At 61.8% G+C, this 55387-nt stretch carries 56 protein-coding genes and 3 pseudogenes (2 of these 59 only partly in view); 31 read left to right on the forward strand and 28 right to left on the reverse strand.

Features of this window, described 5'->3' with window-relative positions; genetic code table 11:
• The 9 genes from PHF15_RS07185 to PHF15_RS07225 all read left to right on the forward strand — a co-directional run.
• A protein-coding gene (locus tag PHF15_RS07185; RefSeq protein WP_300120025.1) for an ABC-three component system protein crosses the window boundary here: on the forward strand, window positions 1–953 show its 3' portion. It extends 766 nt beyond the left edge of the window; only the last 953 of its 1719 coding nucleotides appear in the window; the start codon falls outside the window, past its left edge; the stop codon is at window positions 951–953.
• Window positions 954–964: 11 nt separating this feature from the next.
• Entirely contained in the window at window positions 965–1783 is an 819-nt protein-coding gene (locus PHF15_RS07190) for a hypothetical protein (protein WP_300120026.1), read from the forward strand.
• A 175-nt stretch (window positions 1784–1958) separates the two neighbouring features.
• Complete coding sequence (locus tag PHF15_RS07195) at window positions 1959–2438, forward strand: DUF488 domain-containing protein (protein WP_300120027.1); 480 nt, start codon at window positions 1959–1961, stop codon at window positions 2436–2438.
• A 120-nt stretch (window positions 2439–2558) separates the two neighbouring features.
• Entirely contained in the window at window positions 2559–3665 is a 1107-nt protein-coding gene (locus tag PHF15_RS07200; protein ID WP_300120028.1) for a crosslink repair DNA glycosylase YcaQ family protein, read from the forward strand.
• Window positions 3666–3753: 88 nt separating this feature from the next.
• Window positions 3754–4134 carry a VOC family protein gene (locus PHF15_RS07205; protein ID WP_300120029.1) on the forward strand — a complete coding sequence of 127 codons (381 nt, stop codon included), beginning with the start codon at window positions 3754–3756 and terminating at the stop codon, window positions 4132–4134.
• 109 nt (window positions 4135–4243) lie between these two features.
• Complete coding sequence (locus PHF15_RS07210) at window positions 4244–5491, forward strand: DUF4172 domain-containing protein (RefSeq protein WP_300120030.1); 1248 nt, start codon at window positions 4244–4246, stop codon at window positions 5489–5491.
• Window positions 5488–6252, forward strand: a complete 765-nt coding sequence (locus tag PHF15_RS07215; protein WP_300120031.1) for a tRNA-uridine aminocarboxypropyltransferase — start codon at window positions 5488–5490, stop codon at window positions 6250–6252. The genes PHF15_RS07210 and PHF15_RS07215 overlap by 4 nt, the downstream gene beginning before the upstream one ends.
• Window positions 6249–6515 carry a hypothetical protein gene (locus tag PHF15_RS07220; protein ID WP_300120032.1) on the forward strand — a complete coding sequence of 89 codons (267 nt, stop codon included), beginning with the start codon at window positions 6249–6251 and terminating at the stop codon, window positions 6513–6515. Before PHF15_RS07215 ends, PHF15_RS07220 begins: the two co-directional genes overlap by 4 nt.
• Before the next feature lie 10 nt (window positions 6516–6525).
• Window positions 6526–7470, forward strand: coding sequence for a DMT family transporter (locus tag PHF15_RS07225; protein WP_300120033.1), 945 nt, complete (start codon window positions 6526–6528; stop codon window positions 7468–7470).
• Here the strand turns inward: PHF15_RS07225 and PHF15_RS07230 are convergent.
• Window positions 7434–8549 carry a DNA alkylation repair protein gene (locus tag PHF15_RS07230; RefSeq protein WP_300120034.1) on the reverse strand — a complete coding sequence of 372 codons (1116 nt, stop codon included), beginning with the start codon at window positions 8547–8549 and terminating at the stop codon, window positions 7434–7436. The genes PHF15_RS07225 and PHF15_RS07230 overlap by 37 nt on opposite strands.
• Window positions 8549–9445, reverse strand: coding sequence for an EamA family transporter RarD (rarD, locus tag PHF15_RS07235; RefSeq protein WP_300120035.1), 897 nt, complete (start codon window positions 9443–9445; stop codon window positions 8549–8551). Before rarD ends, PHF15_RS07230 begins: the two co-directional genes overlap by 1 nt.
• Before the next feature lie 133 nt (window positions 9446–9578).
• Here rarD and PHF15_RS07240 point away from each other — a divergent pair, with 133 nt between their 5' ends.
• From PHF15_RS07240 to PHF15_RS07300, 13 genes are all read left to right on the forward strand, one after another.
• Complete coding sequence (locus PHF15_RS07240; RefSeq protein WP_300120036.1) at window positions 9579–10460, forward strand: PA4780 family RIO1-like protein kinase; 882 nt, start codon at window positions 9579–9581, stop codon at window positions 10458–10460.
• Window positions 10461–10484: 24 nt separating this feature from the next.
• On the forward strand, window positions 10485–11198 hold the full coding sequence (locus PHF15_RS07245; RefSeq protein ID WP_300120037.1) for a glutathione S-transferase N-terminal domain-containing protein: 714 nt from the start codon (window positions 10485–10487) through the stop codon (window positions 11196–11198).
• Window positions 11195–11971, forward strand: a complete 777-nt coding sequence (locus PHF15_RS07250) for a nucleotidyltransferase family protein (RefSeq protein ID WP_300120038.1) — start codon at window positions 11195–11197, stop codon at window positions 11969–11971. The genes PHF15_RS07245 and PHF15_RS07250 overlap by 4 nt, the downstream gene beginning before the upstream one ends.
• Entirely contained in the window at window positions 11964–13382 is a 1419-nt protein-coding gene (locus PHF15_RS07255) for an aminopeptidase P N-terminal domain-containing protein (protein ID WP_366520587.1), read from the forward strand. Before PHF15_RS07250 ends, PHF15_RS07255 begins: the two co-directional genes overlap by 8 nt.
• 46 nt (window positions 13383–13428) lie before the next feature.
• Complete coding sequence (locus PHF15_RS07260) at window positions 13429–14724, forward strand: acetyl-CoA hydrolase/transferase C-terminal domain-containing protein (RefSeq protein WP_300120040.1); 1296 nt, start codon at window positions 13429–13431, stop codon at window positions 14722–14724.
• Window positions 14725–14780: 56 nt separating this feature from the next.
• Entirely contained in the window at window positions 14781–15929 is a 1149-nt protein-coding gene (locus PHF15_RS07265) for a homoserine O-acetyltransferase (protein WP_300120041.1), read from the forward strand.
• Complete coding sequence (metW, locus tag PHF15_RS07270) at window positions 15926–16519, forward strand: methionine biosynthesis protein MetW (protein ID WP_300120042.1); 594 nt, start codon at window positions 15926–15928, stop codon at window positions 16517–16519. The genes PHF15_RS07265 and metW overlap by 4 nt, the downstream gene beginning before the upstream one ends.
• Window positions 16516–17568 carry an AbrB family transcriptional regulator gene (locus PHF15_RS07275; RefSeq protein WP_300120044.1) on the forward strand — a complete coding sequence of 351 codons (1053 nt, stop codon included), beginning with the start codon at window positions 16516–16518 and terminating at the stop codon, window positions 17566–17568. The genes metW and PHF15_RS07275 overlap by 4 nt, the downstream gene beginning before the upstream one ends.
• 71 nt (window positions 17569–17639) lie before the next feature.
• Complete coding sequence (locus PHF15_RS07280; RefSeq protein ID WP_300120045.1) at window positions 17640–18305, forward strand: response regulator; 666 nt, start codon at window positions 17640–17642, stop codon at window positions 18303–18305.
• The gene (locus PHF15_RS07285) at window positions 18305–19741 is read left to right on the forward strand and encodes a sensor histidine kinase (RefSeq protein WP_300120046.1); all 1437 of its coding nucleotides are present in this window, start codon (window positions 18305–18307) and stop codon (window positions 19739–19741) included. Before PHF15_RS07280 ends, PHF15_RS07285 begins: the two co-directional genes overlap by 1 nt.
• A 134-nt stretch (window positions 19742–19875) precedes the next feature.
• A complete protein-coding gene (locus PHF15_RS07290) occupies window positions 19876–20862 on the forward strand; it encodes a tripartite tricarboxylate transporter substrate binding protein (RefSeq protein WP_300120047.1) in 987 nt (328 codons plus the stop codon).
• Window positions 20863–20928: 66 nt separating this feature from the next.
• Entirely contained in the window at window positions 20929–21399 is a 471-nt protein-coding gene (locus PHF15_RS07295) for a tripartite tricarboxylate transporter TctB family protein (protein ID WP_300120048.1), read from the forward strand.
• Window positions 21396–22898, forward strand: coding sequence for a tripartite tricarboxylate transporter permease (locus PHF15_RS07300; RefSeq protein WP_300120049.1), 1503 nt, complete (start codon window positions 21396–21398; stop codon window positions 22896–22898). Before PHF15_RS07295 ends, PHF15_RS07300 begins: the two co-directional genes overlap by 4 nt.
• On the opposite strand, the gene PHF15_RS07305 is transcribed toward PHF15_RS07300, so the two are convergent.
• The gene (locus PHF15_RS07305) at window positions 22888–23637 is read right to left on the reverse strand and encodes a 16S rRNA (uracil(1498)-N(3))-methyltransferase (RefSeq protein ID WP_300120050.1); all 750 of its coding nucleotides are present in this window, start codon (window positions 23635–23637) and stop codon (window positions 22888–22890) included. The two genes, PHF15_RS07300 and PHF15_RS07305, sit on opposite strands and share 11 nt — an antisense overlap.
• 58 nt (window positions 23638–23695) lie before the next feature.
• The gene (locus tag PHF15_RS07310) at window positions 23696–24775 is read right to left on the reverse strand and encodes a phosphotransferase (RefSeq protein ID WP_300120051.1); all 1080 of its coding nucleotides are present in this window, start codon (window positions 24773–24775) and stop codon (window positions 23696–23698) included.
• Between the two features lie 71 nt (window positions 24776–24846).
• Between PHF15_RS07310 and PHF15_RS07315 the strand changes: the two genes are divergently transcribed.
• From PHF15_RS07315 to rsmA, 3 genes are read left to right on the forward strand one after another with little or no spacing between them, the layout of a single operon-like run.
• A complete protein-coding gene (locus PHF15_RS07315; protein ID WP_300120052.1) occupies window positions 24847–27240 on the forward strand; it encodes an LPS-assembly protein LptD in 2394 nt (797 codons plus the stop codon).
• 6 nt (window positions 27241–27246) lie between these two features.
• Entirely contained in the window at window positions 27247–28599 is a 1353-nt protein-coding gene (locus tag PHF15_RS07320; RefSeq protein WP_300120053.1) for a peptidylprolyl isomerase, read from the forward strand.
• Between the two features lie 10 nt (window positions 28600–28609).
• Window positions 28610–29431, forward strand: a complete 822-nt coding sequence (gene rsmA, locus PHF15_RS07325) for a 16S rRNA (adenine(1518)-N(6)/adenine(1519)-N(6))-dimethyltransferase RsmA (protein ID WP_300120054.1) — start codon at window positions 28610–28612, stop codon at window positions 29429–29431.
• A gap of 170 nt (window positions 29432–29601) precedes the next feature.
• Here rsmA and PHF15_RS07330 read toward each other — a convergent pair.
• The 6 genes and pseudogenes from PHF15_RS07330 to PHF15_RS07355 form a co-directional block, all read right to left on the reverse strand.
• Window positions 29602–30042 (reverse strand): annotated as a pseudogene (locus PHF15_RS07330) (barstar family protein); the annotation flags it as partial.
• Window positions 30043–30085: 43 nt separating this feature from the next.
• Window positions 30086–30478 carry a ribonuclease domain-containing protein gene (locus PHF15_RS07335; protein ID WP_300120148.1) on the reverse strand — a complete coding sequence of 131 codons (393 nt, stop codon included), beginning with the start codon at window positions 30476–30478 and terminating at the stop codon, window positions 30086–30088.
• Between the two features lie 164 nt (window positions 30479–30642).
• On the reverse strand, window positions 30643–32952 hold the full coding sequence (locus tag PHF15_RS07340) for an NADP-dependent malic enzyme (RefSeq protein WP_300120055.1): 2310 nt from the start codon (window positions 32950–32952) through the stop codon (window positions 30643–30645).
• Window positions 32953–33108: 156 nt separating this feature from the next.
• A complete protein-coding gene (locus PHF15_RS07345) occupies window positions 33109–34278 on the reverse strand; it encodes an FAD-dependent oxidoreductase (protein ID WP_300120056.1) in 1170 nt (389 codons plus the stop codon).
• Window positions 34279–34335: 57 nt separating this feature from the next.
• The gene (locus PHF15_RS07350) at window positions 34336–34500 is read right to left on the reverse strand and encodes a rubredoxin (protein WP_300120057.1); all 165 of its coding nucleotides are present in this window, start codon (window positions 34498–34500) and stop codon (window positions 34336–34338) included.
• A 47-nt stretch (window positions 34501–34547) separates the two neighbouring features.
• Window positions 34548–35030, reverse strand: coding sequence for a rubrerythrin family protein (locus PHF15_RS07355; protein ID WP_300120058.1), 483 nt, complete (start codon window positions 35028–35030; stop codon window positions 34548–34550).
• Window positions 35031–35251: 221 nt separating this feature from the next.
• Between PHF15_RS07355 and PHF15_RS07360 the strand changes: the two are divergent.
• Window positions 35252–36082, forward strand: a pseudogene (locus PHF15_RS07360) (alpha/beta fold hydrolase).
• Between the two features lie 5 nt (window positions 36083–36087).
• Here PHF15_RS07360 and PHF15_RS07365 read toward each other — a convergent pair.
• The 7 genes and pseudogenes from PHF15_RS07365 to PHF15_RS07395 form a co-directional block, all read right to left on the reverse strand.
• Complete coding sequence (locus PHF15_RS07365; protein ID WP_300120059.1) at window positions 36088–36525, reverse strand: hypothetical protein; 438 nt, start codon at window positions 36523–36525, stop codon at window positions 36088–36090.
• A gap of 86 nt (window positions 36526–36611) precedes the next feature.
• Window positions 36612–37994 carry a glutamine synthetase family protein gene (locus tag PHF15_RS07370; RefSeq protein ID WP_300120060.1) on the reverse strand — a complete coding sequence of 461 codons (1383 nt, stop codon included), beginning with the start codon at window positions 37992–37994 and terminating at the stop codon, window positions 36612–36614.
• A 110-nt stretch (window positions 37995–38104) separates the two neighbouring features.
• Window positions 38105–38470, reverse strand: a complete 366-nt coding sequence (locus PHF15_RS07375; protein ID WP_300120061.1) for a hypothetical protein — start codon at window positions 38468–38470, stop codon at window positions 38105–38107.
• Between the two features lie 213 nt (window positions 38471–38683).
• The gene (locus PHF15_RS07380) at window positions 38684–39112 is read right to left on the reverse strand and encodes a nuclear transport factor 2 family protein (protein ID WP_300120062.1); all 429 of its coding nucleotides are present in this window, start codon (window positions 39110–39112) and stop codon (window positions 38684–38686) included.
• An 8-nt stretch (window positions 39113–39120) separates the two neighbouring features.
• Window positions 39121–39900 carry an SDR family NAD(P)-dependent oxidoreductase gene (locus PHF15_RS07385; RefSeq protein ID WP_300120063.1) on the reverse strand — a complete coding sequence of 260 codons (780 nt, stop codon included), beginning with the start codon at window positions 39898–39900 and terminating at the stop codon, window positions 39121–39123.
• A 12-nt stretch (window positions 39901–39912) separates the two neighbouring features.
• Window positions 39913–40422, reverse strand: coding sequence for a DUF3833 domain-containing protein (locus PHF15_RS07390; protein ID WP_300120064.1), 510 nt, complete (start codon window positions 40420–40422; stop codon window positions 39913–39915).
• Window positions 40398–41464: pseudogene (locus PHF15_RS07395) on the reverse strand (FAD-dependent oxidoreductase); the annotation flags it as partial. The gene PHF15_RS07390 and the pseudogene PHF15_RS07395, both read right to left, overlap by 25 nt.
• 122 nt (window positions 41465–41586) lie before the next feature.
• Here PHF15_RS07395 and PHF15_RS07400 point away from each other — a divergent pair.
• The gene (locus PHF15_RS07400; RefSeq protein ID WP_300120065.1) at window positions 41587–42210 is read left to right on the forward strand and encodes a TetR/AcrR family transcriptional regulator; all 624 of its coding nucleotides are present in this window, start codon (window positions 41587–41589) and stop codon (window positions 42208–42210) included.
• Window positions 42211–42229: 19 nt separating this feature from the next.
• Here PHF15_RS07400 and PHF15_RS07405 read toward each other — a convergent pair whose 3' ends face one another.
• From PHF15_RS07405 to PHF15_RS07420, 4 genes are read right to left on the reverse strand one after another with little or no spacing between them, the layout of a single operon-like run.
• Window positions 42230–43123, reverse strand: coding sequence for a DUF2846 domain-containing protein (locus PHF15_RS07405; RefSeq protein WP_300120066.1), 894 nt, complete (start codon window positions 43121–43123; stop codon window positions 42230–42232).
• 20 nt (window positions 43124–43143) lie between these two features.
• Entirely contained in the window at window positions 43144–43701 is a 558-nt protein-coding gene (locus tag PHF15_RS07410) for a TMEM165/GDT1 family protein (protein ID WP_300120067.1), read from the reverse strand.
• Window positions 43702–43759: 58 nt separating this feature from the next.
• The gene (locus PHF15_RS07415; protein WP_300120068.1) at window positions 43760–43990 is read right to left on the reverse strand and encodes a hypothetical protein; all 231 of its coding nucleotides are present in this window, start codon (window positions 43988–43990) and stop codon (window positions 43760–43762) included.
• Window positions 43991–44031: 41 nt separating this feature from the next.
• Window positions 44032–45663 carry a hypothetical protein gene (locus tag PHF15_RS07420; protein ID WP_300120069.1) on the reverse strand — a complete coding sequence of 544 codons (1632 nt, stop codon included), beginning with the start codon at window positions 45661–45663 and terminating at the stop codon, window positions 44032–44034.
• Window positions 45664–46277: 614 nt separating this feature from the next.
• Between PHF15_RS07420 and PHF15_RS07425 the strand changes: the two genes are divergently transcribed.
• Together PHF15_RS07425 and PHF15_RS07430 are read left to right on the forward strand one after the other, a co-directional pair.
• Window positions 46278–47480, forward strand: a complete 1203-nt coding sequence (locus tag PHF15_RS07425) for an ammonium transporter (RefSeq protein ID WP_300120070.1) — start codon at window positions 46278–46280, stop codon at window positions 47478–47480.
• Window positions 47481–47587: 107 nt separating this feature from the next.
• On the forward strand, window positions 47588–48166 hold the full coding sequence (locus tag PHF15_RS07430) for an NnrU family protein (protein ID WP_300120071.1): 579 nt from the start codon (window positions 47588–47590) through the stop codon (window positions 48164–48166).
• A 66-nt stretch (window positions 48167–48232) separates the two neighbouring features.
• On the opposite strand, the gene PHF15_RS07435 is transcribed toward PHF15_RS07430, so the two are convergent.
• Together PHF15_RS07435 and PHF15_RS07440 are read right to left on the reverse strand one after the other, a co-directional pair.
• Window positions 48233–48445 carry a DUF2788 domain-containing protein gene (locus PHF15_RS07435; protein WP_300120072.1) on the reverse strand — a complete coding sequence of 71 codons (213 nt, stop codon included), beginning with the start codon at window positions 48443–48445 and terminating at the stop codon, window positions 48233–48235.
• A gap of 179 nt (window positions 48446–48624) precedes the next feature.
• Window positions 48625–49167, reverse strand: coding sequence for a Spy/CpxP family protein refolding chaperone (locus PHF15_RS07440; RefSeq protein ID WP_300120073.1), 543 nt, complete (start codon window positions 49165–49167; stop codon window positions 48625–48627).
• Between the two features lie 187 nt (window positions 49168–49354).
• On the opposite strand from PHF15_RS07440, the gene PHF15_RS07445 reads away from it, so the two are divergent.
• Window positions 49355–50251, forward strand: coding sequence for a recombination-associated protein RdgC (locus PHF15_RS07445; protein WP_300120075.1), 897 nt, complete (start codon window positions 49355–49357; stop codon window positions 50249–50251).
• A gap of 1 nt (window position 50252) precedes the next feature.
• On the opposite strand, the gene PHF15_RS07450 is transcribed toward PHF15_RS07445, so the two are convergent.
• The 3 genes from PHF15_RS07450 to PHF15_RS07460 all read right to left on the reverse strand — a co-directional run bounded on the left by PHF15_RS07450 (window position 50253) and on the right by PHF15_RS07460 (window position 51389).
• Complete coding sequence (locus tag PHF15_RS07450) at window positions 50253–50444, reverse strand: DUF2892 domain-containing protein (RefSeq protein ID WP_300120076.1); 192 nt, start codon at window positions 50442–50444, stop codon at window positions 50253–50255.
• A 78-nt stretch (window positions 50445–50522) separates the two neighbouring features.
• Window positions 50523–51179 (reverse strand): Crp/Fnr family transcriptional regulator, encoded by a 657-nt coding sequence (locus PHF15_RS07455; RefSeq protein WP_300120077.1) that lies wholly within the window; start codon window positions 51177–51179, stop codon window positions 50523–50525.
• 12 nt (window positions 51180–51191) lie between these two features.
• Window positions 51192–51389 carry a cation transporter gene (locus PHF15_RS07460; protein WP_300120078.1) on the reverse strand — a complete coding sequence of 66 codons (198 nt, stop codon included), beginning with the start codon at window positions 51387–51389 and terminating at the stop codon, window positions 51192–51194.
• A gap of 77 nt (window positions 51390–51466) precedes the next feature.
• On the opposite strand from PHF15_RS07460, the gene PHF15_RS07465 reads away from it, so the two are divergent.
• Window positions 51467–53692, forward strand: coding sequence for a heavy metal translocating P-type ATPase (locus PHF15_RS07465; RefSeq protein ID WP_300120079.1), 2226 nt, complete (start codon window positions 51467–51469; stop codon window positions 53690–53692).
• On the opposite strand, the gene PHF15_RS07470 is transcribed toward PHF15_RS07465, so the two are convergent.
• Together PHF15_RS07470 and PHF15_RS07475 are read right to left on the reverse strand one after the other, a co-directional pair.
• Window positions 53684–54460, reverse strand: coding sequence for an indolepyruvate oxidoreductase subunit beta (locus PHF15_RS07470; RefSeq protein WP_300120080.1), 777 nt, complete (start codon window positions 54458–54460; stop codon window positions 53684–53686). The two genes, PHF15_RS07465 and PHF15_RS07470, sit on opposite strands and share 9 nt — an antisense overlap.
• On the reverse strand, window positions 54457–55387 hold the 3' portion of the coding sequence (locus PHF15_RS07475) for a thiamine pyrophosphate-dependent enzyme (RefSeq protein ID WP_300120081.1). It continues 722 nt past the right edge of the window; the window shows 931 of its 1653 coding nt (coding positions 723–1653); the start codon falls outside the window, past its right edge; it ends in the stop codon at window positions 54457–54459. The genes PHF15_RS07470 and PHF15_RS07475 overlap by 4 nt, the downstream gene beginning before the upstream one ends.

Below are 55387 nucleotides of genomic sequence, written 5' to 3' on the forward strand. Positions count from 1 at the left end.
TGACACGCCAACTCAATGAACTGGCTAATGCCAATACCATCGATTTCGCTGCCATCAAGGATCTCGAAGGCGCGCTGGCCTCCGAGATCCCTCCCGATCTGGAAGACCTGCAAGCGGTTTATCAGGAAGCAGGTGTTGCGCTTCCCAGCCTTGTGAAGCGTCGTTATGAGGATGTGAAGAGCTTCCATCAATCGGTGGTGCGCAACCGTAAGGACTACTTGTCCAGCGAACTCGAAGCGGCCAAGCTGCGCATCGAGCTTCGCGACAGCAAGAAGGCGCAGCTCGACCAGCGTCGCGCGGAAATCATGGGCATTCTCAGGAGCCATGGTGCGCTGGACCAGTTCCTCAAGTTGCAGGGAGAGCTAGGCCGCCTGGAGTCAGAAGTCGAATCGTTGCGGCAGCGTTTCGAAGCCGCCGAACAACTCGAAGGCACAAAAAACGAACTGGAAATCGAGCGCAACAGGCTCACGATCCGACTGCGACGCGATTTTTCCGAGCAGAAGGATCGGCTCGCCGAAGCCATCGTCGCCTTCGAGGAAACGTCGCAACGACTCTACGAGTCGGCCGGCAGCATGACTGTCGACGAAACCTCCAACGGCCCGATGTTTAAGTTTCCGATGCAGGGCCAGCGCAGCAAGGGCATCAAGAACATGCAGATCTTTTGCTTTGACATGATGCTGATGCGCTTGTGTGCCAAGCGTCAGATCGGTCCGCGTTTCCTGATCCATGACAGCCATTTGTTCGACGGCGTAGACGGCCGGCAAGTGATCAGTGCCTTGCGCCTTGGCTCGGAACTTTCGCAGGAACTCGGTTTTCAGTACATCGTGACGATGAACGAAGACGACGCTTTCAAGGAAACGGTCGCCGGCTTTGACCTCAATGACCATGTGCTTCCCACTCGGCTGACCGACGCCACCGACGATGGCGGGTTGTTTGGCATTCGGTTCGGCTAAGCGAGATTCCCATGAAGGCCTATCCGTTCACCCGCCCCACGATCGTCGCCGCCGTCGAGTTCTTGGGCGCGGCCTTGACGCAGGCCAGGTTCGACCAGGTGATCGTGCGCCTTGAACTCGACAACGACATTGCGCTGGCCTCGCCAAAAAGCGTAACCGCAAAAAGCGCATTGCTGGCACAGACGATCACGCAGCGCGCCGCGCAAATGGTCGCCACTGTGAATGGCCAGATGACACTTGCCGAAGCCACAGTACGCATTGCGGTCGAAATGAGCTTGGCCGATTCTGGGAGGCCTGAACAGGCCCCATTCCTGCGCGGTCTGGCGCTCGATGGCTACGTGGTGTCTTGGGATGAGGGCATGCGCACACCCTTGTTGCGCGTAGCCTTGCCTGAAGAGGTGGACCTTCCAGCAACCGACGACGAAGTCCACCAACTCCTGAAGCATTTCTGTTTCGCTGTACCGCTAGGCCACCTCGACCAGGCGATCGAGGCACATACACGAGGTGACTGGGCGGCAGCGAACAGCCAAGTGCGCAGCTTCCTGGAAGGACTGCTCAACGACATTGCGTTGCGGATAGAGCCAGAAAAGGCCTCCCAGCAGCCTTCATTTGAAAATCGCCGCACCCTCCTGGCAACGCGCGGATTTCTTTCCGTGGACAGGAACGAATGGACAGCCGATGGCAAGAATTTCATCAACGGCTTATTCAAAATGCTCCACACCGACGGTTCGCATCCAGGCCTCTCGGATGAAGATCACAGTACGTTCCGATTACATATCGCACTCATTACAGGCCGGACTTTGCTGCGACGCCTGATGAACGGAAATTGACCATGTCCATACCTTCATTCGTTGTCCGGATTGCACTGGCGCTGAAATATAACTTGCCCGATTTTGGGGTTCCGGGGTTAGTTCTTGCAATCCAACATGACGGAGCAAACCCAGAGTGCCACTTGCATAAAATTCGGGTTACCCCATCAAACCTTGGACATTGGCCCCTGACCCCATGCCCTCCACCCTTTCCACCCTCGGCTACGAAGGCCTGACCATTGAGGCTTTCATCGCCCGCCTGCAAGCCGCGCAGGTGAAAACCGTCGTGGACGTGCGAGAGCTGCCACTGTCGCGCAAAAAGGGGTTCTCGAAATCGGCTTTCTGCGCCGCCTTGTCAGCCCATGGCATTGCCTATCTGCACGCCCCCGCCCTGGGTTGCCCCAAGCCCATCCGCAACCAATACAAGATGGATGGCAAATGGCAAACCTACACCCGTGAATTTTTGAAGTACATCCAGACGCAAGACGCTTCCTTGCGCGAGCTGGTCAAAATTGCCCATGCTACCCCAGCTTGTCTGGTGTGTTTTGAGGCCGACTATTCCACCTGCCACCGCACCTACGTGGCCCGCGCGGCGCGCCAGTTGGGTGGGCCAATCGTGACGCACCTGAGCGCTAAAACAGCCCTGCCTGATTTGGGTTTTCAGCAGGCGGCTTAGGCGGGCAAGTGCAATTTGCGTGCAAACAGCCGCCCAGCGCACTGACGGTGTAAATTCGACTTGACGTTTAACCATTGGATAGGTCGCCATGCAAGTCAATGAAATCTTTCACGAGGCCGTGTGACAAAACCCATTACCACCGCCGACTTGCGGCGCTACGCCGTGGCACGCACCCTGTTCGCGCCAACCACCCTGGCCAAGGCGATCACCCGGCTGGGTTTTGTGCAGGCCGACCCGATCCGCGCACCGGCCCGGGCGCAAGACCTCACGCTGCGCCACCGCGTCAAAGGCTACTGCGCGGGCGACCTGGAGCGGCGCTACGCGGCGCTGGACATCGAAGAAGACTTTTTCGTCAACTACGGTTTTTTGCCGCGCGCCACGCAGGCACTCATGCACCCACGCACGCCCAAGACGGCTCTCACCGCGGCCCGGCGCCAACAGATGGACGCGGTGCTGGCCTTTGTGCAGGCGCACGACGTGGTGCACCCGCGCGCGGTGGACGCGCACTTTGCCCACGGCAAATCGCGCAACTGGTTTGGTGGCTCCAGCAATGCCAGTACGCAGTTGCTTGATGACATGCATTACCGCGGCCTGCTGCGTATCGCCGGGCGCGTCAGTGGCGTGCGGACTTATGCCGTGCGGGCGGCGGCGGATGAAGCGCCCGATCCGCAACAGGCCATGGACGCGCTGGTGGATGTCATCGTGCACAAATACGCGCCGCTGCCCGAGCGCTCTTTAGGCGAGTTGATCAGCCACCTGCGCGGCGGCACACCCCAATGGGCGCACTTGCGCCGCGGCGCCTTGGCGCGTGCCAAAGTGCGCCTGGCCAATGGCGTGGTGGACGGCCAGACCTACTACTGGAGCGCCGCTGAAAACCCCGCCTCGCGCCGCCACACGCCTGATGATGCGGTGCGCTTGCTGGCCCCGTTCGATCCGCTGGTGTGGGATCGCCGTCGCTTCGAACATCTGTGGGCCTGGGCTTATCGGTTTGAAGCCTACACACCCGCAGCCAAACGCGTGCGCGGCTATTACGCGCTGCCGCTTTTGTGGCGTGACCAGGTGATAGGCTGGGGCAATGTGTCGGTGACCGGTGGGCAGATGCACGCCGACCTGGGTTTTGTCGCGGGCAAACCGCCGCGCGACGCGGCCTTCAGCCCCGCGCTGGAGGCCGAACTGGCCCGCCTGCGGGTGTTCTTGAGCCTCGCCCCGGCATGCGATGGTGCCTAGGCACCAGGCTCTGAAATTGCCCAAGCCCGCCATCCATTACCATCCCCCGTTTCCCTTTCGCCCGGCATCGGGCCCCCACGGAGAATTTATGTTCAGTCATGTGATGCTCGGTACGAATGACCTTGAGGTCTCGAAGAAGTTTTACGACGCGGTGCTCGGCACGCTGGGTATTGGCCCGGGAGTCGCCAACAAGAACCGTTATTTCTACCGCAGCCCCACCGGCCTGTTTGGCATCACCACGCCCATCAACGGCGAGCCGGCAACGCACGGCAATGGCAGCACCATCGGGTTTAACGTGCCGTCCGCAGAGCAAGTGGATGCATTCCACGCCGCCGGCGTTGCCAATGGAGGCACCACTTGTGAAGATCCGCCGGGGTTTCGCGAAGGCGGGGCGGTGAAGCTCTATCTGGCGTATTTGCGTGACCCAGACGGCAACAAGCTTTGCGCGTTGCACCGGCCTGCCAAATAGACCAGAGCGCGCTGCCGCTGACCGCTGTTTGAGCACGTCTGCCGATTCATGATGAGTATTCCTCAAAATACGCATCAGTTCTTGAGCCGTATTGCATAAAATACGCCTCATGTCCACCCAAAACTCTCCAACCCAGCCCGGTGCCATCTGGCAGCAGGCCGCTTGGCCGGCGCTGGCCTTTGACGCGGCAAGCCTCGCGCCTGACCTGGACCTGGCGCGCTTGGCGCAGGGCAAGTTGCTGGGGCTGCTGGACGCCATCGGTCTGGGTCAGGCGCAAGAGCTACGGCAGGAGTTGTGGGTGCAAGAAGCCTTGGCCACGGCGGCTATTGAGGGGCAGCAGCTCAATCTGGCGTCGGTGCGGTCTTCGGTGGCGCACCGGCTCGGCTTGGCGGACGCGCCCGGCCAAGACCGCGATGTGGAGGGTTTGGTCCTGGTGATGCAGGATGCCGTTGACAACTGCCAGACTTCGCTGAGCCTGGACCGTTTGTGTCGCTGGCAATCTGCGTTATTTCCAGGCGGCACATCGGGCATCACCCGCATCGTGGTGGGTCGCTTGCGCGACCACGCGGATGCCATGCAGATCGTCAGCGGCCCCATGGGGCGGGAGGTGGTGCACTACACCGCGCCGCCTTCCAGCCAGGTGGCCAACGAGACGCAAAAATTCCTGGCCTGGTTTGAGGCAACCCGCCCGCGCGCGGGTGCCGCGCCCAGCCTGCATGGCATCGCCCGCGCGGCGGTGGCGCATCTGTGGTTTGAATCGATCCACCCGTTTGAAGATGGCAATGGTCGGCTGGGCCGCGCTGTGGTGGACCTGGCCCTGGCGCAAGACATGTTGGCACAAGACTTGAGTGCCACTGTGGCCCAGATGCGCGTGTTTGGCATGGCGCGCCAGATGCTCAAGACCCGCGCCACTTATTACGACGCACTGAATCTGGCCCAGCGCAAACCCTTGCTTCTGGCCGACGGCAGCGCCATCGATGTGACATCGTGGGTGCAATGGTTTGTGCAGGCGTTCACACAAGGGTGCGTCACCTCGCAAGCGGTGGTGCGCCAGGCGGTGGACAAGTCCGCCTTTCGCATCAAGGCCGCGGCGTGTGACCTGAATGCCCGGCAACACAAGGTTTTGGGCCGTTTGCTGGAGGCTGGCAACACCGAATTGGGCGGCGGCTTTTTGGGCGGCATGAGCACCGACAAGTACGCCAAGATCACCGGCGCTTCCAAGGCCACGGCCAGTCGGGATCTGACCGATCTGCTGGCCAAAGGGTTGCTGCGCGTGGAAGGCATGGGCAAAGCCACTCGCTACGCTGTCAATGTGCCAGGCTGGATTCAGCCAGTCGTGTCAGAACCCCACCCATGACCCACGCCCCACACGCGGTTTTCCGCTTGCGCACGGCCCGCCTGGCGCGCGCCGTGAAACCTTTTCGCGACCGTGGCGGCATCAGTGAGCGCTGCCCCGGTTGCCGGGTGATGCACAGCCACTGCCTGTGCGACTTGCGCCCGAGCGTGCCCACGCGCGCGGGCATGTGCCTGCTGATGGCTGACATCGAACCGCTCAAGCCCAGCAACACCGGCTGGCTGATTGCCGACGTGGTGGCGGACACCTTTGCTTTTGGCTGGGCCCGCACACAAGTTGACCCTGCCCTGTTGGTGCTGTTGGCCGACCCGCAATGGCAGCCTTATGTGGTGTTTCCGGGCGAGTTTGTGGCGCCCGAGCGGATGGTCACCGCGCTGCTGCCCGACGCCGCCACGCCTGGGCAGCTGGCCAAACGCCCGCTGTTTGTGCTGCTGGACGCCACCTGGAGTGAGGCCGGCAAGATGTTTCGCAAGAGCCCCTACCTGAACCACTTGCCGGTGCTCAGCCTGCACCCCGAGCAGATCTCCAACTACCGCCTGCGCCGATCCAGCCGCACCGATCACTTTTGCACCTCCGAGGTGGGCGCCCTGTGCCTGGCCCTGGCCGGCGAGCGGTACGCGGCCGAGGTGCTGGACGCTTATCTGGAGGTGTTCACCGACCACTACCTGCAGGCCAAAAACCAGCAGCCGGTGGACCGGGAAGATGCGGCGCACCAGCGGTTGCGCGAAGCGACAATCACCTCCAACACAAAGAGCAGCCCATGACCCAAGACCAGAACCCCCCCAACGAATCGAAGACGCCAGCGCTGTGCGATGCCTGCGCCGGCATCCAGCGCAACTGGCGCCGCGCCCCCGGACACGCCGAACTGATGCAAGGCGTCAACCGCAAGGAGCCGCGCCGCCATGGTGCGGTCACCGTTACCCGCTACGTGTGTGAGCGCTGCGCCGCGGTCTGGGATTATGAAAACGACAAGACCAACCCGCACGCAGGCTGGTCGCTGGTGGGCCAACTGGACGCCGCCAGCTGACAGTGCGGCCGTGAACACCCGCCTGGACCTCGACGCCAAAGCCATCACCCTGATGGCGTTGCTGTGCGCCGTTTGGGGCATGCAGCAAGTGGTGCTCAAAGCCACCGCCGACGACATTGCGCCCATCATGCAAATTGCGCTGCGCTCGGGCGTGGCTGCGGTGCTGGTGGGGCTGGTGATGGCATGGCGTGGCGAGCGCATGAGCCTGCGCGACGGCACGCTGCGCCCCGGCATGCTGGTGGGCCTGCTCTTCGGGCTGGAGTTTTTGCTGGTGGCCGAGGGTTTGCGCCACACCACGGCCTCGCACATGGTGGTGTTTTTGTACACCGCGCCCATGTTTGCCGCGCTGGGCCTGGCCTGGAAACTGCCCGCCGAGCGGCTGGGCCGCGTGCAATGGCTGGGCATTGTGCTGGCTTTTGGCGGCCTGGCGATGGCCTTTCTGGGGCGCGGCACAGCAGCGGCCAGCGCGCTGCCGGGCCAGGTGCTGTGGGGTGACTTTTTGGGCCTGCTGGGCGGTGCGGCCTGGGCTGCCACCACCGTGGTGGTGCGCTGCTCCAGCCTGTCCAATGCGCCGGCCACGCAGACCCTGCTGTACCAGCTCATCGGCGCCTTTGTACTGCTGCTGGCCGGGGCTTGTCTGACCGGTCAGGCGCGCTTCAACCCCACGCCTGCGGTCTGGGCGAGCCTGGCGTTTCACTCGCTGGTGGTGTCGTTTGCCAGCTTTCTGGTGTGGTTCTGGCTGCTGCGCAAGTACCTGGCCTCGCGCCTGGGCGTGTTTTCATTCCTCACGCCGCTGTTTGGCATTGTTTTTGGCGCCTGGCTGCTGTCGGAGCCGATCGAGGCGAGCTTTTTGCTCGGCGCCATTCCGGTGCTCATTGGCATCGTGCTGGTGAGCGGGGGTGGCTGGCTGGTGCGTTATCACGGCTTCAGCAACTCAAATGCCCCCAAGCTCTGAGTCACACCGTTCAGGATCACCTCCACCCGGTGAACCCCTGGGTAATGTTTGCGGGTAGTCAATTCGGCCAGTGACAGCGTCTTGGCCAGAGCTGCGGTTTGGCCGGGTGCCAGTTCCAGGGTTTTGAGCTTGAACACCTTGGCGCTGGCCTGGCCGCTGGCCTTGATGTAATGCACCGCCAGGTCCACCAGCACACGCTGCCCGTGGCTGTGGGTGCTGGTGAGCGTGAACCCGATGCGCACCGAGCCCCCCATCACCGCCCTGGCCGGAGTCATCTGGATGTGGCCCACCGCCACCTGCGCCTTGTTGCCAAAACCCAGCACCTTGAGCGCGGCGCGCTCCCCGCGTTTGACGGCCGAGCGCAGCGCATGGCCAACGATCCAGGCGCGCCCGGCGGGGGCATTTTTCAGCCAGGCCTGGGCCGTGCTGGCCAGCACCGCCGGGTGGTCCTTGCCGATGTCGTTGAGGTTGTTGGCCACCGAGCGCCGCACGTACAGCTCGGGGTCGTCCTTGAGCAGTTCCAGCAACGCCAGCACCGGTGCCGGGTCGGCCTGAAACTGGCGCAGGCGAGGCGCCCACGGCAGCCGGGGGCGTGTGCCTTCCGAGACCAGGCGGCGCACATGCGGACTCGGGTCAGCCGTCCAGGCTTCGAGCTGTTGCAGCGTGGCGTCAGGGTACTGCTCAAGGAAAGGGCGGATGCTGAACTCGGCGGTGAAGCGCTGCGTCAAGGCATGCTGCGCGCGCATTGACATCTCAAAATGCGCCAGACCATATTGCGCCACAAACATCGTGTGCGGCAGGTACAAAAACGAGGCCAGGCTCAGGTTGGGGTCCCGGCCATGGGGCTGGTCGAGCGAGTCGAGCAGGATCGCCATCGCCCGCGGATAGTCGTCCGGCAAATGGCGGCGCAAGGCCTGGGCGATCTTTTTGCCGCGCGGCATCAGTTCAAGTGCTTCATAGCCGTCGAGCGCATCACCCACAAAGCGCTCGCAGTTGAAAGCCGGATGCACCTTTGAGATCATCGCGGCAATGGCGCGCGGCACGTCGGCACCGTATTGGTTTTTGAGCGGTTCAGCCATCAGCTCACGATGACCGGTTGTTTTGCCGACTGCTTGCGGCTGTTCCACAGGCTGTCCAGGCTGTAGACCACCAGCGCCAGCCAGATCAGATAAAAACCGATGGCGCGCGCGGGGTCAAAGGCTTCGCCGTACAGCCAGACACCCAGCAGCATCTGCAGGCTGGGCGAAATGTATTGCAGGATGCCCAGAGTGGCCATGGGAATGCGTCGTGCGCCGGCGGCAAACAGCAGCAGGGGAATCGCAGTCAGCGGTCCGGCCAGCAACAGCCAACCCAGGGTGGGCGCGTCGCCCTGCACCAGCGCACCTTGGCCATGCCAGGCCCACCACAGCAGCAGCCCCAGGGCAAACGGTGCCAGCAGCAAGGTTTCGAGCGTCAGGCCTTCAAGCGCGCCCAGCGCTGCCACCTTGCGCAGCAGGCCGTAGATGCCGAACGTGAACGCCAGCACCAGCGCCACCCAGGGCAGCCGTCCGGCCTGCACCGTGAGCCACAGCACCCCGGCGCCAGCCACCGCCACCGCCAGCCACTGCACAGGGCGTGGACGCTCATGCAAAAACGCAAACCCAAAGGCCACGTTGACCAGTGGCAGGATGAAGTAGCCCAGGCTGGCATCGACCACATGGGCGTTCTGAATCGCCCACACATACACCGACCAATTCGCAGACAGCAGCAGGGCCGACACCGCAAACGCCGCCATCACCCGCGGCTGGCTGGCTACACCGCGCAACCAGGCCCAGCGCCGGAGAACGGCCAGCACACACAGCAGAAACACCAGCGACCACAACATGCGGTGCAGCACCACCTCGAACGCATTGACGTTACCAAGCTGTTTGAAAAAAATCGGGAACAAACCCCAGGCGGTGTAGGCCAGGGCAGCATAAAGCACACCAGAATTCATGGCTGTAAAAGACTCAGGGGATTGGGTTCTGTGGGGTGCGACAAGGTACAGAGTCTAGAGCCAAGGCCATGGCCAGCATCGTGGCATTGCCGGCGCGCGACAATCCGGTAAAAACCCAAAGCAAAACCCCTCAATGAAACCACCTCCCAGACTGCAATCCCTCATCGAAGAGGGCCTGATCGACAGCGTGGTGCGCCAGCTCATGAGCGGCAAGGAGGCCATGGTGTTTGTGGTGCGCTGCGGCGACGAGGTCCGCTGCGCCAAGATCTACAAGGAAGCCACCCACCGCAGCTTTCGCCAGGCGGTGGACTACACCGAAAACCGCAAGGTCAAAAACTCGCGCTCGGCCCGTGCCATGGCCAAGGGCAGCAGGTTTGGCCGGCAGGAGCAGGAAGCCGCCTGGCAAAGCGCCGAGGTCGATGCGCTCTACCGACTGGCCGCCGCGGGTGTGCGCGTGCCGCAGCCCTACAACTTCTGCGACGGCGTGCTGCTGATGGAACTGGTGACCGATGCCAATGGCGACGCGGCACCGCGCCTGAACGATGTGGACTTCACGCCCGAACAGGCGCACAAGCACCACGCCACGCTGATCAAAGAGGTGGTGCGCATGCTGTGCGCCGGTGTGGTGCACGGCGATTTGTCGGAGTTCAACATTTTGCTGGCGCACACACCGGGAGCCGATGGTGCCGATGGCGTGGACGAGCCCGTCATCATCGATCTGCCGCAGGCGGTGGACGCCGCCGGCAACAACCACGCTCAGCGAATGCTGCTGCGCGACGTGGCCAACCTGCGCGACTTCTTCGGCCAGTTTGCGCCTGAGCTGCTGGCCACCGACTTTGGCCCCGAAATGTGGCACCTGTACCAGGCAGGTTTGCTGTCCAACGAGTCGGTGCTGACCGGCCGCTTCGAGCGCGCGCAGGCCAGCGTCGACATGCAGGCGGTTCTGCGCGAGATCGACGACGCCCGCGCGGAAGACGCGGCGCGCAGGCTGCGCATGCAGTCGGCGCTAACATAGTCCGCACTGATCCCAAGGAGCCCCATGACCGACCTCTCTGCCTTTTCCATCACCCGCAAATGGCCCGCCCGGCACCCGGACCGGCTGCAGCTTTACTCACTGCCCACACCCAACGGGGTCAAGGTGTCGATCCTGCTGGAAGAATGCGGCCTGCCCTATGAGGCGCATCTGGTCAATTTCGAGACCAGTGACCAACTCTCGCCCGAATTTATCGCCACTTTTCCCAACAACAAGATACCGGCCATCCTCGACCCCAACGGCCCGGGCGGCCAGCCGCTGGCACTGTTCGAGTCCGGTGCGATCCTGCTGTATCTGGCAGAAAAGTCCAGGCAATTCCTGCCGCTTGACGCCGCCGCGCGCTACCAGACGATCCAGTGGCTGATGTTCCAGATGGGCGGCATTGGCCCGATGTTTGGCCAACTGGGCTTCTTCACGATTTTTGCCGGCAAGGACTTCGAGGACAAACGCCCGCGCGACCGCTACGCGCTTGAGTCCAGACGCCTGCTGGGCGTGCTGAACCAGCGCCTGGAACACCGCGCCTGGGTCATGGGTGATGACTACACCATTGCCGACATCGCCATCTTTCCGTGGGTGCGCAACCTGATCGAGCGCTACCACGCCGGGGATCTGGTGGGCATGCACGACTTTGCCCATGTGACGCGGGCGCTGGCGGCGTTTGTGGCGCGGCCCGCCGTGCAGCGCGGGCTGCTGGTGCCGCAGCGCCCCCCTGGTTCATGAACACCTTGGCGCCCCTGAGCCCGGCCCGCGCCATGCTGTTGGCTGCGGGCCGGGGCGAGCGCATGCGCCCGCTCACCGACACCTGCCCCAAGCCGCTACTGGCGGTGCAGGGCAAGCCGCTGATGCAGTGGCATCTGGAAGCACTGGAGCGCGGTGGCTGCCGGCAAGTGGTGGTGAATACCGACTGGCTGGGGGAACAGATCGTTGCGCAATTCGGCGGTCCATTTGGGCCTGAAGCTGCGTCTGATCAACCTGACCTGGCCCTGCGCTACTCGCACGAAGGGCGCGACTTTGGCGGCGCGCTGGAAACCGCCGGCGGCATCGTGCGCGCGCTGCCACTGCTGGGTGAGGTGTTCTGGGTGCTGGCGGCCGATGTGTTCACGCCCGGCTTTGAATTCAGTCAGGCGGCAATTGATCGATTTATTGCCAGCGGCCTGTTGGCCCATTTGTGGCTGGTGCCCAACCCGGCGCACAATCCGGCTGGCGACTTTGGCCTGCAAGCTGCAGCGGATGGCGCTCTGGCGCTGGCGCTGAATTTGAGCAATGGCGACCCGCGCCCGCGCCACACCTTTTCCACCATCGGCCTGTACCGCCGCACCCTGTTCGAGCCGCCTTGGTGCGACATCGCTACAGGCAATCCGCAAGGCCTCAAAGCCCCGCTGGCGCCGCTGTTGCGCCGCGCCATGGACCAGGGCCGGGTGTCAGCCGAGCTGTACACCGGCCCCTGGACCGATGTCGGCACACCGCAACGGCTGGCAGAACTCAATGTCTAATCTCACCCATCAAGAAATCGCCATGAACACTAACGCCATTTACGCCCAGCGCCGCGCCCGGCTTGCCCAACAAATTGGCGCAGGCGGCATTGCCATCCTGCCCACCGCACCCGAGCAGCAGCGCAACCGCGACAGCGACTTTCCGTATCGCCCTGACAGCTATTTTTATTACCTGACCGGTTTTGCCGAGCCCAAGGCCTGGCTGGTGGTGACGGGCGACGGCAAATCCACGCTGTTTTGCCAGCCCAAGGACATGGAGCGCGAAATTTGGGACGGTTACCGGCTTGGGCCGACCGACGCGCCAGCGCAACTGGGGTTGGAGGCGGCTTATTCCGTGGCCGAACTCGATGCCAAACTGCCCGCCCTGATCGACGGCCGCGATGCCGTGTGGTTCCCGTTTGCCACCCACAAGGGGCTGGAGACGCGCTTCGACGGCTGGCTGGGCGCCCTGCGCGCCCGCGTGCGCTACGGCGCGTTGTGTCCGAAAACGCAGCACGACCTGTGCGGCGTGCTCGACGAGATGCGGCTGGTCAAGGATGCCCATGAGCAAGCCACCATGCTGCGCGCCGGACAAATCAGTGGCGCCGCCCACATCCGCGCCATGCAGCTCAGCGCCAACATGCTGCGCACCGGCCAGGAGGTGCGCGAATACCACCTGGAGGCCGAACTGCTGCACGAATTCAGACGCCACGGCGCGCAATCCCCCGCCTACGGCTCGATCGTGGCGGCCGGTGCCAACGCCTGCGTGTTGCACTACCGCGCCGACCGCGGCCTGGTCAAGGGCGGCGAGCTGGTGCTGATCGATGCCGCCTGCGAGCTGGACGGTTATGCCTCGGACATCACCCGCACCTTTCCAGCCAATGGCGTCTTTACCGGGCCGCAGCGCGCGCTGTATGAGCTGGTGCTGGCCTCTCAGGAGGCGGCAATAGCCGCCACCAAAGCCGGTGCGCGCTTTACCGACCCGCACGACGCGGCGGTCAAGGTGCTGGCGCAAGGCATGCTCGATGTGGGCTTGCTCGACAAAAACAAGGTCGGCAGCCTGGACGACGTGATCGAGAAACGCGCCTACTTTCAGTTTTACATGCACCGCACCGGCCACTGGATCGGCATGGACGTGCACGACTGCGGCGACTACACCGAACCTGGCGAAATTGGCCAGGTGACCACACGCAAGGATGCGCTCACCGGCGACACCATCAAAGACCGCCCGGCGCGCATTTTGCGAGCCGGCATGGCGCTGACCATCGAGCCCGGCCTCTACGTGCGCCCGGCAGACGGGGTGCCCGAGCACTTTCACCACATCGGCATCCGCATTGAAGACGATGCCATCGTTTCTGAGGGCGGCTGCACGCTGCTGACCCGCGACGTGCCGGTAGGCGTGGCTGACATTGAGGCGTTGATGCGCGCCTGAGAGCGCATCCACAATTTTCCCCACCCCGTTCAACATGTCAGGCCCTATGTCATTTCAAACCCTGTACCAAAGCAAACGCTGCTCCCCGGACGATGCCCTGGCTCAATTGCGCAACGGCGACTTCATCATCGTGCCCACCGGCGTTGGCGAGCCGCCGGCGCTGCTGACGGCCCTGTCGAAGCAGCACCGCCGCTTCCAGGACATCAAGGTGGCGCAGATTCTGGCGGTGCGCAAATTTGACTATTTCGACCCCGAGGCTGCGGACCATGTGCGACACATGGCCTTCTTTTTTGGTGCCGCGTCACGCAAGGGCGGGCAAAGCGGGGCGATCGATTTCATTCCCTGCAGTTTCTCCGACATCCCGGTCATGATCCAGCGCGGCCAGATCCCGGCCGATGTTGTTTTGACGATGGCCTCGCCGATGGACGAGAAGGGCTTTTTTTCGCTCAGCCTGGGGGCCGACTACACCATGGCAGCCGTGGCGAAGGCGCGCGCCGTCGTGCTCGAAGTCAACCCGAACGTGCCGTTTGCCTACGGTAATTGCCACGTTCACATTTCCCAGGTGAGCGCCCTGGTGGAGAGCAGCGAGTCCGTGATGGAAGTCGGCTTGCCAAAAATTGGCCCGGTGCAACAAGCCATTGGCAAATACGTGGCCGACATGATCGACGATGGCTCGACCCTGCAGATTGGTTATGGCGGCATTCCCGACGCGGTGGTGATGCAACTGGCGGGCAAACACGACCTGGGCATCCACACCGAGATGATCGGCGACGGCATTCTGACCCTGATCGAAAGCGGCGCCATTACCAACCGCAAGAAGAACTACCTGCCCGGAAAAATGGTGGCCACCTTCGCGCTCGGCTCCAAAAAACTGTACCAGTTCATGGAACGCAACCCGGCGCTGGAGATGCATCCCGCAGACTTCACCAACGACCCCTACCTGGCAGCGCAAAACGACAAACTGGTGTCGATCAATGCCACGCTGCAGATCGATTTGCTGGGCCAGTGTGGCTCGGAAAGCCTGGGGCCGGTGCCTTACTCGGGCAGCGGTGGCCAGGTGGACTTTGTGCGCGCCGCCAACCGTTCGCGCGATGGCAAGTCCTTCATCGTGCTTCCCGCCACCGCCAAGGACGACGCTTTGACGCGCATCGTGCCCACCCTGACGCCGGGCACCCACGTCACGACCGGAAAAAATGACATCAACTACGTGGTCACCGAATTCGGCGTGGCCCAGTTGCGCGGCAAATCAGCCAGGCAGCGCGCGCAGGAAATGATCGCCATTGCGCACCCGAATTTCCGCGCCGAACTCACCGAAGGCGCGCGCCGACTGAACCTGCTGTAACGGTCGGCCAAGGGGGATGGGCGCTTTATACTTGAAGCGAGTCCTGCCTTGAACCTATGAACGTCACACCCCAGTCCATGCATTTTGCTGCCGCCTTGCCTTTGCAAAGCGGGGCCTCGATTCGGGACTACGACCTCAGCTTTGAGACCTACGGCACGCTCAACGCCGACAAATCCAACGCCGTGCTGATCTGCCACGCGCTGAACGCCTCGCACCACGTGGCCGGCACCTACGCCGGCCAGGACAAGTCCGAAGGCTGGTGGCACAACATGATCGGGCCGGGCAAGCCGCTCGACACCGAGCAGTTTTTTGTCATCGGCGTGAACAACCTGGGCTCGTGTTTTGGCTCGACCGGCCCGATGCACACCCACCCTGACACCGGACGCGTCTATGGCGCCGACTTTCCGGTGGTCACGGTCGAAGACTGGGTCAATGCGCAAGCCCTTTTGCTGGATGCGCTTGGCATCCAGACATTGGCCGCCGTCATGGGCGGCAGCCTGGGCGGCATGCAGGCGCTAAGCTGGGCGCTGCAGTACCCGGACCGGGTGCGACACGCGGTGGTGATTGCCAGCGCGCCCAACCTCACGGCAGAAAACATTGCCTTCAACGAAGTGGCCCGGCGCGCCATCCAGACCGACCCCGACTTTCATGGCGGCCATTTTTACGAGCATGGCACACTGCCCAAGCGCGGCCTGCGTATTGCCCGCATGATTGGCCACATCACCTACCTCAGCGACGACGTGATGAACGAGAAGTTCGGCCGCCAGCTCATTGCCACCAGCCAGAGCGAGCAGGACCGCAATTTCTTTTACAGCACGCTGGAAGCCGAGTTCCAGATCGAGAGTTACCTGCGTTACCAGGGCGACAAGTTTGCCGAGTACTTTGACGCCAACACCTACCTGCTGATCACCCGCGCGCTCGACTACTTCGACCCGGCACGCCGCTTTAGCGGCAATTTAAGTCAGGCGCTGTCACGGGCCACTTCCAAATTCCTGCTGGTGAGCTTTACCACCGACTGGCGCTTTGCCCCCAAACGCAGCCGCGAAATCGTCAAGGCGCTGCTCGACAACAAGCGCGACGTCAGCTACGCCGAGATCAACGCGCCCCACGGGCATGACGCCTTTTTGCTCGACGATGCCCGCTACACGGGCGTCATCCGGTCTTACTTCAACAACGTGGTCAAACCAGCGGGGGAGGCCGCATGAGCGCCAACGCCAGGGTCAACGCCACCCAACTGGCCATTGCCGAACTGGTGCCGGCGGGCTCGCGCGTGCTCGACCTGGGCTGCGGCAACGGCGCCATGCTGGCGCATTTGATTCGGGCGCGCGGCTGCAGCGGTTACGGCATCGAGATCGACGATGCCAATGTGCAGGCCTGCGTCAAGCGCGGCGTCAACGTGATCCAGCTCAACCTCGACGAAGGCCTGTCCACCTTCGAGGACGCCAGCTTTGACGTGGTGCTGCAAATCGACACCCTGCAACACCTGCGCAATGCCGAAGTGATGCTGCTTGAAACCGTGCGCGTGGGGCGCCTGGGCATTGTGGCCTTCCCCAATTTTGCCCACTGGCCGAATCGCCTGAGCGTGCTGGGCGGGCGCATGCCGGTGACCAAGCGCCTGCCTTACCAGTGGTTCGACACGCCCAACATTCTCGTCGGCACCCACGCCGACCTGGGTGTGCTGGCCAGCCGCAACGGCCTGTTGGTGCAAGACAGCTTTGGCCTGCAGGACGGCAAGGTGGTGCGCTTGTTGCCCAATTTGCTGGCCGGTACCTCGGTGTACACGCTCTCCCGGTGAGTCCAGTCATCCCGCGGCGTTGGCGCTGGCTGGTCCTGCTGTTGGTCAGCGGCTTGCTGGGCGGCGCTTTGCAGGCACTGCACTTCCCCGCCGGGGTGTTGCTGGGCTGTATGGTGGCAGCCATCCTGATGTCGGTGCAATGGGGCGAGATGGATTTGCCCAAGCCTTTTTTCATGCTGGCGCAAGCGGTGCTGGGCTGCCTGATGGCGCAAAGCATGCGCCCCCCGGCATTCACCAAGGTGCTGGCGGATTGGCCATTGTTTTTGGGCATCAACCTGCTGGTGATCGGCGCCGGTGGTCTGCTCGGCTGGTTGCTGGTGCGCCGCAAGGTGTTGCCCGGCACCACGGCGCTGTGGGGCATTGCGCCGGGCGCGGCCTCAGCCATGGTGCTGATGGCCGAGAGTTACGGTGCTGACATGCGCCTGGTCGCCTTCATGCAGTACACCCGCGTCGTGCTGGTCACGGCCGTGGCAGCCGGCGTGGCGCATCTGGCGATGACGGTCACGGCCATGCCTGCTGTGGCAGCCGCACCCGACCCGGCCACCGACTTGCAGCACCTGTACCACCTGGGGGCCACCTTGCTGCTGGTCATGGCGGCCGCGGCGGCGGCGCAGCGCTGGCACATTCCGGCCGGTGGCATGGTGCTGGCTTTGGTCTGTGGAACGGTCTTGCAGGCGCTGGGGGTTTTGGTGATCGAGTTGCCGGCCGCCTTGCTCGTGCTGGCTTACGCCGTAATCGGCTGGAGCGTGGGTTTGCGTTTTACCCGCGACATCCTGCTGCACGCCTGGCAGGTCCTGCCCATGGTGTTGGCGGCCATTGCTTCCCTGATGGGGCTGGGCCTGGTGCTGGCGCTGCTGTTGGTGATGCTGGCCGGTGTGGCGCCGCTGACCGCCTACCTGGCCACCAGCCCGGGCGGCGCGGATTCGGTGGTGGTGATTGCGGCCACCAGCGCGGTCGATGCCGGCTTTGTCATGGCCATGCAGCTGGTGCGTTTTTTGATGGTGCTGGTGTTGGGACCCAGGGTGACCGCCTGGCTTGCGAAGAAATGAGCGGTTCTGCGCGTTAAGGCCGGGCTTCCGAAGGTCTTAAACTTCAGCAACTACTCCAACACCTTCACCCCATGCGCATTCTTTTGGCGGAAGACGAACAGGCGTTGGCCACCTGGCTGGTGCAGGCGCTGCAACAAAGCCGGTTCCAGGTCGACTGGGTCAACGATGGCCGGCTGGTGCGCCAAAGCCTCAAGTCCACCCGTTACGACGCGCTGATCCTCGACCTGGGGCTGCCCGGGCGCGACGGCCATGACGTGCTGGCCGACCTGCGCGATGCCGACCAACGCCTGCCGGTGTTGATTCTGACGGCGCGCGATTCACTCATCGAACGCGTCAGCACCCTGCGCGAAGGCGCTGACGACTTTCTTGCCAAGCCGTTTGAGTTGGCCGAACTCGAAGCCCGCCTGCTGGCATTGATCCGCCGATCGCGTGGCAGCGACCACCCGCGTTTTGCCTGCGGCCCGCTGGTGTATGACCCGGTCAGCCAGCAGTTGCTGCTCAAACATGTGCCCATGAGCCTGACCCCGCGCGAGCATGCGGCGCTGTGCGCCCTGGTGCAGCACAGTGGCGAGCCGCTGTCCAAGCGCGACCTGATGGAACGTGTGTTCTCCGACGAGGTCGATGTGCAGCCCGAGGCCATCGAAGTGCTGGTGCACCGGCTGCGCAAGAGGCTGGAAAACACCCCGCTGCACATCACCACCCTGCGCGGTCTGGGCTACGTGCTGGAAAGCGCCTGATGCTGTCCGCCCTGCACCGGCTGAGCCTGCGCCGCACGCTGCTGCTGGTGCTGTTGCCCGGCATGCTGCTGGTGATGGGGCTGGAAATCGTGGTGAGTTGGCGCACCGCTTTAGGTGCCGCCAATGCCGCCTATGACCGCTCGCTGCTGGGGGCGATCAAGTCTATGGATGCCAACATCTCCACCGCCAGTGGTGGCTTGTCGGTGGAACTGCCCTACCGCATGCTGGAGTTTTTTGAGCTGACCGCCAATGGCCGGGTGTTTTACCGCGTGGCCAGCGGCGACGGGCTGGTCGAGATCGGCAACGCCGACCTGCCCGCGCCGCCCCGGCCGCTGGTCAACGGCCAGCCGCAGTTCAGCGATGCCATGTATTACGGCGAGCCGATCCGGCTGGGATCTTACGCCCGGGCGCTGGCCAAGCCGCTCTCGGGCGGCTCCAACTCCAGCCAGGTGGTGATCCAGATTGGAGAAACCCTGGAAAGTCGCCAGGACTTCACCCGCCGCCTGGTGTTGGAAGCGCTGGCGCGCGATGTGCTGCTGCTGCTGGCCGGTATGTTGCTGCTGGTTGCCGCCGTGAACTGGTCGCTGCGCCCGCTGCAGCGCCTGCGCCAGGAAGTCTTGCAGCGCGACCCGCAGGACCTGACCCCGCTGGACAGCCACAACATCGCCCATGACGTGCAACCGCTGGTGGAGGCGATCAACCACCACGTGATGCGTTACCGCGAGGCGTTGGAAGCGCGCCGGATGTTCATGGACGATGCCTCGCACCAGTTGCGCACCCCCTTGACCACACTGGCCACGCAGGTCGGATTTGCCCTGCGTGAACCCGACCCGGCGCTGATGAAGCAGGCGCTGTTGGCGATCAAATTGCAGGTCGAAGATACGGTGCGGCAAACCAACCAGATGCTGTCGCTGGCGCGCGCTGACACCATCGAATGGCACATGGAGACTTGCGACCTGGTGGCGCTGGCGCAAGAGGTCACGCGTTCGGCCTGGCCGGCAGCGCGGCAAAAGCAGATTGACCTGGGTTTTGAGCCCTTGGGTGGCGCGCAAGCCGAGGTGAACGCGCAGGCAGGCTTGCTCAAGGAAGCGTTGGCCAATGTGCTGCACAACGCCCTGCACCACACGCCGGTGGGGGCCAAAGTGACAGTGCAAGCCGGTATCGAGCCTTTGGATTCGGCTGGCGAGGGTGGTCGGCAAGCCGTCCTGCGCGTCATCGACAACGGCCCCGGCATGTCGCCGGACGAGCTGGTGCACGCCGGTGAGCGCTTTTTCCGGGGCAGCAGCCAGGCCAACGGCTCCGGCCTGGGACTGGCCATTGCCAAAGCCGTGGTGGAGCGCCATGGCGGCACTTTAAGCCTGCGCGCCAGCAGCGTAGACCCGGCAGTGCCCGGCCTCACGGTGACGCTGCAGTGGCCGCTGCAAGACATGGCCTAACTAGGGTTTCCCCTAGTTTTTGCGGCCGTGCTTTGAAAGCCGGCCGAAAGCCGGCTTTCTCTACAGTCACCCCCATGTCGCGGCTGCCGCACGGTGGTCAACGGCATTTTCAACACATTTACAGGAGATTTTTCATGCGTCTGCATCATGTTTCTTTGGCCGCTGTGGCCTGTGCCGGTTTGATGAGCCTGTCCGCGCTGGCGGGCCCGCTGGACAAGACCGAATGTATTGCCCCCGCAAAACCAGGCGGTGGTTTTGACTTGACCTGCAAGCTGGCACAGACCGCCCTGCTGGAAGGCAAATACGTGGTTGACCCGATGCGCGTGAGCTACATGCCAGGCGGCATCGGTGCCGTGGCCTACAACGCCATCGTGGCGCAGCGCCCGGATGAAAACAACACCATCGTCGCCTTTTCGGGCGGCTCGCTGCTGAACCTGGCACAGGGCAAGTTCGGCCGCTACAACGAAAACGACGTGCGCTGGCTGGCCGCCGTGGGCAGCGACTTTGGTGCGGTGATCGTGGCCGAGAACTCACCCTTCAAATCGATCAAGGACCTGGTTGCCGCCATCAAGGCCGACCCGGGCAAGGTGGTGTTTGGCGCCGGCGGCAGCGTTGGCAGCCAGGACTGGATGAAAGCGGCGCTGACTGCGCGCGCCGCCGGGCTCGACCCCAAGGCCATGCGCTTCGTGGCCTTTGAAGGCGGCGGCGAAGCCATCACCGCGCTGCAAGGCGGCCATGTGCAGGTGTACTCGGGTGATGCATCTGAAGCCGAAGAACAGATCAAGGCCGGCTCCAAGATCCGCGTGCTGGCCATCCTGGCCGACAAGCGTCTGGATGGTTCGCTGGCTGCCGTGCCCACCATGAAAGAACAGGGTTATGACGTGCAGTGGCCGATCATTCGCGGTTTCTTCATGGGCCCCAAGGTCAGTGATGCCGACTTCAAGGTCTGGAGCGACACCTTTGCCAAGATGATGGCCACACCGGCCTACGACAAATTGCGCGCCGAGCGCGGCATGTTCAAGTTCGCCATGACCGGCAAGCCGCTGGATGCCTTCATCAAGGACCGCATGGCTGCCTACCGCCAGCAGGCCAAAGACTTCAACCTCAAGGTTGCCCAGTAATTCACGCCGGATCCACTGTTGGCGCTGACAAAAAAACGCTGGCAGTTACTTTTTTGAGGGGACATCATGGGTGATCGCATCTTGGGCGCGATCTGCCTGGTTGTGGCTGCGGCCATGGCTTGGGCAGCGCACGGCTATGCCGCCGAAATTTCTTACGAACCGGTGGGGCCGCGCGCCTTTCCGACGCTGCTGGCCACCATGCTGGGGCTGGTGGGCGTCTGGCTGTTGCTTAAACGCCAGACCCAGGCTGTGGCGTCAAACACCCCGGTGCTGGTGGCCACTTCGCCGCTGGACTGGAAAGCCGTAGCCATGTGCGCGGTCAGCGTCATGGTTTACGGCGCGCTTTTCCGGACGCTGGGCTTCTGGCTGGCGACCACGCTGATGGCCGTGCCGGTGGGCATGGCCTTTGGCGGCACGCTGAAAAAATGCCTGATCGGTGGCCTGGTGATGGGCCTGGGTTTCTATGTGTTGTTTGACAAGCTGCTGGATGTGATTTTGCCCACCGGTGTGCTGTCGTTTCTGCTGGGAGGGCGTTGATGGATACCTTGCAACATCTGGCTGAAGGTTTTGGCGTTGCGCTGATGCCAATGAACCTGCTGGTCGCCGCCATTGGCGCGCTGATTGGCACCATCGTCGGCATGCTGCCGGGCCTGGGTCCGATCAACGGCGTGGCGCTGTTGATGCCGCTGGCCTTTGCCCTGAAATTGCCGCCCGAGACCGCGCTGATCCTGCTCACGGCGGTCTACATCGGCTGCGAATTTGGCGGGCGAATTTCTTCCATTTTGCTCAATGTGCCGGGTGACGCGGGCGCCATCATGACCGCCATCGACGGCCACCCCATGGCCGCCAAGGGTCAGGGCGGCGTGGCGCTGTCGATTTCGGCCTGGAGCTCCTTCGTCGGCTCGACCATTGCCACCATCGGTATCGTGTTGTTCGCGCCGCTGCTGGCGCGCTGGGCGCTGGCCTTTGGTCCGGCAGAATACTTTGCGCTGATGTGTTTTGCCTTTGCCTGCATCACCGGGCTGATGGGCAACCAGCCCCTCAAAGCCGTTCTTGCTGCCGTCATTGGCCTGTCGCTGTCCACCGTGGGGCTGGACTCCAACTCGGGCGTGTACCGCTTTACCGGCGACAACGTGCACTTGAGCGACGGCATCCAGTTCATTGTGGTCGTGATCGGCCTGTTTTCTGTCAGCGAGATCCTGTTGATGCTGGAGCACCAGGCCAATACCAGTGGCCTGATTCGCGCCACCGGGCGCAACCTGTTCAACCTGAAAGAAATGGCGCTCACCTGGTGGTGCACCGTGCGCTCGGCGCTGATCGGTTTTGTCGTCGGCGTGCTGCCCGGTGCCGGGGCGACGATTGCCAGCGCGATGGCCTACACCGTCGAAAAACGCATGAGCGACCAGGACGGCACCTTTGGCAAGGGCGACATTCGTGGCGTCTGCGCACCCGAGGCGGCCAACAACGCGTCCGCCAACGGCTCGTTCATTCCCATGCTCACGTTGGGTGTGCCGGGTTCGGGCACCACCGCCGTGATGATCGGGGCGCTGTCGCTCTACAACATCACACCAGGCCCCGCGCTGTTCACCCAGCAGCCGGCACTGGTGTGGGGGTTGATTGCCTCCATGTTCATCGGCAACATCCTGCTGCTGCTCATCAACATCCCGCTGGTGGGCCTTTTCACACGCATTTTGCTGGTGCCCAACTGGCTGCTGGTGCCGGGCATTCTGGCCATCAGCGCGGTCGGCGTGTATTCGGTGCACGCCACCACCTTCGATTTGATGCTGATGGGCGGCCTGGGTATTGCTGGCTATTTGTTGCGCAAGACCGGCGTGCCGATGGCGCCGCTGATTCTGGGTTTTGTGCTGGGCGATTTGATGGAGCAAAACCTGCGCCGCGCCTTGTCGATCACCAACGGCGAGCTGGGCATTTTGATGGAAAGCGCCATTTCCAAGGGCTTGTGGATCGGCGTGGTGGCGATGCTGCTGGTGCCGCCCCTGTACCGCCGCTGGAGTCAACTGAAAGTCAGCCGCTGATCAGCAGCGCCGCCGCGGCCGCAATGGCCGCGGTCTCCGAGCGCAGCACGCGCGACCCCAGCGTCACCGGGGCAAAACCCTGAGCCAGCGCCGCGTCTTCCTCCGCAGGGCTCAAGCCGCCTTCGGGGCCGGACAAGAAAGTGATGTCTGACGCCTTGGCGTGGGCCGCATCGCGCAAGCCCACCGACTCGGGCCGCAAGGACAACAACAGGCGCTTATGCTGCGCAGCGTCCAGCGGCGCTGGCGTCTTGAGCCACTGCGCCAGTGTCACTATCGCGTGCACGCGCGGCACCCGGTTGCCGCCGCATTGCTCGCAGGCCGCCACCGCCACATTTTGCCAGTGCGCCTGTTTCTTGTCGGCGCGCTCGCCGCTCAGGCGCAACACGCTGCGCTCGGTCATCAGCGGCTGGATGCTGGCCACGCCCAATTCAGTCGCTTTTTCCACCAGCCAGTCCATGCGCTCGTTGGCCGGCATACCCAGCGCCAGGTGCACCTGCAGGGCGGCTTCGCGCTCTACCAGTGTGTGCGCCCCCACCTGCACTTGCACATGGCTGCGGCCCATCTGGGTGATGGTGGCTTCATATTCGCCGCCTGACCCGGGCACCTCCGGCCCGGCGTTGAACAGCGTGATCACATCACCGGGCTGCAGGCGCAGCACCTGCACATGGCGCGCGGCGCTGGCAGGCAAGTCAATCAGGTCGCCAGGAGTCAAGGGTGTAGGGCAGTAAAAACGGGGCATGGACAAGATGGCGAGGTTTTTGTACTTATTTCGGTATGGGTCTGGCGCATGGTTTGGCTTATGGCCGCCCAAAACCAAACACGTTGGGCATCTCGATACCTTCGACCTTTTCCACCAGCCGCAACAGCGGTTTGAGCTCACGGTAGCGGGCGCAGGTGGTGCGGATGTAGGTGATGAAACGCGGCGAGTCGGCCAGGTACTGGGGTTTGCCGTCGCGCAACGTGAGACGGGCAAAGATGCCAGCCACTTTCAGGTGACGCTGCAGGCCCATCCACTCCACGCCACGGTAAAACTCGCCAAAGTCGTCGCCCACCGGCAGGCCGGCCTGGCGGGCTTTTTCCCAGTAGCGGATGGTCACGTCCAGGCAAAAGTCTTCGTCCCAGCTCAGGAAGGCGTCGCGCATCAGGCTGGCAATGTCGTAGGTGATGGGGCCATAGACGGCGTCCTGGAAGTCGAGCACGCCCAGGCTGCCCGGCCCGGAGACCATCAGATTGCGCGGCATGAAGTCGCGGTGCACAAAAACGCTGGGCCAGCTCAGGTTCTGGCCGATGATCTCGTCGAAACTTTTGTCGAGCGTCTGGCGCATGGCGTCGTCGATGACCACACCCTTGTGCCGGCTGATGTACCAGTCGGGAAATAATTCCAGCTCGCGGCGCAGCAGCGCTTCGTCATAGGGCGGCAGTACGCCGGGTTGGGAGCTCAGTTGCCAGGCAATGAGCGCGTCCACAGCCTGCAGATACAGCGGCAGATTGGCTTGGGGGTCGTGTCGGTTGATGACCTGCATCATGGTCTGCGTGCCCAGGTCGGTCAGCAGCATGAAGCCCAGCGGCTCGTCCCAGGCCAGCACCTGCGGCCCGTGCACGCCGGCGGCATGCATCAGGGCGGCCACCTTGACAAAAGGCGCGCTGTTTTCCTTTTCGGGAGGCGCGTCCATGATGATGCGGCTGCCATTCTGGGCGTCGATGCGGAAATAGCGCCGGAAACTGGCATCGGCCGAAGCCAGGCGCAGGCTCTCAATCTGCAAGCCGTGGTGGACGGCGATGTCGGCCAGCCAGCGGGTGAATTGATCAGCGCGGACGGCGTCGCTCCAGGCGATGGCGGGGCTGGCGGGGGTGTGGGGGGGAATGTCGTGGCTCATGGATAATCCATTCTACAAATTTGACCACCGATCTACCGCGCCCACTTCATGCCCGTTACCGCTTTCGATTCATGCGCGTCGTTCAAATGCGTTTTTTGATGCTCGATATGCCTGTGTCGCACGCTGCCGCCCATGTTGGCCCGCTGCGCCTGAGTGTGCTGGTCACGCTGCTGCAGTCGGCGCTGGTGGGGGCGCAGCAGGCGCCTGATGAGCCCCTGAATTTGAAAATGAGTCTGGTTTTGCAGGAGCAGATATCGGCCGAGACGCGCAGCCGTCTGCCCAGCTTTGTCGCTGCCGATCGCCTCACGGGGCGCCCTGATCTGGAGACGGTTCTGGAAGGCAAGGCCGTTTTACGCCGCGGTGATACCGTGATCAAGGCAGACCGTCTGGAATACGACCAGACCACGGAGCTGGCCAAAGCCCGGGGCCATGTCCTGATCAACCGCGCAGGCAACGTGTATGAAGGCCCGCTGCTTGAACTGCGCTTGGATACATTTGCTGGATTCTTCGATCAGCCCACCTACCATTTTTTGCTCAACAATGCCCATGGCCAGGCCGACCGGGTCGATTTTCTGGACGAGCAGCGGGCCGTGATCCACAACGCCACCTTTACTACCTGCCCCCGATTACCCGGCCCGAGCTGGATGCCCGACTGGATTTTGAAGGCCAGCACCATCAGCCTCGACCAGGAGGAAGATGTGGGTACTGCCACGGGCGCCTTGCTGAGCTTCAAGGGCGTGCCGCTGTTGCCGGTGCCCTACATCAGCTTTCCGCTCAGCGACCAGCGCAAGTCGGGTGTGATGCCGCCCAGCATCGGGCTGGACACCGTCAATGGCTCGGAGTTGTCCGTCCCCTACTACTGGAACATCGCGCCCAACCGCGACGCCACCTTTACGCCCACGCTGATGAGCAAACGCGGCGTCAACCTGGGCACCGAATTCCGCTATCTTGAAAGAAGTTTTTCAGGAACTGCGCAGTTTGACTGGATGCCCGCTGACCAGTTGCGCGACAGCACCCGCTGGGCAGCTAAATTGAACCACCAGGGGCGCATCGACAGTGCCTGGACCCGCAATGGAGCGACCTTGAACCTGAGCCTGAACCGGGTCAGCGACGACAATTACTGGCGCGACTTCTCCCGCACTGACGACTCGCTGACCCAGCGCCTGCTGGCCAACGATGCCACCCTGTCGTGGGGCAACGGCGCGTGGAACAGCATGGTGCGCACGCTGAAGTGGCAAACTCTGCAGGACGACGCCGCGCCCATCGTGCCACCTTACGATCGACTACCGCAACTCAGCACCCGTTACGCCCGCAACAATCTGGCCGGTTTCAACTACGCGTTCAATGCCGACTACACCCGCTTCAAGTCAGACACCACCCTCACCAACCAGGCCAATGGCCAGCGCGCTTTTGGCGTGATGCAGGCCAGTTACCCAATCACCCAGGCGGCCGGCTACCTGACACCCAAACTGCAGTTGCACGCCACGCAATACCAGTTCGAGACGCCGCTTTCCAATGGCGACACTGCCGCGCGCCGCATGTTGCCGACCTTCAGCCTCGACAGCGGCCTGGTGTACGAGCGCGACACGCGGTTGTTTGACCGCAGCCTGCGCCAGACGTTGGAGCCGCGCGCCTTTTATGTCTTCACGCCCTACAGCGACCAAAGTCTGCTGCCCAACTACGACTCGGGCACCAACGACTTCAATTTGTCCACCATCTTTGCCGAGAACGCCTTCGTTGGCAACGACCGCATCTCCGACAGCAATTTGCTCACGCTGGGGGTGACCTCGCGTTTTCTGGACCCAGCCACCGGCGCCGAGGCAGCCCGTATCGGCGTGGCCCAACGACTGCTTTTCCGCGATCAGAACGTCACCTTGCAACCGAGCGATCTGCCCTTGGCAGAAGGTCTCAGCGACATGTTGTTCTCCGGCGCCATCAACTGGGACCCGCGCTGGGGCTTTGAAGGCACGGTGCAGTTCAACCCCTCCACCGAAAAGACCGTGCGCTCTACCCTGAGCGCGCGATACAGTCCGGGCAGCTACCGCACCCTCTCGGCGGCCTACCGCTTTCAGCGTGAATCCAGTGAACAGCTTGACGTCGCCTGGCAATGGCCGCTCAATGATTTGTGGGGTGATCGCGGCCAAAAGCTGGCGCCAGGCCAGGGTCAAGGCGAAGGACGCTGGTACAGTGTGGGGCGATTCAACTACAGCCTCAATGAGAGACAACTGGTTAACGGGGTGCTGGGATTTGAGTACGATGCGGGATGCTGGTTGGGGCGCATTGTGCTTGAGCGAATGCAAACCAGCAGCACCAGCGCGACCCAGAGCATCATGTTCCAGTTGGAGTTTGTGGGTTTCTCCAGGCTGGGTGTGGATCCGCTCAAGTCGCTCAAAGACAATATTCCCGGCTACCAGAACCTGCGTGTGCCCGCTGGCATGCCCAGCCGTTTCAGCAATTACGATTGAACCATCATGACTGTTCGCTTTAAATTTTTGACTCTAGCCGTTGTGGCCTGTTTGGCAGGCTTGCAGGTGCAAGCCCAGGGCTTGCACCTGAGCCCCAATGCCAGCGCAGCCGCCGCCACCAACGAGCCGGCCACTGCCGACTTTATTGTGGCCGTGGTCAACTCGGAACCAGTCACCAATTCCGAAGTGCAGCGCGAAGTCCGGCGCATAGAGTTACAAATGGCCGCGCAGCAACGACCGAAGCCTGATCGTCTGCGCCTGGCAGCCGACGTGCTGGAGCGCCTGATCAGCCAAAAAATACAGCTCCAATTGGCACGGGACAGCGGTATTCGGGTGGAAGAGTCGGCCGTTGACCAATCTGAGCAATCGATTGCGGCGCAGAACCAGCTCGATCTGGCCACGTTGCACCGCCGGGTGGAGGCCGATGGCTTGAGCGTGAACCAGTTCCGGGCCCATTTACGCGATCAAATCATGCTGCAGCGCTTGCGCGACCGGGAACTGGCACCCCGGGCGCAGGTTTCGGAGCTGGACATTGATGCCTATATGCAAGCGCAGCAAAGTGCGCAGGATTTGAGCAAGATGGACATCAATCTGGCACATATCTTGATCGCGGTGCCTGAAAACGCCACAGCCGAACAGGTGCGGGGTTTGCAGTCGAAGGCGCGCAAGGCGCTGGAGCGGGCACGTGCTGGCGAAAATTTTGCCCTTTTGGTTCAAGAACTATCGGACCCTTCCGCGCAGGCCAATGGCGGTCAACTGGGTTTGCGCAGTGCCGACCGCTACCCGGACCTGTTTGTCGAGGCAACGCGCGAGCTGACTCAGGGCGCAGTCTCTGACGTGGTGCACTCGCCGGCCGGTTTTCATATCTTGAAGGTGGTGGAAAAATCCAATGCCGGCTTGCCCGCCGTGGCGGTGACGCAGACGCACGCGCGCCATATCCTGCTGCTGCCCTCGGCGCAACAAAGCGAAGCCCAGGCGCGCGCGCGTTTGCTCGACTTCAAAAAGCGGCTGCAAGCAGGGCAGGCCGACTTTGCCGCGCTGGCGCGTGAATTTTCCCAAGACGGCAGCGCCGCCCAAGGTGGCGATTTGGGCTGGGCCAACCCGGGGATGTTTGTGCCGGAGTTCGAAGACGTGATGAACCGACTGGCCCAGGGTGAAGTCAGCGAGCCGCTGCTGTCGCGCTTTGGCATGCACCTGATTCAGTTGGTGGAGCGGCGCCAGGTCAGCCTGAGTCAAGCCGAGCGGCGCGAAGCCGTGCGCGCGATGTTGCGCGAGAAAAAACTGGCTGAATCCCTGCTCAACTGGACTCAGGAGCAGCGCGGCCGCGCCTACGTCGAGCTGCGCCAGTCGCCACTTTGATGGCAGCCTCTTGAAACACGGCAAGCACATCCCGCGCAAGCGTTTTGGCCAGCATTTCCTGGCCGATGGCAGCATCATCGAGGCCATTGTGGATGCCATTGACCCGCAGCCGGGTCAGGCCATGGTGGAAATTGGCCCCGGCTTGGCCGCGCTGACCCAGCCGCTGGTGGAGCGCCTCGGGCACTTGACGGTGATCGAGCTCGACCGCGATCTGGCGCAGCGCCTGCGCAGCCACGCCAAACTGCAGGTCATCGAATCCGATGTGCTGAAGGTGGACTTTGCCAAATTGGCCCAGTCCATGGCAGCCACCCGGCTGCGAGTGGTCGGCAACCTGCCCTACAACATCTCCACGCCGATCCTGTTTCACTTGCTGCCGTTCGTCGAGCTGATCGAAGACCAGCACTTCATGCTGCAAAAAGAAGTGATCGACCGCATGGTGGCAAAGCCGTCAACCGCGGCCTATGGCCGACTGAGCGTGATGCTGCAGTGGCGCTACGCCATGGAAAACGTGCTCGCGGTGCCGCCAGAAAGTTTTGATCCGCCGCCGCGCGTGGACAGCGCCGTAGTGCGAATGTTGCCGCGCCGGGACGCCATGGCGCTCGATGAGCAGGCCTTGAGCGAATTGGTGCAGGTGGCCTTCAGCCAGCGGCGCAAACTACTGCGCCACACACTCGGCGCCTGGTTGCAGGCGCACAGCTTTGCAGGCGAATTCGATGTGCAGCGGCGCGCCGAAGAGGTGCCGGTGGATGAATACCTGCGGCTGGCACTGGCACTGGCACTGGCGCTCACGCCAGCCAGCCCGCAGGCATCAGATCAGGCGGTGGTCCAGTAGCCCGCGTTGAACGGGCTGCTCATGCGCAGCGCTTGCGGCGAGATGTCGAGCAGCTTGTCGGTCGGCATTCTTTCGCCGTTTTCGGTGAGCAATTCAATGCCGGCAGTCGGTGGGTTACCGGAGAATTGTGCGTGGTCGCCCTTGCCGCTGTACGCGGCACGGGCCACTGAAAAGGAATAGAAACAGCGGAACGGGATTTTTCGGTCGCCCCAGTAGTCAGCGGTGTCGCGGAAAATGTCGAGTAGTTGTTCGCGCGCTTCCTTGTCAAATTTGGCATGCGCGGGGATGTGCTCCAGCACCACGATAAAGCCTGGCTGTGGGCCGGACTTGTGCACCGGGTCGGTCATGCTGTCGTAGAGCGAATCAAAGTTTTTACCCACTGCAACCGTCAGCATGAACTGCTGACCGATCATGTCGAGCACGTCCTGCTTGCTTTGGGCGTTGGCGATGTTGGCGTACAAAAAGTGGTGGCCCATGGATTGCGCGGCTTCCTGCAGGTCCTGCACCCGAAAAGCCCGGATCGACTGGACGATGTTGGGGCGCACTCCCTTCAAAATCGTCTCGGCAACGTTTTTGAGTTGGGGTTCGGCAATGGTTTGACTGAGTAACATCTTTGATTCTCTTTTCACAATATAAAAACTAACAATTCCAAATTCAGGGCGCAATCCGACGAAAACTGGCGTAGTGGTCGGCGGTGTAATAACAAACTTCTGGCGTTTGGGCTTGACCGCCACACACAATCCGCTTGACACCGCGATGACTCAGGCCCGGCGTTGGCACGGTGTATTCGCGATAAAAACCACGTTTTTCAAGGGGCAGCAAACGCTCCCGGTTACCAAAAACAGCGCCATCCTTGTCGCTGGCAAACGGGCCACCCTGGTGGATACGTGTGTAAATTTCTGCGCCGGGTCCCGGCAACTCGGCAAGACTGATCGTGCTTTGATAAGTTGTTGGCGGGGGCGCCTTGGACTGAACCCAGCCAGCGAACAGCGCCGCCGTCAGCGTCAAGCCAGTCAATACCAACTTAAAACGGTTCAACCACGACATTGCTTCAATTTCCAATAAAAAATTCGGGTAAACCCGAACATTCAAGGGCGCTAGTGTCGGTGATTTGGCAAAAAAATGCAAGCCATTGCCCAATTCATGGGCAATTCGAGCATAAGAAAAAAGGGTTAAGCCAAGCTGGCTCAACCCCTTTTGGCTTGAGGCCCTTAGCGGGTCGCGTTGGCGTCGGCCACCGTCAAGGCGGTCATATTGACAATGCGCCGCACCGTGGTGCTGGCGGTCAGGATGTGCACCGGTTTGGCCGCACCGAGCAGCACCGGACCGACCGCAATATTGCCGCCCGCCGCCGTTTTGAGCAGGTTGTAGGCAATATTGGCAGCATCGATGTTGGGCAACACCAGCAAATTGGCGTCGCCGACCAGCGTGCTATTGGGCATCAGTTGGGACCGAGCGGCACCATCGAGCGCCACATCGCCATGCATTTCGCCGTCCACTTCGAGCCAGGGTGCCTGCACGTGCAACAGCGCCAACGTGTCGCGCATTTTGACGGCGCTGGGATGGTTGCTGCTGCCAAAACTCGAATGCGACAACAGCGCGGTTTTGGGTGGAATGCCGAAGCGCACCATTTCTTCGGCTGCCAAGATGGTGATCTCGGCCAGTTGTTCGGCGGTGGGGTCGTAGTTGACGTGGGTATCGACCAAAAAAACCTGGCGCCCGGGCAGCATCAGTCCATTCATGCAGGCATAAGTGTTGACGCCAGCGCGGCGACCCACCACCTGATCCAGGTACTGCAGGTGAATCGAGGTGGTGCCCCAGGTGCCACAGATCAGGCCATCGACATAGCCCTTGTGCAAAAGCATGCTGCCAATCAATGTCAAACGTCGGCGCATTTCAATCTTGGCCACTTGCACCGTGATGCCTTTGCGTTCGGTCATCCGGTGGTAGGTTTGCCAGAAATCGCGGTAACGGTCGTCATGCTCGACATTCACCACCTCGTAATCCACGCCTTCCTTCAGGCGCAGGCCGAATTTCTCGATGCGCTCGGCAATCACCTTGGGGCGACCGATCAGGGTGGGCATAGCCAGCCCTTCATCGACCACGATTTGCGCCGCGCGCAACACGCGCTCTTCTTCGCCCTCGGCAAAGGCCACGCGTTTCTTGAGCGCCTTTTTGGCAGCGGTAAAAATCGGCTTCATCACCGTACCGGAGGCATAGACAAAGCTTTGCAGCTTTTCGCGGTAGGCGTCCATGTCGGTAATCGGGCGCTGGGCCACGCCGCTGTCAAAAGCCGCTTGGGCGACGGCTGGCGCCACCTTGATCATCAGTCGAGGATCGAACGGTTTCGGAATCAGATACTCACGGCCAAAAGCCAGCGGCTCGCCAGCATATGCCGCGGCCACCACCTCGCTTTGCTCAGCCTGGGCCAGCTCGGCAATGGCGCGCACCGCCGCCATTTCCATCTCGACCGTGATGGTCGAGGCACCGGCGTCGAGCGCACCGCGAAAGATGTACGGGAAGCACAGGATGTTGTTGATCTGGTTCGGGTAATCCGAGCGTCCTGTGCCAATGATGGCATCGTCGCGCACCGCCTTGACTTCTTCAGGCGTGATCTCGGGTGTGGGGTTGGCCAGCGCAAAAATGATCGGGTTGGGTGCCATGCGCTTGACCATGTCTGCCTTGAGCACGCCTCCGGCCGACAAGCCCAAAAACACATCGGCGTTGTCGATCACTTCGCCCAGCTTGCGGGCATCGGTTTTTTGCGCGTAAATGCTTTTGTCGGGATCCATCAATTCGACCCGGCCCTCGTACACCACACCGGCCAGGTCGGTCACCCAGACGTTTTCACGCCGGATGCCCAGCTTGACCAGCAAGCCGACGCAGGCCAGCGCCGCTGCACCGGCACCCGAGGTCACGAGCTTGACGTCTTTGGGGTCCTTGCCAGCGACTTTGAGGCCGTTCAGGATACCCGCGCCCACGGTGATGGCAGTGCCGTGCTGGTCATCATGAAACACCGGAATCTTCATGCGCTCGCGCAGTTTGCGCTCCACATAAAAGCAGTCGGGCGCCTTGATGTCTTCGAGGTTGATGCCGCCAAAGGTCGGCTCCAGCGACGCAATGATGTCCACCAGTTTGTCGAGGTCCATCTTTTCGTCGATTTCGATGTCGAACACATCGATGCCGGCGAATTTCTTGAACAACACCGCCTTGCCTTCCATCACCGGCTTGCCAGCCAGCGGGCCGATGTCGCCAAGGCCCAGCACCGCCGTGCCGTTGGTCACCACGCCCACCAAGTTGCCACGGCTGGTGTATTTGTAGGCGTTGTTGGGATCCTTGACAATTTCTTCGCACGGAATGGCCACGCCCGGGGTGTAAGCCAGCCCCAGGTCATGCTGGTTGATCAACTGTTTGGTAGGCGCAATTGAGGTCTTTCCAGGGGTTGGAAACTGGTGGTATTCAAGGGCTGCGCGGCGCAATTCGGCGCGTTTTTCTTCGGCGTTGGACGTGGGTTCGGACATGAAGTCTCCTGCTTATTGGAACCAGACCGAAGGGTCCGGCTCTTGCGTTTGAATCGGACAGAAATTGTATGCCTTGATATGGCTGCATTTGCTGACCGCATTCGTCTGCTTGCAGGCGCAGCAGTTTTTACTTTTACGCCACGGCGCCAGCCGCGTTCAAAGCACCCGTTTGGCCAACTCGGCACGGCGGCTGGTTTGCGCGCCGCTCAGGGCGAAACCTTTCACCGCCTGGTCCGCATCGGCAAACAGCCAGACACCGGGTTCGCTTTGCGTCCATTGCCCCGCCGTGCCGGGTGCCGCCGGCGCCACCACCAGCGGCATGGCCGTTGTCTTGATGGCCACTGGCATTAGCGGAAACTGCACCGGGGTCGGTTGTCCGGCCAGGGTGGCGGCCAGCGCCTTGGCCGCGTGCATGATGGGCATCACATAGGGCAGCGTGCGGCCGCTTGCGTACTGGACGGCGTCACCCAGCGCATAGACCTTGGCTGCGCTGGTCTGCAAGCGCTCATCGACCACGATGCCGCGCTCGCACTGCAGTCCGGCGGCTTGCGCCAGGCTCAGGTCGGCACGCAGCCCGATGGCGCTGAGCACCACGTCGGCCTGCAGCATAGCGCCGTTGGCCAATTTCACAGTCAAGGCGCTGCCGCCCTCGCGCTGGTGATCGACACTTTGCACCGTGGTGCCAAATTGCCAGGACACGCCCAGGTTGGCCAGTGCCTCGCGCAGTTGCTCGCCCAGGCCTGCCGGCAGCAGTGCCGCAATCGGGTTGCTTGAGGGATCGACCACCGTCACGGCAAAACCCGAGCTGATCAGGTCATTGGCAAACTCACAACCGATCAGCCCGGCACCCATGATCACGACGTGATCTCTTATGCCGCGCCTGATGTCAGCACTGCTGTTGCTGATCAGCCGGGCGTGAAAGGTGGAGAAATCCCGTAAAGAGTTGACTGACAGCACTTCGGCGGCGGCATCACCGGCCAGAGGGATGCGGATGGGCTGGGCGCCCGTGGCCAGCACCAGTTGGGCGTAGTTGAAGTCGCCCTGGCTGGTGCGCACTGTTTGCGTGACCGTGTCGATGCCCGTCACTTTGGTGTTGACTTGCAGCGTGATGGCCTGGGTTTCGGCCATGCGCGCTGCCGGGGTAGTGACCAGCTGTGACGGATCGCGCCTTTGGGCGAAGGCGTTGGACAGCGAGGGCTTGGCATAAAAGTCGCCGCTGTCGCCCGTGATCAACAGCACTGGCGTGCTCTTGTCCAGTTTGCGCAGCTCGCGAGCGGTTGTCCAGCCGGCCAGACCGGCGCCGATGATGATGATGGGATGGGTCATGGTGTATTTTTAGCTTAAAGTGTTGAGGACAGAGCTAAAGGTCTGTCCCGCAAGGTCTCAGACTTCAACTATTTCGAAGTCGGCCTTGGCGACACCACAGTCCGGGCAGGCCCAGCTTTCGGGCACGTCAGCCCATTGGGTGCCGGGGGCGATGCCGTCTTCGGGGCGGCCAGCGGCCTCGTCGTAGATGAAGCCGCAAACGATGCAAAGATAAGATTTCATGGAGTTGTTCCAGTTTGAGTTAAGGTGGGTGGAGGGTCGGTGCAGGCTCAAGCGGTCACTTTGGCCAATTGGGCTTTGTAGTGATTGGCGTGGCGCTCTTCCACTTTGGCCAGCGCGGCAAAGCGCTTTTGCGCTTTTTCGAGCGTGACCTTGAACTGGGCCGCGTGCACCTTGCTTTCTTCGATTTGCTCGTCCATTTCAGCGATGGCCGCCGCATGGCCCTCGGCTTCGGCGATGGCGCGGAAGCCGGGATACATGTCGGTGTACTCGTAAGTCTCGCCGTCAATGGCAATCTGCAGCGCCTTGGCCGGTGTCATGCTGGCTTTGGGATAAAGTAAGTCAAGGTGGCCAAAGGCATGCATCACTTCCTGGTCGGCGGTTTCTTCAAAGGTGCGCGCGGTGTCTTCGTCGCCCATTTCGCGCGCCAGCTTGGCAAAGTAACGATACTTGATGTGAGCCATGGATTCGCCGGCAAAGGCAGATTCCAGGTTGGCCATGGTCTTGATTTCGGGGCGGATGCTTGCAGTCATGGTGAACTCCTGAGGTATAAAACAATTTGCCGATAGAACGTTTCGATCAGCACACGAGGAATGTTAGTGCAAATCTATTGTTTTGGCCAATTGGAATTACCTAATTGATTGATAGTTACTATCGACGCGACGGGATGACCCGCCCATGTGGCGTCAATGTCTCTGACAATGACGCCTTCTCCATCATCAGCCAGGCATCATGAACGCGCACAGCGACCCCCCTGTTTCCGCCGATTGAACCCTACCGCAGCGGCCGCTTGGCGGTGGACGATCTGCACACCCTGTACTGGGAAGAATGCGGCAATCCACTGGGCGTTCCGGTGCTGTTTGACCAGCGCGGCGCGGGCCAGTCCACGCCGCTGGGTGAAGTCCGGTAAAACACCACGTCGCTGCTGATTGACGACATCGAACGCTCGCGGGTCCTCATGGGCATTGAACGATGGCTGGTGTTTGGCGGCTCATGGGGCTCGGCGCTGGCCTATGGCCAGGCGCATCCGGAGCGCTGCAGCGGTTTCATTTTGCGCGACATATTCCTCTGCACCAAGCCCGAGATCGACTGGTTTTTGAACGGCGTCAAGTGGTTCTTGCCCGAGGAACACGCCCGGTTTGTGGCGGACATTCCACAGGCTGACCGTGGCGATTTGTTGCAGGCCTTCGGTCGGCGCCTGTTCGGCGACGACCCGGCAGCGAGCCTGCATCTGCTGCCGCACCCGGAGGTGGCCGACCAGTTCGGCTCGGATGCGGTGGCCCTGGTCGTGGGTCGACTGGAGTCGCACTATTTTCTGCACGATTCCTTCCTGACGGAAGACCAGCTGATTCACAACGTGGGGCGCATCGCGCACCTGCCTGGCGTCATCATCCAGGGGCGCTACGACGCGGTATGCCCGGCGCTGTCAGCCTGGCGCTTGCATCGGGCCTGGCCGCAGGCGAATTTTCAGATGATCGAAGATGCCGGCCACGCCGCTTTCGAGCCTGGCATTGCCAAAGCGCTGGTGGCCGCCTGCGAGCAATTCAAACGCACCGGCGCGCTGTCGCTCGGCGACGCGGCCTGAACGGCTCAATCTTTGCCGTGGCCTTTTTTGTATTTGTCGCGTCCGCGCTGGCCGTTGTCACGACGGTCATCGCGGCGATCCTCCCGGCGTCCTGCGTCGCCGTAGTAGCGCGGTTCATAGACATCCCGGTACCAACCGTCCTGGACAAAATAAACGGGCTGGCCACAGGCCTGGTAGCGGCTGCAATATTTGTTCCAATGCCTTTCATGGCCCGGCGGCACGCGCAGGTAGATGGGCTGGCGAACCACGTTGACAGATCGTTGATCAATGATGACGGGTTGGGGGAAAATCAGCACCGGACCGGGCACACGGCCGACGTCGATGCGGCCATAAAAACCGGGCTGGGAGATGTTGACCGACACGCCGATATCCGCGGCGAAGGCGGCCGTCTGGAGTGCTGACACAGCCAGCACAGCGCTCAAAAAGTAGTTCGATTTGTTCATGCGCTCATTCTACGGCGCGGGTGCCCGACCACATGTAAGCAGAGGTAAGGCCTGGGCCGCCCGCCTGGCCCGGGTACCGGCGCAACCTATACCTGAGGCAGCAAAAAGCGCCGCTCCCAAGGGCTGATTTCGCTTTGGTAACTGGCCAGTTCGAGCGCCTTCACGGCGCAATAGCCGGTGACAAAGTTTTCCCCGAAAAGCGAGCGCGCTGCCGGGCTGTGCTGCATCTTTTTCAAGGCGGCTTCCATGGAGCGCGGCAGGCTGTGGGCCTGCTCGTAGCCACTGCCTGCCAGCGGCTTGGACGGTTCCAGCGGCTGTTGCAGGCCCTGGAGTCCGGCGGCCAAAGACGCGGCGATGGCCAGGTAAGGGTTGGCATCGGCGCCGGCCACGCGGTTTTCCACCCGCCGTGCGGACGGGCCGCTGGCCGGGATACGAAGACCCGTGGTGCGGTTGTCATAACCCCATTGCAGATTGGTCGGGGCCTGGCTGCCGGAAACGTAGCGCCGGTAGGAATTCACGTTCGGCGCCAGCATCAGCATCAGATCAGGCAAGTTGTTTTGCAACCCCGCGATGAAATGGTGCAGGCGCGGGCTCTCGCTGCCATCAGGCAAACTGAACACGTTGTCGCCCTGCGCATCGACCACGCTGATGTGCAGGTGCATGGAGCTGCCGGAGCTGCCCGCGATGGGCTTGGCCATGAAGACGGCATTAAGCCCGTGTTTCAGGGCGATTTCACGCGCTGCGTACTTGAACAAAAAGGCCTGATCCGCCACCGCCACGGCATCGCCGTGCAGCAGGTTGACCTCGTACTGCGTGGCCCCCACTTCATGAATCCAGGTGTCGGTGGTTATACCCAGCACGCGACAGGCGTCGCGAAACTCGTTCCAGAACGGCGCCAGCTCGTTGAGCATGTTGAGGCTGAAAGCGCTTTGCCCGACCTCGGCGCGACCACCGCGCACGGCAGGCGCCAACAACGGCTGCGCCGGGTCGGTATTGGCCGCCGTCAGGTAAAACTCGATCTCGGGTGCCACCACCGGTTGCAGCCCCAGGGCGGCGTACTGGACAAGCACGGTTTTCAGGGTACTGCGCGGCGCAAACTGGCAGAGTTCACCGTCCAGTTCCAGGCAGTCATGGATGGCGACCGCGCGCGGCACGCTGGCCCAAGGCGCGAGCGACACCGTCTGGTAGTCCGGTAGCAAGCGCACATCAGGGTCGGCGTCGGGGAACACCGGGTTGTAAGAATAATCACCGGTCACCGCCTGCATGGGGATGGCCTGGCAAATGCGCAATTCGCCGCCGGTCAAAAAGCTCCCGGCCGGCATGAGTTTGCCGCGCGGGTAACCTGAAATGTCGGGAAAAATGCACTCCACATCGCGCACATCGTGTGCGCTGAAAAGGGCGCGGATTTCATCACCGGGACGTGATGGCGCGGCTGAATCGGACGGGAGCGAAGTGGCTGGCTGGCGCATGAGGCCTCGGTGCAAAATGAAGATGCACCCAGTTTAAGCCAGCAGACGGAACAGGAAAGGCCAAAGCCTCAAGCGGCTTGAACCGCCCGGGCGTTGACTGGAAGCAGAAATTACTCTGCGGCGCTGGCAACGAACTGGCTGTTACGGTGCACGTTGGCTGCCATTTGCGTGTCAGAGCTCATGGCGGGAGCAGGCTGTGTGGCGCGGCCGAAACCCCGGCTGGCGAGCTCGATTTGCATGGCCTTGACACGGGCCAGGTCCTGCGCGCTGCCGCTGCGACGGTACTGCGCCTGGGCCTGGTGGCTGAACTTGATCAGCGTGGCAACTTCATGCGTCATGGTGGGGGCCACCGGATTTTGCGCTGCCACCTGGATCACACGGCTTTGCGCAGACGCCTCGCTGGCGGCATTTTTGGCAAGCGCGTTACCAGCGGCCAACACGGAAACCAGGGCGATCAGGGAGAAAGATTTGTTCATGAGAAGACTCCAAAAAAAGTGGGGTAAAAACCAAATGGGTCTGATAAACAAAACCCGCTTTGCATCGATGTGGCTCGAAGATATCGCAGTTTTTTGACAAAAAGAAGTCAAACGTAACGACCATGCCCTTGGCGTGACATTGGTTACAAGTGCTTGCGCTTGACGCTCTTTTGGTAACAGGTTTTCAGCGTTTTTCACACAGCTGACGGGCCTTCAGCGGTTGGCGCGCCGCTTTAGCCAACGCATCAGGCCGCCCACCAGCGGCAATTTTTCGTACAACTCCTCGGCGGCGTCCCAATAGTCGCGGTGCAGGGTGATGCGGCCAGCTTCGTCCAGCACCAGATGCGAGCCGCCCAGAATGCATTGCTGCTGTCCTGCTGCAAAACGCTTGAACGCAAAGTGGAATTCCCAAGTCAGAAAACATTGCTGGCCATCGACGATGCGCCCAGTGATGACAAAGCACGGCTGCACCAAGCTCGCGTCCATGTGGCGAAAAATCGCGGCAATGGCGGGCCAGCCGCGCACGTCGTTGAACGGGTCCTTGAAGCGGGCGTTGGGGGCGTAGCGGTTCTCAAGCGTGTCGATGTGTTTGGGGTCAAGCGTCTCGAAGGCCTGCACGATGGCGTCAACAGCGTTTTTCATGGCAGCAATCAACTCGATTTCAGGCGCCGGGTCAGGGCGAAATAGGCGGTGCAGGGCAGGCAGCGCAGCACTTTCATCCAGAAGGTAAACCGCCTGGGGAAATGGATCTCGAACTGGCCGCATGCCCAGCCTTGCAAAATAGCCTCGGCCGCCTGTGCCGGGCTGATGAGGGCGGGCATTTTGAAGTCGTTTTGCGCTGTCAGAGGTGTCTCGACAAAGCCGGGGTTGATCAGCGACACACCCACGCCCTGGCCGTGGAGGTCCAGGTAGAGTGTCTCTGCCAGGTTGATCAGTGCGGCCTTGGTCGGTCCGTAGGCCAGACTATTGAGCAGTCCCCGGTAACCGGCCACGCTGGCCATCAGGCTGATGTGGCCGCGCCGACCTTCCGGTTGCGCCAGCAGCTTAGGCAGCACGGCGTCGAGCACATGCAGGGCACCCAAGTAATTCACCTGGTTGTGGCGCAGCAAGCCGGGCAGGTCCGGCCGGTCTGCCGTCATGGCGCGGTAGTGACCGGCGCAATACACCACGGTGTCGAGCGCGCTCTGGGCAAACAGCGCCTGTGCCACGCTGTTGACGGCGGGCGCATCGGTCACGTCAAGCACAGCAGCCTGTGCGCCGGGGTGCTGAGTGACAAAGTCGTCCAACGCCGCACCGTCGCGGGCCGACACAATCACTTGCGCGCCCTGCGCATGCAAGGCGTGGGCCGTGGCGCGCCCGATGCCGCTGGAGGCACCCACCAGCCAGACCCGTTGACCGACCCAGTCCGTCATGCGCGGATTAAGTGCCATGGCGTGCCGTGCCTATCGTTTGACAAACGACAGCGTGACTTCGCCCAGGCCGACACCCCATTTGCGCATCGCCGCCTTGTTGAGCATGACCTTGTCGGTCATCAGATACATCCAGTCGTCGAACTGCACCTCGATGACGCGGCCGTCCACCGGCAGCGCCAGGGTGTAAGTCCAGTGGAAAGCGTTGCCGCTTTGCTGACCCTCGGCCGTACCCACCACATCGTCGGCCTGACCGGTGTAGCGGCCATCTCCATGGCGCTGCAATCGCCAGACACGGCGCTGCTGAGTGCCGTCCGAATAGCTGAAGGCTTCATCGAGCACGCCCTGATCGCCTTGCCAACTGCACTGCATGACCACGGTGAAGCGCTTCACCACCTGGCCGGAGCGGTCGGTAAAAATGCCATAGGCATCGAGCGTGCCGTTGAAGTAGTCGCGCAGCTCCAGTACGGGTCGCTCTTCGGCGCAAGCGGTCACTTTGGGTGTGCTGCAGCCGCTCGCGACACCATCACCGGCTGCTGCCACGGCAGCGGCTGCAGGCGGTTGATCAGGTAATGCAGGCAAACCCGGGCGTTCTCCTTGACCGTGGCGGGTGCGCGCGCGTAATTCCAGGCCGCCCAGGCGGCGCGGCGCGTGGGCAGCACCGACACATCGGTATGCAGCACGGCCCGGTTAGGCTGGGTGCGGATGGCGCCCAGCGTGCTGCGCTCGAGCCGGTTCGGCGTGGCCAGCGCCTGGTTGGCGTGGCTGGCGATGATGACCTTGTCAATGCGCTCTTGGCCCGCATCGGTGCTGATGCGCACACCGGCCGCTTGGGTGGGCGTGACGCTGACCGATTCAATGCAGCCCACCGGCGCGTTCAGACGCTTGTCAGCAATACGCGCGGTGATCTTTTCGACGTACTGCCGGGCGCCGCCCTGCACGGTCCACCATTGTGGCCGACTGGTGATCTGCAGCAAACCGTGGTTGTGACAAAAACACACCATGTTGGCCACCGGAAACTGCAGCATCTGCGCGGTCGGGCAGCTCCAGATGCAGGCCATCATCGGCAAAAAATACTAGTCGCAAAAGGCGCTGCCAAAACGGTGCTGTTGCAAGAATTCGCCCAGCGGCTGCGCCAGCTCGGCCTCGGTGCCATCCAGCGCAATCCGGGTGGTCAGCGCGTTGAAGCGCAGCAGGTCGCGCAACATGCCCCAAAAGCGGCCATTGAGCAGATTGCTGCGCTGGGCAAACACGGTGTTGAGGCTACAGCCGCGCCACTCCAGCGCGCGCTCATGCACCTAGTCAAAGGCCTGCACCGAGAACGACATATCGGATTTGGCGGTGACCACGCCCAACTCGGCAAACAGCTTGAGCAAATGGGGTAGGTGCGCTCATTGAGCACCAGAAAGCCGGTATCCACCCCGTGCGTGACCAGGCCCCGCGCCGTGGGCAGCGTCACATCCACCGTGTGGGTATGGCCGCCGAAGTAGGCGCCCGCCTCGAACAAGGTGACTTCGGCATGGCCCGACAAGGCGTGCGCGGCAGCCAAACCGGAAATTCCCGAACCCTCGATGGCAATTTTCAGAGGCACATTGAATCCTTTAAACTTGGCATGCTATTTAAATACTGATTGGTCATAATTTAACTTGATAGTATTATGGTGGTTTGGTTATCCATTTTTTCCACCCCAAAGGCAACAATTCTCATATGGTTAATCGCATTGGCCCCAGGGTCTCTTTCAAGGCGCAAATGCTGCAGGCGCGCGAAGAGGCCATCATCAAATCGGTCAACCATTTGCTCGCCAGCAAGGGCTTTGAAGCCATGACGGTCGATGAGGTGGCCGCCGACGTCGGCATTGCCAAGGCCAGCCTGTACAAACATTTCACCAGCAAGGAAGACCTGGCCGCCGCCGCCATGGTCAGTGTCATGCGCCGGGCGCAGGCGTACCTTGACAGCCTGCCGCCAGAGGCCGCACCGATGGACAATTTGCGCGCCGTGGTGGCCTGGACCATGGGCCTGAAGCTGGCTGGCGAAATGCCATCGCTGCCGAGCCAGAATTCGAGCTTGCGCGCGGCCCTGATCGGGAACAAGGATTACATGGACGGGCTATTCGAGGTCAGCGACCGGCTCGGCGGCTGGATTGAGGCGGCGCAAGCCCAGGGCAGCCTCAACCCCGGACTGCCCGCCATTGCCGTGCTCTACACGCTCTATGCGCGCGCCTGCGACCCGGTGCTGGAATTCCTGAAAATGAGCGAGTTGCACAGCGACGAGGAGATCATCAGCCTGGTGATGAGCACCTGTTTTGATGGCTTGAATGCGCGGGCCGTGTGAAGCAACTGTTGTCCGGTGCTCAGTCTGTCAGCGCAATGCGCTGGACATGAACCTCGATCGGGTTTGGGTAGGCCACCCTGTCGCCTGATGTCACGGCGCCTACCACACCGCCAATCTCGGCGCCCCTGAAGGCACTTCCCAAGGCGAGCAAGACCGCGAATGCCGGCCCCATGACTGGCGCTGCCGCTACTCCCAAAGCAACACCAACGCCAGAGCCAACCTTGGCACCTGTGGCTGCGCCCTGGCGTGCACTGTCATGCGGTGTCGGCTGCTGGACCGGCGCTGCGCCCATTGCAGCCACGGCAGCGCCATCGAGAGTCTGACAGGTGATCGTTAACGGTGAGGCCGATGGCTCCACGGTGACCGTTCCAGGCGCCGTGAATGGCCATTTCCCAAACGAATTGGCAGCTTCACAAGTTAACGGACCGCGCCAGTCAGGATCTTCTGCAACCACGCGAACTTCCAGCTCTTGCGTCAGCGGAAAATTCTGTGCGAGTCGCGTGGTCAGCACGCCTTGTCTACCTTCCGCCTCATCCATGAGATGCAGTTTGGTGCGCGCGCGGAAGGTTCCCATCTTGGCTTCCTGTCTCACATAAGCAAACGAGCCAGGAATGATCTCAACTTCAAGCGTCTCAGTGTTCTCGCCAATCGAGGTAATCGTGTGCTTCCCCGGAGCGACAGCCTTGTAAAGGAAGGTCTTCGAAACCGTCTGGCCCAAGTGAGCCCCGTCCAGCCAGACATCCAGTTTGACGGCAGTACCGATGAACTCGCTCAGGTAAATGAAGATACCCGCCTGCTCTGGCGCGATAGTGAACGTCTTGATTGCGGCTTCACGCCGTGCATCAGCCATCGGCACGGACGCACATCCAACCAAGGTCAAACCTGCAAAGAGCGCTGCGATATAAGGCTTCATGAACCCATCCAAACGTGATGCTACATGAACAAGGCCCACAAGCCTAGGCCCATAAAAATGGCGGCCGACACGAGGTGCACCACGCGCAGCGGCACCAGCCGCGTCATGCGCTCGCCGAGCCAGACCACCGGCGCGTTGGCCAGCATCATGCCCAGCGTGGTGCCCGCCACCACCATCACCGTGCTGGTGTATTGCGCTGCCAGCATGATGGTGGCAACCTGGGTTTTGTCGCCCATTTCGGCCAGAAAAAAAGCCACCACAGTGGTGCCAAAGACACCCAGTCGCGGCGGCTCGCCAGTTTCTTCGTCGTCCATCTTGTCGGGAATCAGCATCCACACCGCCATCGCGATAAAAGAAGCGCCCAACACCCAGCGCAGCACCTCGGGTCCGAGCACGGTGGTGACCCAGGCTCCCACGGCACCAGCGAGCGCGTGGTTGGCCACGGTAGCGACGAAAATGCCCAACACAATCGGCCAAGGCTGGCGAAAGCGCAACGCCAGCACCAGTGCCAAGAGCTGGGTTTTGTCGCCCATTTCGGCCAGGGCAACGATACCGGTTGAAATTAAAAAAGCTTCCATTCGCCGATGGTAGCCTCCGCACCCATCCAGACGCTGGCTGAACGGGTGAATCTTTCTGCTAAACGCAGTCAACTATTTTTATTGCCAGCACATGGGCCCGGACCGGCGCCAATCCCGACACCTGGTCCGGGATCCGTCTCTGGGTGGCCAGGTAGTCATTGCGCTCTTGCTGCGTCATCAGCTGGCTGCCATAAATCGGGTCGCACAAGCGGTCCTGATCACGGATTCGGTCCTGCGCCAATGCACCAGAACTTAACCCGGCAGCCAACCGTGACACTGCAATAGCCATGGCCCAACCACCATTACCTTGAGCGCCTCGCCGATCGGCTACTACAAGACTTTGGACAGATAGATGCCTGCCCATCCGCTCTCTGCGTTCGCCATACTGGCACTGACCGCCAACCAACCATTGCGGAAGGAGTCACGTTCGATTGACAGCGCAACAATTGGCATTTGCACCCCCATTGGGTCCAAGACATCCCCAAACATGGCCGAAGTCAACAGCGGACGGGAACCAAGCCCTTTGCCCATATCGAGGTACAAACCAAAAATGTTCGGTTCTGTGTCGGCAGCAGGCTCGGCAGCCTTAAAGACCACCTTAACCCCATCCGCAGCAACGAATGCAGCGGAACGCCAGCGCGCACCTTCCTCTTCCTCAGATTCTGTTTGGCCTCCCTGACCAGCGTTGCCAGAGAAATTCCAGAAAAGAAAGTCTTCGTATGTATCACCCGTCTGTGCGACCAGTCTCAGTTGGCCCGTCAGGGTGTCCTTCTGGAGGATGCCTTGATGAACTGGCACCTCGCGGGTCGTGACCCCTGTGTGATTGTTAGGATCATTGGGGTCAGCATCGACAGGCAGGTCAGGCTTCAATGGCGATTGAAGAGCGCAGGCGTTGCGAACCGCGACGTTTCCGTCAGCCGGACAGGTCAGCGTAATCGCGCGTTTCTCGGTGCCCCAAGCGCCCCAGAACGAGACATACCGGCCATCAAAAGTCAGGCCTTCTCCCAAAAGATTCAGCGTATTCCCGCTGGGATTGGTGACAGTCGGCACAGCTTCTCCAATACTGACCAAGGTTGTCAGGGCAGGCAATCCAGACAAAACGACCTTGGCGCGATAAATGCCTCCGGCAGTCGGCGCGTCTTCATTGTCCAGCCCGGTAAACACGACTTGCCCCTTGGCAGCACTCGGTGGCGCGGTCGAACCGAACAGCGTACCCACGGGAACGTACTGATTTCTGGGCATCGACATGCCACGCCACGCAATGGGCACAGCGGGTGCCGTCCCACCAACGGTGTACGGCACAGCAGTCGATGCCGCCCCACCAGCGCCTGCAATGTCTCGGTAGAACACTCCAGTTTTGCCATCAGTTCCTTCCGTGAAATTGCCCTTGAAGGCAATGTACTTGCCGCTAAACGCAGCTGGCGCACCGGGGAACTGGTCAAAACGCAGACCATTGCTACCCACCGCGGGTTGCGGGATCTGGTAGTGTGAAAACCAGGGCACGGCGCCGAGCAGGCTCGCGCCGGTGAAGAGCGCACGGCCGTACCTGGCATAGATGCCTGACGTTCCAGCCCTGGTATCCAAGCCAGTGATGGGATCGGTGTACTCCCAGACTGGCTGCGACTGACCACGGGTGGCGACCAGACTCGAGCCACTGTCAATGCGCACGAACGATGGGAACTCGTTGAACGTCGCGCCGAGATTGTTCGGGTAGGATACGAGCGAGCCCTGCGTGGCAATGGCTTGAACTTGCGCTTTTGTCTTCATGTCACGAGAGAAGACTCCAGAGACTCGCCCACCGCCGCCGACTTGCTCGACACCCTCAATGCAGACCTCAAGGCAGAGTTCGGGGCTGCTCTCGGAACCGCCTTGAGTACGTCCCCGAAACACGACCAAAGCCGCGTCGTTGACGGACGCAGGGCTGTAACTGTTGAACAGTTTTTCTGAATCCGGATTGATCATGTCTGGCGCCACAAAGCTGTTGTTGACGACTGTCGTCCATCCCAATGTCGGCGCAGGTACCGTTGTAGTGGTCGAACTGCCACCCTCTGCGCTTGCTGTGGCGACCCAGCCAATTCCGGCAATCGCGGCGCAAAACGCAACTGCAGCGCGGGTTCGCCGTAATTTGATCTGTCTATCTTGGAGGCCAGTCTTGAAAAAGACTGGAGCGGGTAAATGAGACCTTGCCGAGTCAGCTCTCATTTTTGAACTGGTGCACATTTGTTCCCCCTTATTGACGGTAAACGGCCCGCGCGCCTAGCAGGGCAAAAGGATTTACGGACGCGGCTCCAATTTAAGAAAAATCGAATTCACCCGGCATGAGAATTCGCAGTTACAAGTTACTTTCAGTTCAATTTTTTTCGCAACAAATTGACCAGAATCAAAACCTCCCACCAGGCTCTTCTTTTGTAAAGCGTTCAGGAAAATCTCAAAATCACAAACTGCAAGAACTTGTGCAGACACTTTTTTGGACTTGTTATCTTACAATTGGCGCGCTTCTTGCTTTAATTTGGTGCGTTTCTTAATAATTCAATAAAAACGCACCAATTAGCAGCAATCCACTTCAAGAGGTTTTCATGGAAGCACTCAAACAGGGCGCAGACACTTTGTTCATTCTTCTCGGCGCGGTCATGGTGCTGGCCATGCACGCAGGCTTTGCATTCTTGGAGCTGGGCACGGTGCGTCGCAAAAACCAGGTCAATGCGCTGGTCAAGATTCTGGTGGACTTTTCGGTGTCCACCATCGTCTATTTTGCCGTGGGTTATGGCGTCGCCTACGGCGCCCATTTTTTTGTCGGAGCCGAGCAATTAGCGGCCAAAAATGGTTACGAACTGGTGAAGTTTTTCTTTTTGCTCACGTTTGCGGCCGCCATCCCGGCCATCATTTCGGGCGGGATTGCCGAGCGCGCCAAGTTTTGGCCCCAACTGATTGCCACCGCCGTCATCGTCGGCCTGATTTACCCGTTTTTTGAAGGCATCGTGTGGAACCAGCATTTTGGCGTGCAGGGCTGGATCAAGGGTTTGACCGGGGCCGAGTTTCACGACTTTGCCGGCAGCGTGGTGGTGCATGCGGTGGGCGGTTGGATTGCCCTGCCTGCCGTGTTGCTGCTGGGTGCGCGCGCTAACCGCTACCGCAAGGACGGCGCCATGTCGGCGCACCCGCCCAGCAGCATTCCGTTTCTGGCGCTGGGCGCCTGGGTGCTGACGGTCGGCTGGTTCGGCTTTAACGTAATGAGCGCACAAACTCTCGACAAAATCTCTGGGTTGGTGGCAGTGAACTCGCTGATGGCCATGGCGGGCGGCACACTGGCCGCCGTGCTGGTGGGCAAAAACGACCCTGGATTTGTCCACAACGGTCCCTTGGCGGGTTTGGTGGCGGTGTGCGCCGGCTCTGACCTGATGCACCCGCTAGGTGCCTTGGTGGTGGGTGCCGTCGCCGGTGCCATTTTTGTTTTCATGTTCACCTTGACCCAAAACAAATGGAAGATCGACGACGTGCTGGGCGTGTGGCCGCTGCACGGTTTGTGCGGCACCTGGGGCGGACTGGCCGCCGGCCTGTTTGGCAGCCAGGCGCTGGGCGGTTTGGGCGGTGTGCATCTGGGTGCGCAACTGATCGGCACGGCCATGGGCGTGAGCTGGGCATTGCTTGGTGGACTATTGGTCTATGGCCTGCTTAAACATACCACGGGTATCCGGCTGAGCCAGGAGGAAGAATACGATGGCGCGGATCTGTCCATCCACAAAATCAGCGCATCCCCCGAGCGCGAAGCCAACTGGTAACAGCCGGACCCTGGGTCCAGGCGCAGGTGGGGATGGCCTGTGGTCAAATCACAGCTCTGACCTAATCTTGTGTCGCGTCTCTGAGGCGTGACTTCACGACACTACCTATGCTTTATCTGGTCTTGGGGCTTCTGCTTTTTTTGGGCACGCATTCAGTCAGGATCGTCGCCGACGACTGGCGCACCCGCACCCGGACCAAGCTTGGGACTTCGAGCTGGCGTGCGCTGTACACGCTGGTGTCGCTGCTGGGGTTTGGCCTGATCGTGTGGGGCTTCGGTCAGGCACGGCAAAGCCCGTGGCTACTGTGGAGCCCGCCACCAGCCTTGCGCCATTTGGCGATGCTGCTGACCTTGTTGAGCTTTGTGCTGCTGGCTGCGGCCTATGTGCCGGGCAACCGCATCAAGGCGCGCCTTCACCACCCGATGATGGCGGCCGTCAAGCTGTGGGCGTTGGCCCATCTGCTCACCAACGGCACCCTGGCGCATGTCATGCTGTTCGGCACCTTTCTGCTGTGGTCGGTTTTTGCATTTCTGGCCGCCCGCAAGCGAGATATACGGGACGACACGCCTTATTCACAGGGCAGCACCGGTGCCACCGGGGTGACAGTGGCGCTGGGGGTGGCGCTCTGGATCGCTTTCACGCTGTGGCTGCACGGGCTGCTGATCGGGATAAGGCCTTTCGGCTGACCGCCGCGAATTTGATAACTTGCGGGTCAGACCACTCGCGAAGTGACGTGCTCTGACCCCAACTGACTATTTGATGTCCATCACCCACTGGATCATGTACTTGGCAACGAAGCCGACCATGCCGAAGGCCAGCCCCAGCATCATGACAAAAAACCCGAATTTGCCGGCTTTGGATTCCCAGGCCAGCTGGCCGATGATGAACAGCATGTAAAGCATCAGGCCACCGACGCCAAAAGTCATGCCAAAGGCGGCGATTTGTTCTTCAGAAAAGCCAAACATGGGCGCGTTGTCCTTGGATCCAGGCGTGAGTGAGGGGTGGGTCGGGCGCAGAGCTTACCGCATTCGTCCGCAGGCAAGGCCTAGCACGATCCCATGGCCCTTTTGAAACAGCACAAAGCCCGACGGCCAGCGCCGCCCTTGCGGGCAACACTGGCCGTCGGGTCATCAGGCAAACTTGCTTATCCCCTGGGCTGCATCATGCCTTTGCCACCCTGCATGCCCCTGTGCGAACCACGGCCTTGCATGGTCTGGGCATCGAACACCTTTTGCTGCTCGGGCGTCAGAACGGCATAAAACGCCTTGGTGGCCTCGGCGCGCTTGTCCATGGCGGTAGTCATCTCGCCCATGTGCTGCGCACGCAGTTCCTTCATTTTGTCAAGACGCTCCGGCGTGGTGAGCTTGGCCAGGTCAGGCATCGAGGCAGCTTGGCCCTTCATGCCTGCCGCTGGATTGTGGTTGGCCACATAAGCGCTCCAAGCAGCTTCTTGCGCGGGGGTGAGCTTGAGTTGTGCTTTCAGGGCCGCGTGGCGCGCGTCCATCCTGGCCTGCATTTTGGCCGGGTCCATTTTGCCCATGCCGCGATAGCTCATGCCCTGGCCCTGCATGGCGCCATGTGGCCCGGTCATGTCGCACTGAGCGCCGCCCATGGGGCCTTGCGAGTAGGCCAGGCCGACGGCCATCAGCAAACCAGCGACCAGAGAAAATTTGAGATTGGTTTTCATGATCATTTCCTTCAAGTTAATACCAATGACCAGAGAGTGGCATCGGCGTGAAGAGAAGTGTGCGCTGTCCATGTAACGCGTCCATGAGGCTCCGTGAAAGCTTTGTAAAGTTTTGCCAGCTGAATCATCGGTTTTTGATGGGATGATTGGCGGCTTCGCATTTGCATCGATTTATAGAAAGTTAGCCGTGTTCAAGAACGTCATCATGTACCGCATCGCTGCGGAATGGAGCCTCAGCGCCCAGGAAATAGAAACCCGTTTGCAGGACAACCATTTTGTGGAGTGTGGTGCCAGCCAGGAAAGGTCCATCGGCTGGATCGAGCCGCGTGGCGAGGCCCACGGGCCACTGCTGGAAGTGGTGGCCGGGCAATGGATCTTGAAGCTGATGACCGAGACCCGCGCCCTGCCCGCCTCGGTGGTGAACCGCAAAGCCCAGGAGCGGGTGGCCAAGATTGAAGCCAGCACCGGGCGCAAGCCGGGCAAAAAAGAGACCCGTGACCTCAAGGACGACATTCGACTGGAACTGTTGCCGATGGCCTTCACCAAGCAGTCCAGCACCCAGGTCTGGATTGACCGCGCAGCAAATTTGCTGGTGGTGGATGCAGGCAGCCAGGCCCGTGCCGATGAGCTGGCAACGCTGCTGGTGCAAAGCCTGCCCGGTCTGGCGCTGAGTTTGCTCAACACCCGGCTGTCACCGAGCGCCGCCATGGCCGAATGGCTGGTGAGCCAGGAAGCACCGCAAGGTTTCAGCGTGGACCGCGAATGCGAGCTCAAGGCCGCCGATGAATCCAAAGCCGTGGTGCGCTACGCCCGCCACCGACTCGATACCGATGAGATCAAGCAGCACATCGAGGGCGGCAAAATGCCCACCCGCTTGGCGCTGACTTGGGACGACAGGGTCTCGTTTGTGCTCACCGAAGGCTTGCAGCTTAAAAAATTGGCGTTTCTGGAAGTGGTATTCGAAGGCGCCAGCCAGGGCAAGGACGACGGCTTCGATGCCGATGTGGCGATTGCCACCGGTGAGCTGCAAAAGGCGCTGCCAGCGCTGCTGGAAGCGCTGGGGGGCGAGGCACCTTTGGCCTAAGCTATTTCTTCGTCGAACAGGTGTTCCAGCCAAAAATGGCATAGGGAGGGCACCAGCCAATGGCACCTGTGGCCAGCAGCACCACGCCCAGCCAGCCCCAGACACCGATGTTGCCCGTCAGTGTCAAGCCAATCAACACCAGTCCTACGACGATGCGCAAAATGCGGTCAATGCCGCCGACGTTTGATTTCATGAAAACTCCTTGAGGTCAGGTTAAAGAACCGAGGGGCAGATTACACCGCCAATCCGCTTGGTGTGTCTGTGACTCAAGTCACCCAGCCAGGTCTCGCAAGGCGGCGCCGTTGACAATCTGGATGTGCTCGCGGCCCAGGCTGACCCAGCCTTCGCGCTCAAAGCGGCGCAGCAGCCGGGTCACCATTTCGCGCACGGTACCCAGTTCGTCGGCCAGCGTCTGGTGCGTCACATTGAGCAGTTGACCGCGCCCCAGCAAGGCCGCTGCCAGACGCCGGTCCAGCCTTTGAAACGCCACCGCATCGATCAGACTGGTGAGGTCGGCCATGCGCTCGGCAAAAAGTCCCAGCACATCGTTGCGAAAGGCGGGCGTTTCCAGCCACCGCTTGAACAGCTCGGGCCTGATCAGCAGCAAGGTACTGGGTTTGGTGGTGACGCCATGGGCCGAGAGCGGCTGGGCGCGAAATAAACAGGCGCTCGAAACTAGGCACAACTCGCCGGGCACCACCCGGTAAAGTTCCAGCGAGCGGCCATCGCCCGAATGGCGCGACACCTTGATTTCACCGGTCAACACCAGCGGAAAGCCCTGGCAGGCCGTGTTTTCACTGAACAACACGCTGCCTGCAGGTGCTTCAAGGGGCTGCAAGCCTGATTCCGGGGCATCCGGCGCGGGCCGCACCTGAACCAGTGACGGGTATAAATCGGTCAGCAGCGCCATCGAGGCCATGGCGGTCATGCGGGGCTGGCCTCAGGCCGCGACGGTGTAACCTTCCTCTGCAATGGCTTGGGAAAGCGCTTCGCGCGGCAGCTCGGAGTCCACTTCGACCCGGTTTTGCGTGCGGTCGGCCTGCACCTCGGCCGTGCGGTCGAGCTGGCGCACGGCGCGCACCACGGCTTTTTCGCAATGCTCACAGGTCATGCCGGTCACGGTAAATATCTGCTTCATTTCAATTCCTTGGAAAATACGGCTGCATCAAAAGCGCGTATTGTGAACCTTGCCACTTATTTCAGGCTACACCAATTATGACAACAGCTCAACTTCCTACTGGCTCCTTGCGGGTGGACATCGGCATTCACGGCATGACCTGCGCGTCGTGCGTTGGCCGTGCTGAGCGCGCCCTGAAAAAGGTGCCCGGCGTGCAGGAAGTGAGCGTGAATCTGGCCACTGAATCGGCCCGCGTGATGGTGCAGCCATCCGAGCAGATCGAGGCACGCCTGCGGCGCGCCGTGCGCGATGCCGGTTACGAACCGGTGGCGGCCAATGCGGCCATCGACGCGCCCAGCGAATCGAACTGGGCCGGATTTGCCCCCGTGGCGCTGGGCATTGCGTTGTCCTTGCCCTTGATGTTGCCCATGCTCGGTGACCTGCTGAGCCAGCACTGGATGCTGCCGGCCTGGGTCCAGTTCGCCCTGGCGACTCCGGTGCAGTTCTTTCTGGGGGCGCGTTTTTACAAGGCGGGCTGGCATTCGCTCAAGTCGCTCAGCGGCAACATGGACCTGCTGGTGGCCATGGGCACCAGCGCCGGCTGGGCGCTGTCGGTGTGGTTATGGCTCAGCGCCGCCGCTGGCACCATGCCGCACCTGTATTTTGAAGCCTCGGCCGTGGTCATCACGCTGGTGCTGCTGGGCAAATGGCTCGAAGCGCGGGCCAAGCGCCAGACCACCTCGGCCATCCGCGCCCTGCATGCCCTGCGGCCTGAAACGGCGCACCTGCTGGGATTCGATGGCGAAGTCGATGTGCCGATCGACGAAGTGCTGGTGGGCGACGAACTGGTGGTGCGCCCCGGTGAGCGTTTTGCCGTCGATGGCCGGGTGATTGAGGGCCAGACGCAGGTCGATGAATCGATGCTCACTGGCGAGCCTCTGCCGGTGAGTAAGGTGCTCCAGGACAAGGTGACCGGCGGCACGCTCAATGGCGATGGCCGGGTCATCGTGCAGGTGAGCGCCACCGGTGTCGATACGGTGCTGGCGGGCATCATCCGCCTGGTGGAAGATGCGCAGGCCGCCAAGGCGCCGATCCAGCGCCTGGTGGACAAGGTGAGCGCCGTGTTTGTTCCGGTAGTGCTGGGGCTGGCGCTGCTCACGCTGCTGGGCTGGTGGCTCAGTGGTGCGCCCTTCGAGGTGGCTGTCATCAACGCGGTCACGGTGCTGGTGATCGCCTGCCCCTGCGCCTTGGGGCTGGCCACGCCGGCGGCCATCATGGCAGGAACCGGCGTGGCGGCGCAACACGGCATCCTGATCAAGGACGCGCAGGCACTGGAACTGGCGCACAAAGCCAATGTAGTGGTGTTCGACAAGACCGGCACACTGACACTCGGCCAGGCGCGCCTGACTGACTTTGCCGTGCCGGCGGGCGCCGATCAAGACGCCTTGCTGGCCATTGCAGGTGCCTTGCAAAGCGGCAGCGGCCACCCGCTGGCGCGTGCCGTGGTGATGGCGGCTCAGCAAAAGCAGCTTGCTTTGCCGGCCGTGGCGCAATTGCAAAGCACGCCGGGCAAGGGGCTGCGCGGCCAGGTCAACGGTGAAGACTATTTGATCGGCAGTGTGCGCTGGATGCAGGAACTCGGTGTGCGGCTTGACAGCCTCGATGTGCGCCTGCCATCGCTGAGCGCACAAGGGGCCACGCTGGCGGTCATGGCGCAACAAACGCCAGACGGTTTGCAGGCCCTGGCGCTGCTGGCTTTTGGCGACGAGCCGAAGGCCGAGGCCAGTGCCGCCATTGCCATTTTGCGCGAACGCGGCATCCGGGTCATGATGCTCTCGGGCGACAACAGCGCGGCTGCGCTGGCCATGGCCAAGCGCGTCGGCTTGCAACCGGATGAGGTCATCAGCAATGTGCTGCCCGGTGACAAGGCGGCACACATCACCCGCCTCAAGCAACAAGGCCGCACCGTGGTGATGGTCGGCGACGGTGTCAACGATGCCCCGGCGCTGGCGGCGGCCGATGTCGGCATGGCCATGGCCAATGTGGGTGGCGGCACCGATGTGGCGATGCACGCGGCAGGCATCACGCTGATGCGCGGCGACCTGGCGCTGGTGGCCGCCGCGCTGGACATCTCCAACCGCACCGTGGCCAAAATCAGGCAAAACCTGTTCTGGGCCTTTATCTACAACGTGGCGGGCATCCCGCTGGCCGCATTTGGTTTCCTGAACCCGGTCATGGCCGGTGCCGCCATGGCGATGAGCTCGGTGAGCGTGATGAGCAACGCGCTGCTGCTCAAGCGCTGGCAACCCGATCGATCAAAGTAAGGGCACGGCGTCGGGCGACAAGGCCTCATCGACGGCAAACAGGCTGGCGGCAAGCGGGGCAGCATCGGGGCTCAACAAGCGCTGACACCAGGCGGCCACGCAAGACGGCGGCACGGCTTCGGGCTCAAAGGCAATGCGCGATACCACCCGGGCCACCACCTCTGAGGCAACGCCGGCGGCCAACAACGCCGCAGCAAAGCGACTGGCCGCGTCGCCCATGCGAAAAGCGTTGATGTTGGCGTTGACGATGCGCTCGCCCTTGCGCGAAAAAAGCCTGCGCAATTGATTCTCGAACAGCTCCGGGGACAGCGGTAAATGCATGGCAGCCGCACCCAGCATCACGGTGTTTTGCACCTTGATGCTGCCAGCCTTTTTCGCCATGCGCGCTGCATCCAGCGCCACCAGCCGCGGCGCTGAAAACAGCACCTGATACAAGGCATCCATTGGCGGGTAATTGGCAACATTCACCATGGGCGTGATGTCGGAAACGATCCAGCCATCCGGACGCAGCAATTGGGTGTAGCGCAGCGCCTCCATGGGTTCGACCGACAACACCATGCTGGCCATGCCGTCGCCGATCAGGTCGCTGGCGACCGGCTGGTCAGAAATGCGCACAAAGGCCGACACCGCACCGCCGCGCTGCGCCATGCCATGAACTTCGGACTGCTTCAGGTGCAAACCCGCGGCATGGATGGCGTGGTCAATCACCCCCGCAATCGTCAGCACGCCCTGGCCGCCGACACCGCTCACCACCAGGTCATAGTTCATGCGTGCTCCACCTTGCCATGCCGCTTGAGCTCCCGGACTTCCTTACTGTCCTTGATTTCCTTGGCGAAGGTGACGCAGGAGCGCCGCGCGATGATGACCGACAGACCGGTGTAAGCCAGTTCCTCGCGGATGGTCTCCATGGTGTGGTGCTTTTTGTGCGGCGACGGCACCACGATGCGAATGTGCTCGCGCGCCACCCCCAGACCAGCGACCAGGTTGATGACGTCTTCGTCGGTGGCCGCAGAAGGCTGGCCGCCCGTCATGGCGATGATGCTGTTGTCCAGAATGAACACCTTGATGTTGGTGTTGTCGCGCGCCGCGTCCAGCAGCGGAGCCAACCCGGAGTGGGTAAAGGTGCCGTCGCCAATCACGCACAGGGCCTGCTTCATGCCGGCATGCACCACACCAATCGCCATGCCAATGGAGGCGCCCATGCACAAGCACGAGTGGATGCCTTTGAGCGGCCCCACGGCGCCCAGGGTGTAGCAGCCAATGTCGCCCATGACCCGCAGGTCGGGGTTGAATTCGGCAATCACCTCGTTAATGGCGAGGTAGGAGTCGGTGTGCGGACACTTGTCACACAGGCTTGGCGGCCGCCCAACCAGCACTTCAGTCAAACCGGCAATCTGCAACGAAGCGCTCACTGGCAGGCCAAAGCAGCGCTTGATGGCGTCTTGCGACATCTCGCCCATGCGCGGCAGATCACCGGTGAGCTTGCCGCGAATCGGCCGCTCACGCATCAGCCCCAAGGCCGTTACATAACGCTCGATGAACGGGTAGCCTTCTTCGACGATCCAGACCTCGCTGGAGGCATCGAGCAACTGGCGGATTTTCTTGACCGGCAAGGGGTAACAGCCGATGCGCAACAGGTTGTAGCTTTGCAGCGTATCCCCCAGGGCCTCTTGCAGGTAATTGCACGCCAGGCCG

This window comes from Rhodoferax sp. (genome assembly GCF_028689295.1).
Classification (GTDB): domain Bacteria; phylum Pseudomonadota; class Gammaproteobacteria; order Burkholderiales; family Burkholderiaceae_C; genus Rhodoferax.

Excerpts from the sequence above, each read along its gene's own strand:
- PHF15_RS07190 (WP_300120026.1), top strand. The coding sequence starts at position 965 with ATGAAGGCCTATCCGTTCACCCGCCCCACGATCGTCGCCGCCGTCGAG.
- PHF15_RS07195 (WP_300120027.1), top strand. The coding sequence starts at position 1,959 with ATGCCCTCCACCCTTTCCACCCTCGGCTACGAAGGCCTGACCATTGAG.
- PHF15_RS07205 (WP_300120029.1), top strand. The coding sequence starts at position 3,754 with ATGTTCAGTCATGTGATGCTCGGTACGAATGACCTTGAGGTCTCGAAG.
- PHF15_RS07210 (WP_300120030.1), top strand. The coding sequence starts at position 4,244 with ATGTCCACCCAAAACTCTCCAACCCAGCCCGGTGCCATCTGGCAGCAG.
- PHF15_RS07215 (WP_300120031.1), top strand. The coding sequence starts at position 5,488 with ATGACCCACGCCCCACACGCGGTTTTCCGCTTGCGCACGGCCCGCCTG.
- PHF15_RS07220 (WP_300120032.1), top strand. The coding sequence starts at position 6,249 with ATGACCCAAGACCAGAACCCCCCCAACGAATCGAAGACGCCAGCGCTG.
- PHF15_RS07230 (WP_300120034.1), bottom strand. The coding sequence starts at position 8,549 with ATGGCTGAACCGCTCAAAAACCAATACGGTGCCGACGTGCCGCGCGCC.
- rarD (WP_300120035.1), bottom strand. The coding sequence starts at position 9,445 with ATGAATTCTGGTGTGCTTTATGCTGCCCTGGCCTACACCGCCTGGGGT.
- PHF15_RS07240 (WP_300120036.1), top strand. The coding sequence starts at position 9,579 with ATGAAACCACCTCCCAGACTGCAATCCCTCATCGAAGAGGGCCTGATC.
- PHF15_RS07245 (WP_300120037.1), top strand. The coding sequence starts at position 10,485 with ATGACCGACCTCTCTGCCTTTTCCATCACCCGCAAATGGCCCGCCCGG.
- PHF15_RS07250 (WP_300120038.1), top strand. The coding sequence starts at position 11,195 with ATGAACACCTTGGCGCCCCTGAGCCCGGCCCGCGCCATGCTGTTGGCT.
- PHF15_RS07255 (WP_366520587.1), top strand. The coding sequence starts at position 11,964 with ATGTCTAATCTCACCCATCAAGAAATCGCCATGAACACTAACGCCATT.
- PHF15_RS07260 (WP_300120040.1), top strand. The coding sequence starts at position 13,429 with ATGTCATTTCAAACCCTGTACCAAAGCAAACGCTGCTCCCCGGACGAT.
- PHF15_RS07265 (WP_300120041.1), top strand. The coding sequence starts at position 14,781 with ATGAACGTCACACCCCAGTCCATGCATTTTGCTGCCGCCTTGCCTTTG.
- metW (WP_300120042.1), top strand. The coding sequence starts at position 15,926 with ATGAGCGCCAACGCCAGGGTCAACGCCACCCAACTGGCCATTGCCGAA.
- PHF15_RS07280 (WP_300120045.1), top strand. The coding sequence starts at position 17,640 with ATGCGCATTCTTTTGGCGGAAGACGAACAGGCGTTGGCCACCTGGCTG.
- PHF15_RS07285 (WP_300120046.1), top strand. The coding sequence starts at position 18,305 with ATGCTGTCCGCCCTGCACCGGCTGAGCCTGCGCCGCACGCTGCTGCTG.
- PHF15_RS07290 (WP_300120047.1), top strand. The coding sequence starts at position 19,876 with ATGCGTCTGCATCATGTTTCTTTGGCCGCTGTGGCCTGTGCCGGTTTG.
- PHF15_RS07295 (WP_300120048.1), top strand. The coding sequence starts at position 20,929 with ATGGGTGATCGCATCTTGGGCGCGATCTGCCTGGTTGTGGCTGCGGCC.
- PHF15_RS07305 (WP_300120050.1), bottom strand. The coding sequence starts at position 23,637 with ATGCCCCGTTTTTACTGCCCTACACCCTTGACTCCTGGCGACCTGATT.
- PHF15_RS07310 (WP_300120051.1), bottom strand. The coding sequence starts at position 24,775 with ATGAGCCACGACATTCCCCCCCACACCCCCGCCAGCCCCGCCATCGCC.
- PHF15_RS07315 (WP_300120052.1), top strand. The coding sequence starts at position 24,847 with ATGCGCGTCGTTCAAATGCGTTTTTTGATGCTCGATATGCCTGTGTCG.
- PHF15_RS07320 (WP_300120053.1), top strand. The coding sequence starts at position 27,247 with ATGACTGTTCGCTTTAAATTTTTGACTCTAGCCGTTGTGGCCTGTTTG.
- PHF15_RS07335 (WP_300120148.1), bottom strand. The coding sequence starts at position 30,478 with ATGTCGTGGTTGAACCGTTTTAAGTTGGTATTGACTGGCTTGACGCTG.
- PHF15_RS07340 (WP_300120055.1), bottom strand. The coding sequence starts at position 32,952 with ATGTCCGAACCCACGTCCAACGCCGAAGAAAAACGCGCCGAATTGCGC.
- PHF15_RS07345 (WP_300120056.1), bottom strand. The coding sequence starts at position 34,278 with ATGACCCATCCCATCATCATCATCGGCGCCGGTCTGGCCGGCTGGACA.
- PHF15_RS07350 (WP_300120057.1), bottom strand. The coding sequence starts at position 34,500 with ATGAAATCTTATCTTTGCATCGTTTGCGGCTTCATCTACGACGAGGCC.
- PHF15_RS07355 (WP_300120058.1), bottom strand. The coding sequence starts at position 35,030 with ATGACTGCAAGCATCCGCCCCGAAATCAAGACCATGGCCAACCTGGAA.
- PHF15_RS07365 (WP_300120059.1), bottom strand. The coding sequence starts at position 36,525 with ATGAACAAATCGAACTACTTTTTGAGCGCTGTGCTGGCTGTGTCAGCA.
- PHF15_RS07370 (WP_300120060.1), bottom strand. The coding sequence starts at position 37,994 with ATGCGCCAGCCAGCCACTTCGCTCCCGTCCGATTCAGCCGCGCCATCA.
- PHF15_RS07375 (WP_300120061.1), bottom strand. The coding sequence starts at position 38,470 with ATGAACAAATCTTTCTCCCTGATCGCCCTGGTTTCCGTGTTGGCCGCT.
- PHF15_RS07380 (WP_300120062.1), bottom strand. The coding sequence starts at position 39,112 with ATGAAAAACGCTGTTGACGCCATCGTGCAGGCCTTCGAGACGCTTGAC.
- PHF15_RS07385 (WP_300120063.1), bottom strand. The coding sequence starts at position 39,900 with ATGGCACTTAATCCGCGCATGACGGACTGGGTCGGTCAACGGGTCTGG.
- PHF15_RS07400 (WP_300120065.1), top strand. The coding sequence starts at position 41,587 with ATGGTTAATCGCATTGGCCCCAGGGTCTCTTTCAAGGCGCAAATGCTG.
- PHF15_RS07405 (WP_300120066.1), bottom strand. The coding sequence starts at position 43,123 with ATGAAGCCTTATATCGCAGCGCTCTTTGCAGGTTTGACCTTGGTTGGA.
- PHF15_RS07410 (WP_300120067.1), bottom strand. The coding sequence starts at position 43,701 with ATGGAAGCTTTTTTAATTTCAACCGGTATCGTTGCCCTGGCCGAAATG.
- PHF15_RS07415 (WP_300120068.1), bottom strand. The coding sequence starts at position 43,990 with ATGGCTATTGCAGTGTCACGGTTGGCTGCCGGGTTAAGTTCTGGTGCA.
- PHF15_RS07420 (WP_300120069.1), bottom strand. The coding sequence starts at position 45,663 with ATGATCAATCCGGATTCAGAAAAACTGTTCAACAGTTACAGCCCTGCG.
- PHF15_RS07425 (WP_300120070.1), top strand. The coding sequence starts at position 46,278 with ATGGAAGCACTCAAACAGGGCGCAGACACTTTGTTCATTCTTCTCGGC.
- PHF15_RS07430 (WP_300120071.1), top strand. The coding sequence starts at position 47,588 with ATGCTTTATCTGGTCTTGGGGCTTCTGCTTTTTTTGGGCACGCATTCA.
- PHF15_RS07435 (WP_300120072.1), bottom strand. The coding sequence starts at position 48,445 with ATGTTTGGCTTTTCTGAAGAACAAATCGCCGCCTTTGGCATGACTTTT.
- PHF15_RS07440 (WP_300120073.1), bottom strand. The coding sequence starts at position 49,167 with ATGAAAACCAATCTCAAATTTTCTCTGGTCGCTGGTTTGCTGATGGCC.
- PHF15_RS07450 (WP_300120076.1), bottom strand. The coding sequence starts at position 50,444 with ATGAAATCAAACGTCGGCGGCATTGACCGCATTTTGCGCATCGTCGTA.
- PHF15_RS07455 (WP_300120077.1), bottom strand. The coding sequence starts at position 51,179 with ATGACCGCCATGGCCTCGATGGCGCTGCTGACCGATTTATACCCGTCA.
- PHF15_RS07460 (WP_300120078.1), bottom strand. The coding sequence starts at position 51,389 with ATGAAGCAGATATTTACCGTGACCGGCATGACCTGTGAGCATTGCGAA.
- PHF15_RS07465 (WP_300120079.1), top strand. The coding sequence starts at position 51,467 with ATGACAACAGCTCAACTTCCTACTGGCTCCTTGCGGGTGGACATCGGC.
- PHF15_RS07470 (WP_300120080.1), bottom strand. The coding sequence starts at position 54,460 with ATGAACTATGACCTGGTGGTGAGCGGTGTCGGCGGCCAGGGCGTGCTG.